This window comes from Kitasatospora sp. NPDC087861 (assembly GCF_044742585.1).
Classification (GTDB): domain Bacteria; phylum Actinomycetota; class Actinomycetes; order Streptomycetales; family Streptomycetaceae; genus Kitasatospora.
Genome location: NZ_JBIUUS010000031.1, coordinates 1 through 56,464 on the forward strand (window position 1 = coordinate 1; position 56,464 = coordinate 56,464).

General features: G+C 72.1%; 52 protein-coding genes (1 of these 52 cut by a window edge). 22 read left to right on the forward strand and 30 right to left on the reverse strand.

Going from position 1 to position 56,464, the window contains the following annotated elements:
- Positions 1-172: 172 nt before the first annotated feature.
- Positions 173-3,748: a CDP-glycerol glycerophosphotransferase family protein gene (locus ACIOJE_RS31920; protein ID WP_280674991.1), complete on the reverse strand. Its 3,576-nt coding sequence runs from the start codon at positions 3,746-3,748 to the stop codon at positions 173-175.
- 133 nt (positions 3,749-3,881) lie between these two features.
- On the opposite strand from ACIOJE_RS31920, the gene ACIOJE_RS31925 reads away from it, so the two are divergent.
- On the forward strand, positions 3,882-4,880 hold the full coding sequence (locus ACIOJE_RS31925; protein ID WP_348534060.1) for a glycosyltransferase family 2 protein: 999 nt from the start codon (positions 3,882-3,884) through the stop codon (positions 4,878-4,880).
- Positions 4,881-4,969: 89 nt separating this feature from the next.
- Positions 4,970-5,917 carry a YihY/virulence factor BrkB family protein gene (locus ACIOJE_RS31930; RefSeq protein WP_400781040.1) on the forward strand — a complete coding sequence of 316 codons (948 nt, stop codon included), beginning with the start codon at positions 4,970-4,972 and terminating at the stop codon, positions 5,915-5,917.
- A gap of 25 nt (positions 5,918-5,942) precedes the next feature.
- On the opposite strand, the gene ACIOJE_RS31935 is transcribed toward ACIOJE_RS31930, so the two are convergent.
- Complete coding sequence (locus ACIOJE_RS31935; RefSeq protein ID WP_400781043.1) at positions 5,943-7,148, reverse strand: D-alanyl-D-alanine carboxypeptidase family protein; 1,206 nt, start codon at positions 7,146-7,148, stop codon at positions 5,943-5,945.
- A gap of 140 nt (positions 7,149-7,288) precedes the next feature.
- Between ACIOJE_RS31935 and ACIOJE_RS31940 the strand changes: the two genes are divergently transcribed.
- Positions 7,289-7,546 carry an SCO4848 family membrane protein gene (locus ACIOJE_RS31940; protein WP_280674985.1) on the forward strand — a complete coding sequence of 86 codons (258 nt, stop codon included), beginning with the start codon at positions 7,289-7,291 and terminating at the stop codon, positions 7,544-7,546.
- 76 nt (positions 7,547-7,622) lie between these two features.
- On the opposite strand, the gene ACIOJE_RS31945 is transcribed toward ACIOJE_RS31940, so the two are convergent.
- The 4 genes from ACIOJE_RS31945 to sdhC are packed head-to-tail and all read right to left on the reverse strand — an operon-like array spanning position 7,623 to position 11,073.
- A complete protein-coding gene (locus ACIOJE_RS31945) occupies positions 7,623-8,396 on the reverse strand; it encodes a succinate dehydrogenase iron-sulfur subunit (RefSeq protein WP_280674983.1) in 774 nt (257 codons plus the stop codon).
- Positions 8,396-10,138 carry a succinate dehydrogenase flavoprotein subunit gene (gene sdhA, locus ACIOJE_RS31950; protein ID WP_280674981.1) on the reverse strand — a complete coding sequence of 581 codons (1,743 nt, stop codon included), beginning with the start codon at positions 10,136-10,138 and terminating at the stop codon, positions 8,396-8,398. The genes ACIOJE_RS31945 and sdhA overlap by 1 nt, the downstream gene beginning before the upstream one ends.
- A 54-nt stretch (positions 10,139-10,192) precedes the next feature.
- The gene (gene sdhD, locus ACIOJE_RS31955; RefSeq protein ID WP_280674980.1) at positions 10,193-10,684 is read right to left on the reverse strand and encodes a succinate dehydrogenase, hydrophobic membrane anchor protein; all 492 of its coding nucleotides are present in this window, start codon (positions 10,682-10,684) and stop codon (positions 10,193-10,195) included.
- 8 nt (positions 10,685-10,692) lie between these two features.
- Complete coding sequence (gene sdhC, locus ACIOJE_RS31960) at positions 10,693-11,073, reverse strand: succinate dehydrogenase, cytochrome b556 subunit (RefSeq protein WP_280674979.1); 381 nt, start codon at positions 11,071-11,073, stop codon at positions 10,693-10,695.
- A 254-nt stretch (positions 11,074-11,327) separates the two neighbouring features.
- Here sdhC and ACIOJE_RS31965 point away from each other — a divergent pair, with 254 nt between their 5' ends.
- Positions 11,328-12,101, forward strand: coding sequence for a hypothetical protein (locus tag ACIOJE_RS31965; protein ID WP_400781046.1), 774 nt, complete (start codon positions 11,328-11,330; stop codon positions 12,099-12,101).
- Between the two features lie 16 nt (positions 12,102-12,117).
- On the opposite strand, the gene ACIOJE_RS31970 is transcribed toward ACIOJE_RS31965, so the two are convergent.
- The 3 genes from ACIOJE_RS31970 to ACIOJE_RS31980 form a co-directional block, all read right to left on the reverse strand.
- Positions 12,118-12,603 carry a 2-oxo-4-hydroxy-4-carboxy-5-ureidoimidazoline decarboxylase gene (locus tag ACIOJE_RS31970; RefSeq protein ID WP_280674976.1) on the reverse strand — a complete coding sequence of 162 codons (486 nt, stop codon included), beginning with the start codon at positions 12,601-12,603 and terminating at the stop codon, positions 12,118-12,120.
- A 299-nt stretch (positions 12,604-12,902) separates the two neighbouring features.
- Positions 12,903-14,558, reverse strand: coding sequence for an alpha/beta hydrolase (locus ACIOJE_RS31975; protein ID WP_400781049.1), 1,656 nt, complete (start codon positions 14,556-14,558; stop codon positions 12,903-12,905).
- Positions 14,559-14,625: 67 nt separating this feature from the next.
- Positions 14,626-15,366 (reverse strand): SDR family oxidoreductase, encoded by a 741-nt coding sequence (locus ACIOJE_RS31980; RefSeq protein WP_400781051.1) that lies wholly within the window; start codon positions 15,364-15,366, stop codon positions 14,626-14,628.
- A 144-nt stretch (positions 15,367-15,510) separates the two neighbouring features.
- On the opposite strand from ACIOJE_RS31980, the gene ACIOJE_RS31985 reads away from it, so the two are divergent.
- The 8 genes from ACIOJE_RS31985 to ACIOJE_RS32020 all read left to right on the forward strand — a co-directional run bounded on the left by ACIOJE_RS31985 (position 15,511) and on the right by ACIOJE_RS32020 (position 25,976).
- On the forward strand, positions 15,511-17,118 hold the full coding sequence (locus ACIOJE_RS31985; RefSeq protein ID WP_400781054.1) for a methylmalonyl-CoA mutase: 1,608 nt from the start codon (positions 15,511-15,513) through the stop codon (positions 17,116-17,118).
- Positions 17,119-17,302: 184 nt separating this feature from the next.
- Positions 17,303-18,556 (forward strand): amidohydrolase, encoded by a 1,254-nt coding sequence (locus ACIOJE_RS31990; protein WP_400781056.1) that lies wholly within the window; start codon positions 17,303-17,305, stop codon positions 18,554-18,556.
- Positions 18,557-18,841: 285 nt separating this feature from the next.
- On the forward strand, positions 18,842-19,900 hold the full coding sequence (locus ACIOJE_RS31995; protein ID WP_280674965.1) for a BMP family ABC transporter substrate-binding protein: 1,059 nt from the start codon (positions 18,842-18,844) through the stop codon (positions 19,898-19,900).
- 292 nt (positions 19,901-20,192) lie between these two features.
- Positions 20,193-21,773, forward strand: coding sequence for an ABC transporter ATP-binding protein (locus ACIOJE_RS32000; RefSeq protein ID WP_400781060.1), 1,581 nt, complete (start codon positions 20,193-20,195; stop codon positions 21,771-21,773).
- Positions 21,774-21,778: 5 nt separating this feature from the next.
- Positions 21,779-22,939, forward strand: coding sequence for an ABC transporter permease (locus tag ACIOJE_RS32005; protein WP_280674963.1), 1,161 nt, complete (start codon positions 21,779-21,781; stop codon positions 22,937-22,939).
- On the forward strand, positions 22,936-24,201 hold the full coding sequence (locus ACIOJE_RS32010; RefSeq protein ID WP_280674961.1) for an ABC transporter permease: 1,266 nt from the start codon (positions 22,936-22,938) through the stop codon (positions 24,199-24,201). Before ACIOJE_RS32005 ends, ACIOJE_RS32010 begins: the two co-directional genes overlap by 4 nt.
- Entirely contained in the window at positions 24,198-24,602 is a 405-nt protein-coding gene (locus tag ACIOJE_RS32015; RefSeq protein ID WP_400781063.1) for a cytidine deaminase, read from the forward strand. Before ACIOJE_RS32010 ends, ACIOJE_RS32015 begins: the two co-directional genes overlap by 4 nt.
- A 96-nt stretch (positions 24,603-24,698) precedes the next feature.
- On the forward strand, positions 24,699-25,976 hold the full coding sequence (locus ACIOJE_RS32020; RefSeq protein ID WP_280674957.1) for a thymidine phosphorylase: 1,278 nt from the start codon (positions 24,699-24,701) through the stop codon (positions 25,974-25,976).
- A 27-nt stretch (positions 25,977-26,003) separates the two neighbouring features.
- Here ACIOJE_RS32020 and ACIOJE_RS32025 read toward each other — a convergent pair whose 3' ends face one another.
- Positions 26,004-26,558: a Uma2 family endonuclease gene (locus ACIOJE_RS32025; RefSeq protein ID WP_280674955.1), complete on the reverse strand. Its 555-nt coding sequence runs from the start codon at positions 26,556-26,558 to the stop codon at positions 26,004-26,006.
- A gap of 26 nt (positions 26,559-26,584) precedes the next feature.
- Positions 26,585-27,862 carry an MFS transporter gene (locus tag ACIOJE_RS32030; protein WP_400781066.1) on the reverse strand — a complete coding sequence of 426 codons (1,278 nt, stop codon included), beginning with the start codon at positions 27,860-27,862 and terminating at the stop codon, positions 26,585-26,587.
- 92 nt (positions 27,863-27,954) lie between these two features.
- Here ACIOJE_RS32030 and ACIOJE_RS32035 point away from each other — a divergent pair, with 92 nt between their 5' ends.
- The 3 genes from ACIOJE_RS32035 (at position 27,955) to ACIOJE_RS32045 (ending at position 30,761) form a co-directional block, all read left to right on the forward strand.
- Positions 27,955-28,923, forward strand: coding sequence for a LysR family transcriptional regulator (locus ACIOJE_RS32035; RefSeq protein ID WP_400781069.1), 969 nt, complete (start codon positions 27,955-27,957; stop codon positions 28,921-28,923).
- 108 nt (positions 28,924-29,031) lie between these two features.
- On the forward strand, positions 29,032-30,189 hold the full coding sequence (locus ACIOJE_RS32040; RefSeq protein WP_280674949.1) for an adenosine deaminase: 1,158 nt from the start codon (positions 29,032-29,034) through the stop codon (positions 30,187-30,189).
- Between the two features lie 215 nt (positions 30,190-30,404).
- Positions 30,405-30,761, forward strand: coding sequence for an ATP-binding protein (locus ACIOJE_RS32045; RefSeq protein WP_400781072.1), 357 nt, complete (start codon positions 30,405-30,407; stop codon positions 30,759-30,761).
- A gap of 138 nt (positions 30,762-30,899) precedes the next feature.
- Here the strand turns inward: ACIOJE_RS32045 and ACIOJE_RS32050 are convergent, their stop codons facing one another.
- Complete coding sequence (locus ACIOJE_RS32050; RefSeq protein ID WP_063349060.1) at positions 30,900-31,085, reverse strand: PspC domain-containing protein; 186 nt, start codon at positions 31,083-31,085, stop codon at positions 30,900-30,902.
- Between the two features lie 491 nt (positions 31,086-31,576).
- Between ACIOJE_RS32050 and aspS the strand changes: the two genes are divergently transcribed.
- Positions 31,577-32,854 carry an aspartate--tRNA(Asn) ligase gene (gene aspS, locus ACIOJE_RS32055; protein ID WP_400781074.1) on the forward strand — a complete coding sequence of 426 codons (1,278 nt, stop codon included), beginning with the start codon at positions 31,577-31,579 and terminating at the stop codon, positions 32,852-32,854.
- 51 nt (positions 32,855-32,905) lie between these two features.
- Here aspS and ACIOJE_RS32060 read toward each other — a convergent pair whose 3' ends face one another.
- Entirely contained in the window at positions 32,906-33,517 is a 612-nt protein-coding gene (locus ACIOJE_RS32060; protein WP_400781076.1) for a hypothetical protein, read from the reverse strand.
- Positions 33,518-33,660: 143 nt separating this feature from the next.
- On the opposite strand from ACIOJE_RS32060, the gene ACIOJE_RS32065 reads away from it, so the two are divergent.
- On the forward strand, positions 33,661-34,347 hold the full coding sequence (locus tag ACIOJE_RS32065; protein WP_400781079.1) for a PhzF family phenazine biosynthesis protein: 687 nt from the start codon (positions 33,661-33,663) through the stop codon (positions 34,345-34,347).
- Here the strand turns inward: ACIOJE_RS32065 and ACIOJE_RS32070 are convergent.
- From ACIOJE_RS32070 to ACIOJE_RS32085, 4 genes are all read right to left on the reverse strand, one after another.
- A complete protein-coding gene (locus ACIOJE_RS32070; protein WP_280674936.1) occupies positions 34,317-34,916 on the reverse strand; it encodes a VanZ family protein in 600 nt (199 codons plus the stop codon). The two genes, ACIOJE_RS32065 and ACIOJE_RS32070, sit on opposite strands and share 31 nt — an antisense overlap.
- A 94-nt stretch (positions 34,917-35,010) precedes the next feature.
- Entirely contained in the window at positions 35,011-35,334 is a 324-nt protein-coding gene (locus ACIOJE_RS32075) for a hypothetical protein (protein ID WP_400781082.1), read from the reverse strand.
- Positions 35,331-36,875, reverse strand: coding sequence for an ATP-binding protein (locus ACIOJE_RS32080; protein ID WP_400781083.1), 1,545 nt, complete (start codon positions 36,873-36,875; stop codon positions 35,331-35,333). Before ACIOJE_RS32080 ends, ACIOJE_RS32075 begins: the two co-directional genes overlap by 4 nt.
- Before the next feature lie 46 nt (positions 36,876-36,921).
- Positions 36,922-37,599: a response regulator transcription factor gene (locus ACIOJE_RS32085; protein ID WP_030257458.1), complete on the reverse strand. Its 678-nt coding sequence runs from the start codon at positions 37,597-37,599 to the stop codon at positions 36,922-36,924.
- Positions 37,600-38,181: 582 nt separating this feature from the next.
- Between ACIOJE_RS32085 and ACIOJE_RS32090 the strand changes: the two genes are divergently transcribed.
- Complete coding sequence (locus tag ACIOJE_RS32090) at positions 38,182-38,844, forward strand: SigE family RNA polymerase sigma factor (protein ID WP_400672318.1); 663 nt, start codon at positions 38,182-38,184, stop codon at positions 38,842-38,844.
- Positions 38,845-39,039: 195 nt separating this feature from the next.
- Here ACIOJE_RS32090 and ACIOJE_RS32095 read toward each other — a convergent pair whose 3' ends face one another.
- From ACIOJE_RS32095 to deoC, 4 genes are all read right to left on the reverse strand, one after another.
- Positions 39,040-39,678, reverse strand: a complete 639-nt coding sequence (locus tag ACIOJE_RS32095) for an ATP-binding protein (protein ID WP_400781086.1) — start codon at positions 39,676-39,678, stop codon at positions 39,040-39,042.
- A gap of 265 nt (positions 39,679-39,943) precedes the next feature.
- Entirely contained in the window at positions 39,944-40,849 is a 906-nt protein-coding gene (locus ACIOJE_RS32100) for an aldehyde dehydrogenase family protein (protein WP_400781088.1), read from the reverse strand.
- Positions 40,842-42,323, reverse strand: coding sequence for an aldehyde dehydrogenase family protein (locus tag ACIOJE_RS32105; RefSeq protein ID WP_280674922.1), 1,482 nt, complete (start codon positions 42,321-42,323; stop codon positions 40,842-40,844). Before ACIOJE_RS32105 ends, ACIOJE_RS32100 begins: the two co-directional genes overlap by 8 nt.
- Positions 42,324-42,328: 5 nt before the next feature.
- On the reverse strand, positions 42,329-43,315 hold the full coding sequence (deoC, locus tag ACIOJE_RS32110) for a deoxyribose-phosphate aldolase (RefSeq protein ID WP_400781091.1): 987 nt from the start codon (positions 43,313-43,315) through the stop codon (positions 42,329-42,331).
- A gap of 207 nt (positions 43,316-43,522) precedes the next feature.
- Here deoC and ACIOJE_RS32115 point away from each other — a divergent pair, with 207 nt between their 5' ends.
- The gene (locus tag ACIOJE_RS32115) at positions 43,523-44,197 is read left to right on the forward strand and encodes a PH domain-containing protein (RefSeq protein ID WP_400781094.1); all 675 of its coding nucleotides are present in this window, start codon (positions 43,523-43,525) and stop codon (positions 44,195-44,197) included.
- A 115-nt stretch (positions 44,198-44,312) separates the two neighbouring features.
- Here the strand turns inward: ACIOJE_RS32115 and ACIOJE_RS32120 are convergent, their stop codons facing one another.
- From ACIOJE_RS32120 to ACIOJE_RS32130, 3 genes are all read right to left on the reverse strand, one after another.
- Positions 44,313-46,040 (reverse strand): phospho-sugar mutase, encoded by a 1,728-nt coding sequence (locus ACIOJE_RS32120; protein ID WP_400781096.1) that lies wholly within the window; start codon positions 46,038-46,040, stop codon positions 44,313-44,315.
- Positions 46,041-46,214: 174 nt separating this feature from the next.
- A complete protein-coding gene (locus ACIOJE_RS32125) occupies positions 46,215-47,036 on the reverse strand; it encodes a purine-nucleoside phosphorylase (protein WP_400671826.1) in 822 nt (273 codons plus the stop codon).
- Between the two features lie 147 nt (positions 47,037-47,183).
- Positions 47,184-47,621 (reverse strand): gamma-glutamylcyclotransferase, encoded by a 438-nt coding sequence (locus tag ACIOJE_RS32130; protein ID WP_280674912.1) that lies wholly within the window; start codon positions 47,619-47,621, stop codon positions 47,184-47,186.
- Between the two features lie 99 nt (positions 47,622-47,720).
- Between ACIOJE_RS32130 and ACIOJE_RS32135 the strand changes: the two genes are divergently transcribed.
- Positions 47,721-49,169 (forward strand): NAD(P)H-quinone dehydrogenase, encoded by a 1,449-nt coding sequence (locus tag ACIOJE_RS32135; RefSeq protein WP_280674910.1) that lies wholly within the window; start codon positions 47,721-47,723, stop codon positions 49,167-49,169.
- A gap of 237 nt (positions 49,170-49,406) precedes the next feature.
- A complete protein-coding gene (locus ACIOJE_RS32140) occupies positions 49,407-50,363 on the forward strand; it encodes a DeoR/GlpR family DNA-binding transcription regulator (RefSeq protein WP_400781134.1) in 957 nt (318 codons plus the stop codon).
- A 73-nt stretch (positions 50,364-50,436) separates the two neighbouring features.
- On the opposite strand, the gene ACIOJE_RS32145 is transcribed toward ACIOJE_RS32140, so the two are convergent.
- The 6 genes from ACIOJE_RS32145 to ACIOJE_RS32170 form a co-directional block, all read right to left on the reverse strand.
- Positions 50,437-52,212 (reverse strand): biotin carboxylase N-terminal domain-containing protein, encoded by a 1,776-nt coding sequence (locus tag ACIOJE_RS32145; protein ID WP_280674906.1) that lies wholly within the window; start codon positions 52,210-52,212, stop codon positions 50,437-50,439.
- A 236-nt stretch (positions 52,213-52,448) separates the two neighbouring features.
- Positions 52,449-53,183 (reverse strand): hypothetical protein, encoded by a 735-nt coding sequence (locus ACIOJE_RS32150; protein ID WP_400781100.1) that lies wholly within the window; start codon positions 53,181-53,183, stop codon positions 52,449-52,451.
- A gap of 91 nt (positions 53,184-53,274) precedes the next feature.
- Positions 53,275-53,877, reverse strand: a complete 603-nt coding sequence (locus ACIOJE_RS32155; protein WP_280674902.1) for a nucleoside triphosphate pyrophosphatase — start codon at positions 53,875-53,877, stop codon at positions 53,275-53,277.
- 49 nt (positions 53,878-53,926) lie between these two features.
- The gene (gene mmpB, locus ACIOJE_RS32160) at positions 53,927-54,052 is read right to left on the reverse strand and encodes a morphogenic membrane protein MmpB (protein WP_280674900.1); all 126 of its coding nucleotides are present in this window, start codon (positions 54,050-54,052) and stop codon (positions 53,927-53,929) included.
- 170 nt (positions 54,053-54,222) lie between these two features.
- Entirely contained in the window at positions 54,223-54,444 is a 222-nt protein-coding gene (locus ACIOJE_RS32165; RefSeq protein WP_280674898.1) for an acyl-CoA carboxylase epsilon subunit, read from the reverse strand.
- A 25-nt stretch (positions 54,445-54,469) separates the two neighbouring features.
- Positions 54,470-56,059 carry an acyl-CoA carboxylase subunit beta gene (locus tag ACIOJE_RS32170; RefSeq protein WP_400781104.1) on the reverse strand — a complete coding sequence of 530 codons (1,590 nt, stop codon included), beginning with the start codon at positions 56,057-56,059 and terminating at the stop codon, positions 54,470-54,472.
- 240 nt (positions 56,060-56,299) lie between these two features.
- On the opposite strand from ACIOJE_RS32170, the gene ACIOJE_RS32175 reads away from it, so the two are divergent.
- Positions 56,300-56,464, forward strand: the 5' portion of a protein-coding gene (locus ACIOJE_RS32175; protein ID WP_280674894.1) for a biotin--[acetyl-CoA-carboxylase] ligase. The gene runs 729 nt beyond the window's last position; only the first 165 of its 894 coding nucleotides appear in the window; the start codon lies at positions 56,300-56,302; the stop codon falls past the right edge of the window.

Here is a 56,464-nt window from a genome sequence, read left to right on the forward strand (position 1 = left end):
GCTTTTATTTGTTCCTTTAAAATTACACCAACAACCAAACTGTGGGGGTGTTTGGGGGTTTTTTGGGGTTTTTTCCCCCCCCCCCCCCCCCGGCCCCGCCCCCCCCCCCCCCGGGGGGGCCCCCCCCCCGCGCCTCGGCTGGGGCTCGCGGGGCGCTGGGGGCCTTCCCCGGCTACTCCGTGCGGAGGAGCATCGCGTCGACCACCCGGGCGGCGGCCTTGCCGTCGTCCAGGTCGCAGTACGCCTCGCGGAACGCGGCGGCCTTGTCGGCGTACTCGGCCGCCACCTCGTCCACCCGCCCGAGCGCGTCGACCAGTTCCCCGGAGGTGGCCAGCAGCGGGCCGGGCACCTCCGCCTCGAAGTTCAGGCTGAAGCCGCGCAGGTTGTCGCGGTAGTGCTCCAGGTCGTAGGTGAAGAACAGGACCGGCTTGCCGGTCGCGGCGAAGTCGAACACGCTCGCCGAGTAGTCGGTGACCAGCACGTCCGCGATCAGCAGCAGTTCCGCCATGTCGGGGTAGCTGCCGACGTCCCAGATGTAGCCGTTGCCGGCGCCCGGGATCTGCCCGCACATCACGCTGTGCCGGCGCACCAGCAGCACCTGGTCGTCGCCGAGTGCGGCCTTGGCCGCGTCGAGGTCGAGCCGCAGGTCCATCTGGTACCCGCCGTTCGGCCGGCGCCGGTCCTCGCGCCAGGTCGGCGCGTACAGCACGACCTTCTTGCCCTCGGGCAGGCCGAGCCGTTCACGGACCTGTTCGGCGGTCTTCTCCCGGTCGGCCGCGAACAGCAGGTCGTTCCGGGGGGAACCGCTTTCCAGGATCTCGCCCTTGAAATCGAACGCACGCCGCAGCACCGGGGCCGACCAGCTGTTCCCGGCGACCAGCAGGCTCCAGTTCGGCACCTCCCGGGCGAGGCCCTTCAGGTAGTTCGAATCGGTGAACCAGACCTTCTCGAAGTCGAGGCCGATCTGCTTCAGCGGGCTGCCGAGCCAGGTCTGCACGACCACCTGGCCGGGGCGGCGGACGAAGAAGTCGGGCAGGTGGGTGCTGGTGACGATGTACTTGGCGGTGGCCAGCGCCTCGAACCACTCCGGGCTCCAGAGCCGGACCGCGCTCGCCGTCTGCGGCAGCTCGGCCTGCAGGTCGTCGCTGCCCCACAGGTGCTCCAGCGGCAGGCCGCGGCGGACCAGCTCCTCGTGGATCGCCCGCGGCGAGTCGGCGTACAGGCCGCCGAGCCCGACGTTGTAGAGCACGGTGTCGCGCACCGGGTGCCGACGGGCGTTCGGGTAGTCGGCCGACCGGAGCTGGCGCTGGCGGTGGCCGCTGCGCTCCTCGGGCAGCAGCGCCGAGTGCGACTCCAGGGAGAGGCCGTCGTGGTGGCGGCGCTCCAGCACTATCCGCTTGCCGCGGGACTCCACCTCCAGCGGCAGGGCGGCGAAGCAGTCCGGCGTGATCAGCGCGTACGAGGTCGCGACCTCGTCGACGGGCGCGCCGACCGGGCGGAAGAAGACGTCCCAGGTGCCCTGGGCGAGCGGCACCCGGCCGGCGAAGGAGGCCGTCGGCACGGTGGGCAGCGCGGTCCGGAACCGGCCGTCCGCGATCTCCACCGGGTAGACGTGCTCCTCCTCGCGCCAGTTGTGCCGGACCACCAGCTCCCAGCGGTGCGCGCCGGACAGCGGGAACGAGCCGCTGAGCAGGAAGCCGTCCGCGCCGCGCGCGGAGACCTCGTCCACCAGCGGCTGCAGCAGCTGGTCGGAGAACTGCAGGTAGCCGCCGGGGGAGGGCTTGGAGTAGAGCGCCCGGCGCTGGTCGACCGGGGCGTCCGGGTTGAGCGGCAGGTGCAGCTGCCCGGGGGCGTTGCGGTCGTCCCAGGCCACCGGCACGGTGCTGCCGTCGGCGAGCACCAGGACGGTGTCCCAGCGGTCGCGGGCGCGTTCGGCGGCCACCGGGTCCAGCTCGGCCCAGGCCTCCCGGACGGCGGTCAGCTCGGCCACCGGGAAGGAGGCGGCGAACGGCTGCAGGGTGCCGACCGGCGCGCCCAGCTCCAGCGGGAAGGCCAGCTCGCGGTCGGACTCGACGTGGGTGAGCCGCAGCCGGGCCCCGGCGAAGTTCGCGCCGGAGCGCGCCGCTCCCGAGATCTCCACCCGGCCGCCGTGCGCGGCCAGGCCGGTCACCCGGGCCTTGACCGTCTCCACCCGCAGGTAGACGAAGCCGTCCCGGACCCACGGCACGATCCGCACGTCCGGCTCGACCCAGTGCGCCGGGATGTACTGCGCGGTGTCGCTCCACCCGGCCGAGATCCGGCCCTTGTAGACGCCGCCCTTGCCCGCGCCGGCCACCAGGACGCGCCAGTTGCCGTCCTTCCACTGGCCGCGGTGCTTGAGCTTCTTCGGGTCGATGCCGACGGTGAAGCCGGCCCAGTCGCAGTTGTACAGGTCGTGGTTGCAGCTGGCGGTGGCCTCGGGGCTGTACTGGGTCTTCATCGGCACCGCGATCACCCGGCGGCCCTTGGCCTCGCGCAGCACCAGGGTGCGGACCATGTCGTGCTTGTTGGCCGCGCCCAGCTGCTCCGGGTAGGCGTGCCCGGTCAGCTGCAGCCGTCCGCCGATCCAGGCCGTCTCGTACAGCCGGCTGCGCATGACCAGCGAGTTGTCCAGCTTGAGCACGCCGGACGGCACGCTCTTGCGCCCGCCGCGCAGGAACGGGTAGTCGGCGTAGGGGCGCAGCAGGCCGCGGGCCTGGACACCGCCGTTGCTCTCGCCCTCGTACTTGATCTGCTCGACGAACTCGTCGATCCGGCCCTGCAGGGTCAGGTGGTACTTCAGCCGCAGCGGCGCCCGCAGCTTGCGGACCTGCTCGGGGCCGATCGCCCGCAGCAGCCGGCTGACGTTCTTGGCGTAGGCGTCCCGGTACTCCTTGTCGCCGTCCACGACGGACCAGAAGAACATCGGGATCTCCTCGACGAGGGTGTTCTCGTCGTAGGAGCGCAGGTACTGGGCGAAGCGCGGCTCGGTCTGCTTCTTCAGCCAGCCGCGGACCAGCTCGACCGAGGCGACGCGGTCGATCAGGCCCTTGGGGTTGGTGCGCATCTGTGTGATCGACATCTCGCCGACCTCGCGCTCGCGCCAGTGGTAGATCGGCTCGGAGAGGACGTCCACGCTCTTCGCGAGGTAGTGGTGCGGCACGCTGACCGGCGCGTCCTCGTACAGGATGCCCTCGGGGTAGAGGATGCCGGCCGCGTCGAAGAAGGAGCGGCGGTACACCTTGTTCCACGCGGTGCGGTCGGTGACCAGCGCCGGGATCTCGGTGATGTGCGTCTTGAGCCTGGTCTCCTTGAACGGCCGCGAGTGCCCGCCGGACTGGTAGTAGCCCACCGCGCGGAACCGCAGCACGTTGCCGGTGGCGAAGTCCGAGCCGGTCTCGTCCAGGGTGTTGATCATCAGCTCGTACGCACTCGGCGGCATCGAGTCGTCGCTGTCGACGAAGCACAGGAACTCGGCGTCCGGGTCGATGTGCCGGATGCCGGTGTTGCGGGCCGCGCCGAGGCCCTTGTTCACCTGGCGGACCAGACGGAACCGGGAGTCCTTGGCCGCGTACGCCTCGGCGAGGGCCGCGCTGTCGTCCTTCGAACCGTCGTCGACCATGACGCACTCGAAGTCCGTGAAGGTCTGTGCGGCGATCGAGTCGAGGCACTCGACCAGGTAACGCTCGACGTTGTAGATCGGAACGACGATGGAGAGGCGGGGAGCCATCGGCTACGCAGGCCTTTCTCGGGAAGGAGCGTGCCAGCCCGGTGGGGCCTGACCGCACTGTGAATCGGTGCGCACGTGCGACCCGATCCTACCTCCGGACCATGGGGCCCTTCGGGGCCACTACGCTGGCCCGGTGCCCCGCTTCAGCGTGATCGTCCCCGTGTACCAGGTTCAGGACTACCTCGCCGAGTGCCTCGATTCGGTGCTCGGCCAGGGCGGCCCCGACCTCGAACTGATCGCGGTGGACGACCGCTCCCCGGACCGCTGCGGCGCGATGCTCGACGAGGCCGCCGCCGACGACCCGCGGATCCGGGTGCTGCACCTGCCGGAGAACGTCGGCCTCGGCCGGGCCCGCAACGCCGGCCTGGAGGTCGCCACCGGGGACTACGTGATCTTCCTCGACAGCGACGACACGCTCACCCCCGACCTGCTGAAGCACGTCGACGACCGGCTCACCGCCACCGGCGACCCGGACGTCCTGGTCTACGACTACGCCCGCACCTACGCCGACGGCCGGATCACCCGGGCCGCCTCCGCGCACGTGTTCGGCGCCGCCTCCCCGGACGTCTTCGACCTCGCCGCCCGCCCGGACCTGCTCGACCTGCTCCAGGTCGTCTGGAACAAGGCCTACCGCCGCGACTTCGTCACCGCGCAGCGGCTGGTCTTCCCGGCCGGCTACTACGAGGACACCCCCTGGACGTACCCGGCGCTGCTCGCCGCCGCCCGGATCACCCTGCTCGACGAGGTCGGCGTGCACTACCGCCAGCGGCAGGAGGGCGGCAACATCCTGGCCACCGCCAGCCGCAAGCACTTCGACGTCTTCGCCCAGTACGACCTGGTCTTCGCCTTCCTGGACGGCCGCCCCGACCTCGACCGGTGGCGCCCGGTGGTCTACGGCCGGATGCTGCACCACCTCAACACCGTGGTCTCCAAGCCCGGCCGGATCCCGCCCGGCGACCGCCGCGAGTACTTCCGCCGCGCCGCCGCGCACTGCGCCCGGCTGCGCCCGGCCGGCTACCGGCCGCCGGCCGGCGTGGACGGCGTGCGCACCGAACTGCTCAGCCACGGCCGCTACGGCGCCTACCAGGCCGTCCGCGCCCTCGCCCGGGCCCGCCGACTGGTCCGCCGCTGAGCCGGGGCCGCCGTCCCCGCCGCCGTACCGGCCCCGGTCCGCGTCGAGCCTGACGGCCATTCGGGGGACGGACCGGTATAACCAATCGGGTGGACTTCCTGACCCGTCTGCCGGTCGTCGGCCCGCTCGTGGCGTGGGTGCTGCGCAGCCGCCCGTACCGGGTGTACGAGTACTTCTCCGCGGCCCGGGGCAACCGCCTGGCCGGCGCGGTCACCTTCTTCGGCTTCCTCGCCCTGTTCCCGCTGCTCACGGTCGGCCTGGCGATCGCCGTCTCGACGCTCGACAGCGGACAGGTGGCGAACCTGCAGAAGCACATCTCCGACCAGCTGCCGGGCATCTCGGAGGCGCTCAACCTGCCGTCCCTGGTGGCCAACGCGGGCGCCGTCGGGCTGGTCAGCGGGGCGCTGCTGCTGGTCTCCGGCCTCGGCTGGGTGAACACCATGCGCACCTCGATCCGGGACGTCTGGCAGCTGCCCGACGACGACGCCAACCTGGTGCTGCGCAAGGCCTGGGACTGCGTGGTGCTGGCCGGCCTCGGCGTGGTGTCGCTGGTCTCGCTGGCCGCCTCCACCGCCGGCACGACGCTGGCCGGGCGGATCGCCGACTGGATCGGGCTGCGCAGCGGCTACCTGCTGACCGGGGTCGGCGTGCTCATCGCCATAGCGTGCGACACGCTGCTCTTCGCCTACCTGCTGGCGCCGTTCCCCGGGATCGGCGGCCAGCGCCGCCGGGACGTGCTGCAGGGCGCGCTGATCGGCGCGGTCGGCTTCGAGCTGCTGAAGGTCCTGCTCGCCTCCTACCTCGGCTCGGTCGCCGGCAAGAGCCTGTACGGCGCCTTCGGCGTGCCGGTGGCGTTGCTGCTGTGGATCAACTTCGTCTCCCGGCTGCTGATGTACTGCGTGGCCTGGACGGCGCTGGCCGATCCGGTGGCCGCCCGGGAGCGCACCCGGGAGCACGGCCGGGCACTGCTGGCGGCGGCCGACGAGGCCGAGGCGGACGCGGCCGGGAACACGACGAAGGCCCGGCCTCGGGACTGAGGCCGGGCCGTTCGTCCGACGGATGTCAGCCGCCCGTCCTGCGGTGGCGGCGCAGGACCAGCGTGCCGTAGCCGGCCGCGGCCAGCACCAGCGCGACGGCCAGCCAGCCGCCGAGGCCGAGCCCGTCGTCCTCGGCGGTGGTGGTGGGTGCGGCGGCGGGCCCGGTGGTGGCGGACGGGTGCGGCGGCGGCTCGGGGGCGCCGGCGGTGCCGCCGGCCTGGCCGGTCGGCGTACCCGAGGGCGGGAGCTCGTCGACCAGCTTGCCGACCGGCCGGACCTTGCCGGCCGCCGCGAAGCCCCAGTCCAGCAGGGCGGCCGTCTCGTCGTAGACCTTCTGGTAGGTGGACGGGTGCATCACGGTCACCAGCAGGGTGCGGCCGTTGCGTTCGGCGGCGCCGACGAAGGTCGAGCCGGCGTTGGTGGTGAAGCCGTTCTTCACGCCGATCAGGCCGGGGTACTTGCCCAGCAGGCGGTCCGTGTTGGCGATCCCGAAGCTACCGCGCTGGCCGGTGTTGCGGTCCACCGCACCCGGGAACATCGCGTCCCTGGTGGCGCAGTACATCCGGAAGTCGGGATTGCGCAGGCCGGCCCGGGCGAACAGCGACAGGTCGTAGGCCGAGGAGACCTGCCCGTCCATGTCGTAGCCGTCCGGGGAGACCACCCGGGTGTCCCGGGCCTGCAGGGCGTCGGCGCGGGCCTGCATCTCGGTGACGGTCTGCGGCACGCCGCCGTTCATGTGCGCCAGGACGTGTACGGCGTCGTTGCCCGAGCTCAGGAACACCCCGCGCCACAGGTCCTCGACCCGGTACTCCAGGTTCTCCTTGATGCCGACCAGGCTGCTGCCGGCACCGATCCCGGTGATCTCCTCGTCGGTGACCTTGTGCACCGCGTTGCGGTCGAACTTGGGCAGCACGGTGTCGGCGAAGAGGATCTTCAGGGTGCTGGCCGGGGCCAGCCGCAGATGCGGGTTGCTGGCGGCCAGCACGTCACCGGTCGTGGCGTCGGAGACTATCCAGGACTGGCCGGTGAGATCCCCCGGCAGCGCCGGGGCGCCGGCCAGCGGGGAGACCTGGACCCCGGAGAGCCCGAGCCGCTCGCCGCCGATCGCGGCGGTCGTCTGCGGGGGCGGCTGCCCCGGGGCCGCGACCGCCCCCGGGGCGGCGAGCACGACCGGGAGGACCGCGGTGACCGCGGCGAACAGGTGCGCGAACTTCTGACGGCGTGTGGGCACCAGCAGACCGTACCCACTCCGGGTCCTCGTCGTCCGCCACACCGGTCCCGTCCTCCGCATGAGGGGCCCGCAGTAGGCCGATCGGCGGCCCGCGCATACTGGGGGACGCACACCGCCCTCACACCCCGCCGAGGACCCCCATGAAGCTCAGCCGCCGCACCTCCTGGTTCCTGACCGCCTTCGGCGTCTGGTCGATCGTCATCTGGACGACCTTCGTCAAGAACCTCTGGAAGGACTCCGGCGGCCAGGCCTTCACCAACGGCGACCACTCCCAGCCCACCGCCTTCTTCTGGATCCACCTCCTCCTCGCCGTCACCTCCTTCCTCCTCGGCATCGCCGTCGGCGCCATCGGCCTGCGCGGCCTCCGCGCCACCCGCCGCACCCCGGCCACCGACTGACCGGTCCGCGGAAACGGCCGAGGCCCCGTCCGATCGGGAGGATCGGACGGGGCCTCGGCCGGCTGTCGGGCGGGGGTCAGAAGCGGCGGGTGACCAGGGCCCGCTTCACTTCCTGGATCGCCTTGGTGACCTCGATGCCGCGCGGGCAGGCCTCGGAGCAGTTGAAGGTGGTGCGGCAGCGCCACACGCCCTCACGGTCGTTGAGGATCTCCAGCCGCTGCTCGGCGCCCTCGTCGCGGGAGTCGAAGATGAAGCGGTGCGCGTTCACGATCGCGGCCGGGCCGAAATACTGGCCGTCGTTCCAGAACACCGGGCAGGACGACGTGCACGCGGCGCACAGGATGCACTTGGTGGTGTCGTCGAAGCGCTCGCGGTCCTCGGCGGACTGCAGGCGCTCGCGGGTCGGGTCGTTCCCCTGGGTGATGAGGAACGGCATGACGTCCTTGTACGCCTGGAAGAACGGGTCCATGTCCACGATCAGGTCCTTGAGGACCGTGAGGCCCTTGATGGCCTCGATCGTGATCGGCTTCTCCGGGTTGACGTCCTTGACCAGGGTCTTGCACGCCAGCCGGTTGCGGCCGTTGATCCGCATGGCGTCGGAGCCGCAGATGCCGTGCGCGCAGGAACGGCGGTAGGTGAGGGTGCCGTCCTGCTCCCACTTGATCTTGTTGAGCGCGTCCAGGACGCGCTCCTTCGGGTCCATCGTCAGCTGGTAGTCCACCCACACCGGGTCCGGGTGCTCCTCCGGGTTGAACCGGCGGATCCGGAAGGTGACGGTGATCAGCTCGACGCCGCCCGCCTCGACCGCGTCCAGAGCGGCCGAGTGCTTCTCCACGGTAGGAGTGCTCATCAGTACTTACGCTCCATCGGCTGGTAGCGGGTCGTGACGACCGGCTTGTAGTCGAGGCGGATGGAGGTGCTGCCGTCGGCGGCCACCTCCTGGTACGCCATGGTGTGCTGCATGAACTTCACGTCGTCACGGGTCGGGAAGTCCTCGCGGTAGTGGCCGCCGCGCGACTCCTCGCGGGCCAGCGCGGAGACGGCCAGCACCTCGGCCAGGTCGAGCAGGTTGCCCAGCTCGACGGCCTCCAGCAGGTCCGTGTTGTACCGGAAGCCCTTGTCCTGGATGGAGACGTGCTTGTAGCGCTCCTTCAGCGCGGCGATGTCCTCGACCGCCTGCTTCAGGGTGGCGCCGGTGCGGTACACCATCGCGTTGGCGTCCATGGTCTCCTGCAGCTCCTTGCGGATCTGCGCCACGGACTCGGTGCCGGTGGACTCGCGCAGGCCGTCGACCAGCGCCTGGACCTTCTCGGCCGGGTTCTCGGGCAGCTCGACGAACTCGTGCTCGTTGGCGTAGTCGGCGGCGGCGATGCCCGCGCGACGGCCGAACACGTTGATGTCCAGCAGCGAGTTGGTGCCCAGACGGTTGGCACCGTGCACGGACACGCAGGCGACCTCGCCGGCCGCGTACAGGCCCGGGACGATGTCGGTGTTGTTGCGCAGCACCTCACCCTCGACGTTGGTCGGGATGCCGCCCATGGCGTAGTGCGCGGTGGGCTGGATCGGGATCGGGTCCGTGTAGGGCTCGATGCCGAGGTAGGTGCGGGCGAACTCGGTGATGTCCGGGAGCTTGGCGTCCAGCTGCTCCGGCGGCAGGTGGGTCAGGTCCAGGTAGACGTGGTCGCCCTCGGGACCGCAGCCGCGGCCCTCGCGGATCTCGGTGTAGATCGCGCGGGAGCAGACGTCACGGGACGCGAGGTCCTTCATGACGGGGGCGTAGCGCTCCATGAAGCGCTCGCCGTCCTTGTTGCGCAGGATGCCGCCCTCGCCGCGGGCGCCCTCGGTGAGCAGGATGCCCATGCGCCAGATGCCCGTCGGGTGGAACTGGAAGAACTCCATGTCCTCCAGCGGCAGGCCGCGGCGGTACACCAGGGCCTGGCCGTCACCGGTGAGGGTGTGGGCGTTGGAGGAGACCTTGAAGAACTTGCCGGTGCCGCCGGAGGCGAACACGACCGACTTGGCCTGGAAGACGTGGATCTCGCCGGTGGCCAGCTCGTAGGCGACGACGCCGGACGTCTTGCCGTCGTTGATCAGCAGGTCGAGGACGTAGAACTCGTTGAAGAACTCGACGCCGTGCTTGACGCAGTTCTGGAACAGCGTCTGGAGGATCATGTGGCCGGTGCGGTCGGCCGCGTAGCACGAGCGGCGGACCGGGGCCTCGCCGTGGTTGCGGGAGTGACCGCCGAAGCGGCGCTGGTCGATCCGGCCCTGCTCGGTGCGGGAGAAGGGCAGGCCCATCTTCTCCAGGTCGAGGACGGCGTCGATGGCCTCCTTGCACATGATCTCGGCGGCGTCCTGGTCGACCAGGTAGTCACCACCCTTGACCGTGTCGAAGGTGTGCCACTCCCAGTTGTCCTCCTCGACGTTGGCGAGGGCGGCGCACATGCCGCCCTGGGCCGCGCCGGTGTGGGACCGGGTGGGGTAGAGCTTGGTCAGGACGGCGGTGCGGGTGCGCTGCGTCGACTCGATGGCCGCGCGCATGCCGGCGCCGCCGGCGCCGACGATGACGGTGTCGTACTGGTGAATCTGCATGGGGGTTCTAACTCGCCTCTGGCCTCTGCCGATTGCCGATTAGATGCTGCGTCGTCAGATGTTGGGGTCGAAGGTGAAGATCACCAGGGTGCCCAGCAGCACGGTGAAGACCGTGGCGGTACCCATGAGCCCCTTCAGCCAGAGCCGGGTCGAGTCCTTCTCGGCGTAGTCGTTGATGACCTGCCGCATGCCGTTGGCGCCGTGGAGCATGGCGAGCCAGAGCATCGCGAGGTCCCAGACCTGCCAGAACGGCGAGGCCCAACGGCCGGCCACGAAGGCGAAGCCGATCTTGGAGACGCCGCCGTCGAGCACCAGCATGATGAGCAGGTGGCCGAGGATCAGCACCACCAGGACGATGCCGGACAGGCGCATGAAGAGCCAGGCCAGCATCTCGAAGTTGGTGCGGGTGCGGCGCGGGGTCTTCTCGGTCCGCTTGCGCGGCGGCTCGATGACGAACGCGTCGGCCGGGTTGCCGGTGCCGAGGCCCTTGCCGGTGTGCGCCTGCGCGGAGGGAACCACCAGGGCGTCGGAGATTTCCGTGGACATGTGTCAGCTCACTTCCCGAACCAGGAGATCAGCGTGTGCTGCAGGATCCCGTAGAAGGAGCCGGCCATCAGCACGACCCAGACCCCGACCACGGTCCAGAGCATCTGCTTCTGGTACTTCGGGCCCTTGGACCAGAAGTCCACGGCGACGACCCGCAGGCCGTTCAGGGCGTGGAACAGGATGGCGGCCACCAGGCCGTACTCCATCAGGTTCACGAGAGGAGTCTTGTACGTCTGAATGACGGTGTCGTACGCCTCGGGAGACACTCGCACCAGAGCGGTGTCCAGGACATGGGCGAACAGGAAGAAGAAAATGAGGACGCCGGTGACTCGATGAGCCACCCAGCTCCACATACCTTCCCGGCCGCGGTACAGCGTTCCAGCCGGCACGGAAAAACCCTCCGGAAGCGATTGGGGGCTCGGCCGGCTTCGGTGTCGGTCAGCCCGGCCGGGTACGGTCCACCGGCCGCCAGCATCCTATCGACGCCTTCTCGGGAACCGCCTCCGGGGGCCTCAGGTGTGATCAATCAGGCACGTCTGGCCTAGCCGGGCGGGAACCAAGGCCGCTTTGGTCGCTCTGGGTGACGGCTCGACTGCGCTACGGTGGCGGCCCGCTCCGCCGCCGACACCCTGCGGAGGCCTCCGTGCCGCTTCGCCCCGCCCGACCGTCCGCCGCCATCCTCACCGGCCTGCTGCTGTTCGCCGCGGGCTGCACCACGGTGGGCGGCTCCTCCGTGGACCGGGCCGGACCCGGCCGCGAGCTGTCCGCGGCGGAGCTGCGGGCGGCCGCGGTGGCCGACGCCGACCTCGGGGCGGGCTACACCGTGACGGTGATGACGCCCGGTCACGGCGACACCGGGGCGGGCGCCGGGCGGGAGGTCGCGGACGTCCCGGCCTGCCAGCCGCTGCTGGACACGGTGACCCCGGCCGCCTCGACCGGCGCCGCCTCGGCCTCGCCGGCCCCGGGCTACCCGTACGCGGAGACGGATCTGAGCGTGGCCCGGGCCGCCGACCCCAAGGGCGGCGTGTACGGAGGGCTGCTCGGCTACCGGGCGGGGCGGGCGGCCGCGCTGCAGACGGAGCTGGAGAAGCTGTTCGGCCCCTGCGCCGCGTTCACCTCGGCGGCGCCGGCGCCGCCGGCCGAGAAGCCGGGGAAGAAGGCGCCGATCCGGACCAGGCACCGGCTGAACCGGGAGGACACGCCCACCCCCGGGGGAGCGGACGTGGCGCTCGGATTCACCCTGACGAATGAATCGGGGAACGCGGTGCTCTCACAGCGTGCGGTGCTGGCCCGGGTCGGACCGGCGCTGATGGTGTTCACCACCTTCGGCGTGGCCACCGAGCCGGCCGCCGCGCCGGACGAGCTGATCGTCCGGCAGCAGGTGGCCAAGCTGCGGGCCGCGCAGGCGAGGAAGTAGGGAGGGCGGAGCCAGCTCAGCGGGCCCCGGCCTCCGAGTGGGTGGCGACCAGGTGCTCCAGGCGGGTGAGGGCGATCCGGCGGAGCTCGTCCGCCGCGATCAGCCGCTCCTCGTCCGGATCGTTGGCCAGTCGGGTGCGGATCGAGGAGAGCACGGTGTCGAGCATCTCCTCCGGGGCCACGCTCTCCAGGCACACCACGAAGACGTGGCCGAACCTGGCCTCGTACGCGGCGTGGGCGGCCCGCAGCGCGGTGTGCGCGGCCTGGCTGCCCGGCGCCCGCATGCCGAGCAGCGGTTGCGGCATCCAGCTCTCGTCGGCGAGCGCCTCGGCCAGGTCGGCCGGGCGGAGGTCGTAGGAGGCCTCGCTGGCGGCGGCCAGCAGGGACTCTATGTCGGGGTAGGGCCGGTGCGCGGTGAGCCGAAGGGCCCACCGGTGGCTGCCGCAGCAGGCCAGGAGGGCCTCCTCGGCGGCGCCGGCGTCGGCCTCGTTGAAGCGGTGCAACCCGAGGAGGGTCGGCTCGGAACTGGGATCGAGCCGCTGTGGCGGGATGTCGCTGGCCAGCGGGTCCTCCTCGTGAGGGCGGGAAGGTGCCGGTGAAGTGGGGTGGGTGAAGCAGCTGAAGTATGGAGGCTGCGGGGCGGCGCACGGCGCCGGTCGGGCAGCGCCTCAACGGTAGTTGAGCCGTCATCAGTTGGGGAGGGCGCACGCGGAATTCATCCGGACGAGCTATCAAGTTGTGACGTTGACACCTGCGTGTCAGCGCCCTCCCCGCATTCATCTGTTAATCCGGCACGCCAGCCTCAGGAGCAGCGGGTTCCCTCGGCCGGCATCGTGCCCTCGGTCAGGTAGGCCTCCATGGCCTGGTCGATGCAGGCGTTGCCCTTGCCGAACGCGCCGTGCCCCTCGCCCACCCGGGTCAGCAGGGCGGCCTTGGCGAAGCCCTTGGCCAGCGCCTCGGCGGCGGCGTACGGGGTGGCCGGGTCGCCGGTGCTGCCGACCACCAGGATCGGGTCGGCGCCCTCGGCGCGGACGGTGTGCGGCTTCTCGGGGGACTGGAACGGCCAGTGGGCGCAGCCGGCCTCGGCGTAGTCGTCCACCGACACGCCCTTGGACATCAGCGGCGCCTCGGCCTTGAGCTTGGCCACCACCTCCTGGGCCTTCTCCGGCGTCGGGGCGGGGCGGGACATGTCGGCGCAGCGGATCGCGCCCAGCGCCTCCTGCGTGGCGTTGTAGTGACCGTTCTGGTCGCGGCCGTCGTAGTCGTCGGCGAAGGCCAGCAGGAGGTCGCCCTTGTCACGCTTCATCGCCCAGCCGAGCCCGTTGCGCAGGTACTGCCAGTCGGTCTTCTCGTCGCCGTACAGCATCCGGACGACGCCGGTCCAGGCGAGGCCGCTGCTGAGCTTGCGGCCGTCCTTGGCGGTCAGCGGGTGGTCGCGCAGGCCGTCCAGGAAGTCGGCGGCCTTCTGAGCGGCCTTGTCCGGGTTGCTGCCGAGCGAGCACTCCTCGGCGTGGTTGTCGACGCAGTCGGCGGCGAAGCGCTCGAAGGACTTCTCGAAGCCGATCTGCTGGTCGACGCCCTCGTCGAGGCTGTCGGCGGCCGGGTCGACGGCGCCGTCCAGGATGAGCCGGCCGGAGTTCTTCGGGAACTCCTCGGCGTAGAGCGCACCGAGGTAGGTGCCGTAGGAGACGCCCAGGTAGTTGAGCTTCCGGTCGCCGACGGCGGCGCGCAGCACGTCCATGTCCCTGGCGGAGTTGCGGGTGCCGACGAAGGGCAGCAGCTTGCCCGACTTGGCCCGGCAGGCGGCGATGTACTGGGCCTCCTTCCGATCGGAGGCGGTCTTGCGGGCGGCCGGGTCCAGCGGCTCGTCCACCTGGCTCTGCTCGTCCCGCTGCTTGTCGTCGAGGCAGGTGATCGGCGAACTGCCGCCGGTGCCGCGGGGGTCGAAGCCGATCACGTCGAAGCGGTTGTGGAGGGCGCCGGAGAAGTCCTTGGCACCGTACTCGACCATCTCGACGCCGGACTCGCCCGGACCGCCCGGGTTGACCATCAGCGAGCCGATCCGCTGGTCCGGCTTGGCGGCCGGCAGCTTGACCAGCGCGAGGTCGAGGGCGTCGGTGGCGGGGTTGGCGTAGTCCAGCGGGACGTGCAGCCGGCCGCACTGCATGCCGGATATGTCGATCTTGGCCTGCTCGGCCTTGGGGTCGGCCGGGCAGGCGGCCCAGGCGATCTGCTGACCGTAGAAGGGCTTGAGCGCAGGGTCGGCCTCGCCGGTGGGCTTGGGCGTCGGGGTCGGCGTCTGGGTGGCCGTGGGGCTCGCGGCGGTGGCCGGGGCCGCGCCGGCGGCCTGGTCCTGGGACGGCTTGGCGGTGTCGTCGCACGCGGAGGTGAGGAGCAGGGTGCCTGCCGCCAGGGCGGTCAGCAGGACCCGTGGGCGGGCGGCCCGGAAGGTTCTCATCGCACGTATGTACCACTGGCGGGTGACCCGTTCGATCACCGGGCCCGGCCGCCCGCCCCTGCTGTGATCAGGCGCGATGCACCTTGTGGTTGGCCGCCTGGGCGCGGGGCCGGACCACCAGCAGGTCGATGTTGACGTGCGAGGGCCGGGTGACCGCCCACGCCACGGTGTCCGCGATGTCCTCCGAGGTCAGCGGTTCCGCCACCCCGGCGTACACGGCCGCGGCCTTGTCCTCGTCGCCGCGGAAGCGGGTGACCGCGAAGCCCTCGGACTTCACCATGCCGGGGGCGATCTCGATCACCCGGATCGGCTCCCCGCACAGCTCCAGGCGCAGCGTCGCCGCGATGGTGTGCGCGGCGTGCTTGGCCGCGACGTACCCGCCGCCGCCCTCGTACGCGGCCAGTGCGGCGGTCGAGGAGAGCACCAGCACGGTGCCGTCGCCGGTGGCCCGCAGCGCCGGAAGCAGCGCCTGGGTCATGTGCAGCACGCCGAGCACGTTCACCTCGTACATCGCCCGCCAGTCGGCCGGGTCGCCGTGCTCCACCGTCTCGGCGCCGATCGCCCCGCCGGCGTTGTTCACCAGCACGTCCACCCGGCCGACCTCGGCCGCGAAGGCGTTCACGGCGGCCCGGTCGGTGACGTCCAGCGTGTGGGCGCGACCGCCGATCTCCTTGGCCAGCGCCTCGATCCGCTCGGTCCGCCGGGCGGTCAGCACCACGTCGAAGCCCTCGGCCGCCAGCCGGCGGGCGGTCGCCGCGCCGATTCCGCTGCTGGCACCGGTGACCACGGCCACCTTCTGCTCGGTCATTGCCACTCCCTGGGCTCGTTGACGGGGGTACGCACATTCGGTCGTTCACCCGATCATCTCAACCGCGTCGGCACCCCGGCGGACCGGCCACGTCCTACATTGCGAACAACCAGTGCCCCGCCCGCCGATCCCGTGGAGAGACCCATGGCAGCCGAGCCGCGCCGCGCCGAATCCGCCCGCCCTGCGGAATCGGGTTTCCCGATCGAGCCGCTGTACGGCCCCGAGGCGCTGGCCGGCTGGGATCCGGCGCGCAGGCTGGGCCGGCCGGGGGAGTACCCGTACACCCGGGGCGTCTACCCGACGATGTACACCGGCCGGCCGTGGACGATGCGCCAGTACGCGGGCTTCGGCACCGCCGCCGAGTCCAACGCCCGCTACCGGCAGCTGATCGCGGGCGGCGGCACCGGCCTGTCGGTGGCCTTCGACCTGCCCACCCAGATGGGCTACGACTCGGACGCTCCGGTCGCCGCCGGGGAGGTCGGCAAGGTGGGCGTGGCCGTCGACAGCGTCGAGGACATGGCCGTGCTGTTCGACGGCATCCCGCTGGGCGGGGTGTCCACCTCGATGACCATCAACGCGCCCGCCGCCCTGCTCCTGCTGCTCTACCAACTGGTCGGCGAGGCCCAGGGGGTGGCGCCGGCCCGGCTCACCGGCACGGTCCAGAACGACGTGCTGAAGGAGTACATCGCCCGCGGCACGTACATCTTCCCGCCGCAGCCCTCGCTGCGGCTGGTCGCGGACGTCTTCCGGTACTGCCGGGCCGAGATCCCGCGCTGGAACACCATCTCCATCTCCGGCTACCACATGGCCGAGGCCGGGGCGGATCCGGCGCAGGAGATCGCCTTCACGCTGGCCAACGGCATCGCCTACGTCCGCACCGCGATCGCCGCCGGGATGCCGGTGGACGACTTCGCCCCCCGGCTCTCGTTCTTCTTCGTGGCCCGGGTCACGCTGCTGGAGGAGGTGGCCAAGTTCCGTGCCGCGCGGCGGATCTGGGCCAGGGTGATGCGCGAGGAGTTCGGCGCGAAGGACCCGCGGTCGCAGATGCTGCGCTTCCACACCCAGACCGCCGGGGTGCAGCTCACCGCCCAGCAGCCCGAGGTGAACCTGGTCCGGGTCTCGGTGCAGGCGCTCGCGGCGGTGCTCGGCGGCACCCAGTCGCTGCACACCAACGGCTTCGACGAGGCGATCGCGCTGCCCACCGAGAAGGCCGCCCGGCTGGCCCTGCGCACCCAGCAGGTGCTCGCCCACGAGACCGACGTGACCGCCACCGTCGACCCGTTCGCCGGCTCGTACGCGGTCGAGTCGCTGACCGACGAGGTGGAGGCGGCCGCGCTGGCGCTGATGGCCGGGGTCGAGGAGATGGGCGGCGCGGTGGCCGCGATCGAGCAGGGCTTCCAGAAGGCGGAGATCGAGCGCACCGCCTACCGGCTCCAGCAGGAGACCGACTCCGGCGAGCGGACGGTGGTCGGCGTCAACCGCTTCCGGCTGGACGCCGAGGAGCCGTACCAGCCGCTGCGGGTGGATCCGGCGATCGAGCGGCGGCAGGCCGAGCGGCTGGCCGGGCTGCGCGCCGGGCGCGACCGCGCGGCCGTCATCCGGGCGCTGGACGGGCTGCGCCGCACCGCGGAGGGGGAGGGGAACGTGCTGTACCCGATGAAGGAGGCGCTGGCCGCCCGGGCCACCGTCGGCGAGGTCTGCGACGCGCTGCGGGGGGTGTGGGGGGTGTACAGCCCGGTGGAGCGCTTCTGAGGAGCCGTCAAGAAGGGTGCGGCCGTGACCACCGTCCCGGGTGATCGTTGCACAGGGCAAGCAAACCGGGGAAGGCGGCTGAAACGAGATGTCATACCCACCTGTTCGGCCGGTATGCGCCCATCCGGGGACTAGTTTTCCGGAAGTCGGGCCAAATCCCCCCAACAGGCCTACCCTTGTTGAGATGAACCGTCCTGAGCCCGCTCAGCCGGGCGCCACTCTCGCCACCGCACGCCCCGTCGCCGAACTGCGCGCCCGGGTCCGGGGGCTGGAGTCCGAGCTGATCGCCTTCCGCCGTGACCTGCACCGGCACCCGGAGCTCGGCCGCCAGGAGTTCCGCACCACCGGCCTGCTCCGCGACCGGCTGGTGGCGGCGGGCCTGAACCCCCGGGTGCTGCCCGGCGGCACCGGCCTGATCGTCGACGTCGTCCCGGCCGGTACCGCCCCCGGCGCCGAGTTCCTGGCCTTCCGCGCCGACATCGACGCGCTGCCGATCGACGACGCCAAGACCGAGGTGCCGTACCGCTCGACCGTCCCCGGCCGGGCCCACGCCTGTGGTCACGACGTGCACACCGCGGTGGTGCTCGGCACCGCCCTGGTGCTGGCCGAGGCCGCCCGCAGCGGCGAACTGCGCCGCCCGGTCCGGCTGGTGTTCCAGCCGGCCGAGGAGGTCATGCCGGGCGGTGCGCTGGACGTCGTCAAGGCCGGGGGGATGGACGGCGTCGGCCGGATCTTCGCGGTGCACTGCGACCCCAAGGTGGAGGTGGGCCGGATCGCCCTGCGCACCGGGGCGATCACCTCGGCCTGCGACCGCCTGGTGCTGCACCTGGACGGCCCGGGCGGCCACACCGCCCGCCCGCACCTGACCACCGATCTGGTGACCGCGATCGCCCGGATGGCCGCCGACCTGCCGGGTGCGCTGGCCCGCCGGATGGACCCGCGTTGGGGCGTCAGCCTGGTCTGGGGCCGGATCGCCTCCGGCTCCGCGGCCAACGTCATCCCGCAGCACGCCGAACTGGAGGGCACCGTCCGCTGCCTGGAGCTGGACGGCTGGCGCGAGGCGCCCGACCTGCTGCACGAGCTGATCGCCAAGCTCGCCGAGACCTACCGGGCGAAGTGGACGCTGGACTACCACCGCGGGGTGCCGCCGGTGGTCAACGAGGCGGTCTCGGTCGCCATGCTGGAGGCGGCGATGACCGGCCGGTTCGGTCAGGCCGGCGCGCAGGTGGTGGAGAGCACCGAACAGAGCCTGGGCGGCGAGGACTTCTCCTGGTACCTGGAGCACGCCCCGGGCGCACTGGCCCGGCTGGGCGTCCGCGCCCCGGGTGACAGCACCGTCCGCGACCTGCACCAGGGGCGTTTCGACGTCGACGAGCGGGCGATCGGGATCGGTGTGGAGCTGTTCGCGGCGCTCGCCCTGGACGAGCCGCAGGCCTGAGCGGCAGGCGCCCGGCTCGAACGGCCCCGGGAGACCGGTCGGCACCCCGCCTCGGTGGCCGTCCGGTTTACCGTCATCCGGGCTCTTCGAGCGGTTCCGTAGACTGGTCCGTATTCAGCCTCGGATCACCGTCCGCGCACGGGAATAGGGCCTCGGGAAGACCGTGAGACCACGGTTTGATAACAACCCGAATGGTCCGGCACCCCGTGACCCAACCGTGTTCTACGCGCGTTACGGTGGCGTCCGACCACGCTAATCAGGTGCGTGTGAGAAGGAGATACTCCCTTGCGCCGTTCAATGAAGCTCGCTGCGGTTGTGCTCTCGGGTTCCCTGGGCATGGCCTCGCTCGCCGCTTGCGGCGCAAAGAGCACTGACAACACCTCCTCCGGGGCGTCCGACGGCGCGCTCAAGGTCGGTATGGCCTACGACATCGGCGGCCGTGGCGACCAGTCGTTCAACGACTCCGCCGCCCGCGGTCTCGACAAGGCCAAGGCCGAGCTCGGCGTCTCGGTCACCGAGGCCGACGCCAAGGCCGGCGAGGCCGAGGCCGACAAGGAGACCCGCCTCAAGAACCTGGTCGACGGCGGTTACAAGACGATCGTCGCGGTCGGCTTCGTCTACCAGGACGCGGTCGACAAGGTCGCCAAGGACAACCCGAACGTCAAGTTCGCGATCATCGACTCGAACAAGACGGACCAGCCGTCCAACGTCACCTCGCTGCTCTTCGCCGAGCAGGAGGGCTCGTACCTCGCCGGTGTCGCCGCCGCGAACAAGTCGAAGGCCAAGCACGTCGGCTTCATCGGTGGTGTGCAGACCGAGCTGATCAAGAAGTTCGAGGCCGGTTACAAGGCGGGTGTGAAGTCCGTCGACCCGAACATCGTGGTCGAGACCACCTACCTGACCACGCCTCCGGACTTCACCGGCTTCGGCTCGCCCGACAAGGGCAAGGAGGCCGCGCAGGGCCAGCTCGACAAGGGCGCGGACGTCATCTACACCGCCGCCGGCTCCTCCGGCAACGGCGCCATCGAGGCCGTCGCCAACAAGCCGGGCGCCCTGGCCATCGGCGTCGACTCCGACCAGGCCGCCCAGCCGGCCCTGGCGAAGTACAAGAACAGCATCCTGACCTCGATGGTGAAGAACGTCGACAACGCCGTCTTCTCCTACATCGAGTCGGTCAAGAAGGGTCAGCCGTTCACCGGCATCAAGAACTTCGACCTGAAGGCCGAGGGTGTCTCGCTCGCCACCACCGGCGGCAAGATCGATGACATCCAGGACAAGCTGAAGGCCGCCGCCACGGCGATCACCTCCGGCGCCACCACCGTCCCGACCGCGCCGGCCCAGTAAGGCCCACGCGTCCCGGACGCCACAGCGACTGCCGCCTGCCCGGCAGCGCGACGATCGACACAGCAGCACGGGAGGGGCCCGGCAGGGTGCGCTCAACGCGTACCCCCGGGCCCCGTCCCGTCCCCCCGTCTTCCCTTGGCCCTCCCAGCGCAACGACGCGCCTCCAGACCACCAGGAGATCGCCATCACCGCATCCGACCCCGTCCCCCCGCGCACGGACGGCACCCCCAGCGCGGGGACGGCGACATCGGCCGTCGAACTGCGCGGAATCACCAAGCGCTTTCCCGGCGTCGTGGCCAACCACGACATCAACCTCACCGTCCGCAGGGGCACCGTGCACGCCCTGATGGGTGAGAACGGCGCCGGCAAGTCGACGCTGATGAAGATCCTCTACGGCATGCAGAAGCCGGACGAGGGCACCATCGCGATCAACGGCGAGCTGTGCGAGTTCAACACCCCGGGTGACGCCATCTCCCGCGGCATCGGCATGGTGCACCAGCACTTCATGCTCGCCGACAACCTCACCGTCTGGGAGAACGTCGTCCTCGGCGGCGAGAAGATCCACGGCATCGGCGCCAAGGCGAAGGCGAAGATCAAGGAGATCTCCGACCAGTACGGCCTGGGCGTGCGCCCGGACGCCCTGGTCGAGGACCTCGGCGTCGCCGACCGCCAGCGGGTCGAGATCCTCAAGGTGCTCTACCGCGGCGCCAAGATCCTGATCCTCGACGAGCCGACGGCCGTGCTCGTCCCGCAGGAGGTCGACGCGCTGTTCGACAACCTGCGTGAGCTCAAGGCCGAGGGCGTCACCGTCATCTTCATCTCGCACAAGCTGCACGAGGTGCTGGCGGTGGCCGACGCGATCAGCGTGATCCGGCGCGGCACCACGGTCGGCGACGCCGACCCGAAGGCCGTCACCGCCCGCCAGCTGGCCGAGATGATGGTCGGCGCCGAGCTGCCCTCCCCGGAGAGCCGCGAGTCGACCGTCACCACCACCGAGATGCTCGACGTCAAGGGCCTGCGGATCGCCAAGGCCGATGCCGAGGGCATCGAGCGCGTCGTCCTCGACGACATCTCGCTGCGCATCCACAAGGGCGAGATCCTCGGCATCGCCGGTGTCGAGGGCAACGGTCAGGCCGAACTGGTCGAGGCCATCATGGGCATGCTGCCGCTGGACGCCGGCACCGTCACCCTCGACGGCAAGGACCTCTCCGGAGATCTCACCCGGGCCCGCCGCGAGGCCGGCATTGGCTACATCCCCGAGGACCGCCACAAGCACGGCCTGCTGCTGGAGGCCCCGCTCTGGGAGAACCGGATCCTCGGCCACGTCACCGAGGCGCCCAACTCCAAGGGCGTCCTGCTCGACCCGGCCGCGGCCCGCAAGGACACCTGGCGGATCGTCGAGCAGTACGACGTCCGCACCCCCGGCATCGAGGTCACCGCGGCCTCCCTCTCCGGCGGCAACCAGCAGAAGCTGATCATCGGCCGCGAGATGAGCCACCAGCCCAAGCTGCTGATCGCCGCGCACCCCACCCGCGGGGTGGACGTCGGCGCGCAGGCGCAGATCTGGGAGCACATCCGGGTCGCCCAGCGGGCCGGCCTGGCCGTCCTGCTGATCTCCGCCGATCTGGACGAGCTGATCGGCCTCTCCGACACCATCCGGGTCATCTACCGCGGCCGCCTGGTCGCGGACGCCGACCCGGCCACCGTCACCGCCGAGGACCTCGGTACCGCGATGACGGGTGCCGCCAGCGGCCACCTCGAGTCCGATGCGGAGGCCGTCGAGAAGTTCCACGAGGTCCTCGTGGAGGGCACCGAGGCCGAGTCCGACGCCGGCCCCACCGACACCGCCGGCGACCCGCAGGCGGGGGAGTAACCCACATGACCAGTCCCAACACCGCCGCCAAGCGCAGCCTGGCGCAGCGGATCAGCGGTGAGCGGATCGTGTTCGCACTGGCAGCGCCGGTGCTCGCGGTCGTGCTCTCCGTCGCGATCTGTTCCGTCCTGCTGGCGACCTCGGGCAAGAACCCGTTCGACGCGTGGAACGTGATGCTCACGTACGCCACCAAGTCGGACGGCCAGGTGGCGATCCTCAACCGGTCCACCACGTACTACCTGGCCGCCGCGGCCGCCGCCTTCGGTTTCCGGATGAACCTGTTCAACATCGGCGTCGAGGGCCAGTACAAGGTCGCGGCGCTGTTCGCGGCCTTCGTCGGCGCCAAGGTCGACCTGCCGGCGATCATCCAGATCCCGCTGCTGCTGATCACCGCCATGCTGGTCGGTGGGCTGTACGCCAGCATCGCCGGTCTGCTGAAGGTCTACCGAGGGGTCAGCGAGGTCATCTCGACCATCATGCTGAACTCGATCTCGATCGCGGTCGTCGGTCTGCTGCTCGTCCCCGGCATCTTCGCGCCGGAGAAGGGCGCCACCAGCAACTCGATCCAGACCGACCCGATCTCGCAGTCCAGCCACTTCTTCTCGCTCGACACGGCCGGTGGGCCGCTGTGGGGCTTCATCGTCATCGCCGCCCTGGTCGGCGTGGTGTTCCAGTTCACCCTGACCCGCACCCGCTTCGGCTTCGACCTGCGCGCCACCGGCCGCTCGGAGTCCGCCGCGACCGCGTCCGGCGTGAACGTCAAGCGCATGGTGATCATCTCGATGGCGGTCTCCGGTGGAATCGCCGGTCTGATCGGCCTGCCCGAGCTGCTCCAGAATTCGTTCTACTTCGGCCAGAGCTTCCAGCCCGGCCTGGGCTTCCTCGGCATCTCGATCGCCCTGCTGGGCCGCAACAGCCCGATCGGCATGGCCTTCGCGGCCCTGCTGTTCGCCTTCCTGGACTCCACCGGCAACCAGCTGCCGCTGCCCCAGAACGGGGCCTTCCCGTTCGAGATCGTCCAGGTCATGCAGGGCACCATCGTCATCTGCGTCGTCGTCGCGTACGAGCTGGTGCGCCGCTACGGCCTGAAGCGCCAGCAGCAGAAGGTCGGCGCCGAGCTCGCCGCCCAGCTCGCGACCACTGAGAAGAAGGAGGTGTCGGCATGAGTACGGCCACCGCTGCCCGTCCCAAGGCGTCGGGCGCGCCCGCGAAGAAGCGCGGGCTGTCCTGGCCGGTGGTGCTGCTGCTGATCGCGGGCGCCCTGGTCCTGTTCTCCGCCGTGGGCATGGCCACCGGCAACCACTCGCTGACCTCCTCCGGTCAGGTCACCGCCGCGCTCAGCGCCGCCGTGCCGATCGGCATGGCCGGTCTGGGCGGTCTCTGGTCCGAGCGGGCCGGTGTGGTCAACATCGGTCTTGAGGGCATGATGGTCGCCGGCACCTTCTGCGGTGCCTGGGCGGGCTACCTGTACAACCCGTGGGTCGGTCTGCTGGCCGGCATGCTCGGCGGCGCGCTCGGCGGTCTGCTGCACGCCGTCGTCACCGTCACCTTCGGCGTCGACCACATCGTCTCCGGCGTCGGCATCAACCTGCTGATCCCCGGCATCTGCGGGTACGTCAACCGGATCTACTACAAGGACTACATCGCGGTCGGCGCGGGTGCGAACCAGTCGCCGCCGGCGGATCCGCTGCCGTACATCACCATCCCCGGGCTGTCGTCCGGGCTGAAGGACATCGAGAAGCACCACTGGTTCTTCGTCTCCGACCTGGCCGGCGTGCTCGGCGGCCTGGTCACCAACATCTCGGTGGTCGTGCTGCTGGCCGGCGTGATGATCGTGCTCAGCTACTTCGTGCTCTGGCGCACGGTGTTCGGCCTGCGGCTGCGCTCCTGCGGTGAGAACCCGACCGCCGCCGAGTCGCTGGGTGTCAACGTCTACAAGTACAAGTACCTCGCGGTCATCGCCTCCGGCGCCTTCGCCGGCCTCGGCGGTGCGTACCTCTCGCTGGTCGCGGCGCACTTCTACAAGGACGGCCAGACCCTCGGCCGCGGCTTCATCGGCCTCGCGGCGATGATCTTCGGCAACTGGATGCCGGGCGGCCTCGCCATGGGCGCCGGCCTGTTCGGCTTCACCGACAGCCTCCAGCTGCGCGACCCGGAGTCGGTGCACGTGCTGATCCTGATCGTCGCCATCGCGATGGCGCTGTTCGCGCTCTGGCAGCTGTACCGGCGCAAGTTCACCGGTGCGGCGATCGCCTTCGTGGTCGCCGGCGGTCTCGGCGCCTGGTACGCGCTCACCGACGAGGTGCAGCGCCCGCTGATCGTCGCCACGCCGTACGTGATCACCCTGGTGGTGCTCTCGCTGGCCTCGCAGCGACTGCGGATGCCGAAGGCGGACGGCCAGATCTACCGCAAGGGCCAGGGCAAGTGACGACACCGGCGGAGTCCCCCGCGATCGACTGGGACCGGCTGCGCGCGGCCGCGCGCGAGGCGATGAGCCACGCGTACGCGCCGTACAGCAAGTTCCCGGTCGGCGCGGCCGCGCTCGTGGACGACGGGCGACTGGTCACCGGCTGCAACGTCGAGAACGCCTCGTACGGGCTCGGGCTGTGCGCCGAGTGCGGGCTGGTGTCCGCGCTGCACGCCACCGGCGGCGGCCGGCTGACCGCCTTCACCTGTGTCGACGGTGCGGGCGACCTGCTGATGCCGTGCGGGCGCTGCCGCCAACTGCTGTACGAGCACGGCGGGCCGGATCTGCTGATCGAGCTGCCCTCCGGGATCCGCCCGATGAGCGAGGTCCTGCCTGACGCGTTCGGGCCGGAGCGGCTCTAGCTTCCCTTTCAGTTACGCGCGTAGAGTGTCGCGAGTGGGCCGGAACCGGTCATCTCGCGACACTCTTCGCTTTTGAAACCCCCTCTTGGAGCACGCATGGACGCCATCTCCGTCATCAGGACCAAGCGCGACCGCGGAGAGCTGAGCGACGCTCAGATCGACTGGGTCATCGACGCGTACACCCGCGGCGAGGTCGCCGATGAGCAGATGTCCGCCCTGGCCATGGCGATCCTGCTGAACGGCATGAAGCCGCACGAGATCAGCCGCTGGACCGACGCCATGATCCGCTCCGGCGTCCGGATGGACTTCTCCTCGCTGCCGCTGCCCACCAGCGACAAGCACTCCACCGGCGGCGTCGGCGACAAGATCACCCTCCCGCTCGCCCCGCTCGTCGCCGCCTGCGGCGCCGCCGTCCCGCAGCTCTCCGGCCGCGGCCTCGGCCACACCGGCGGCACCCTCGACAAGCTGGAGTCCATCCCCGGCTGGCGCGCCCTGCTCTCCAACGAGGAGATGCTGGACGTGCTGCGCTCCACCGGCGCGGTCATCTGCGCCGCCGGCGACGGCCTCGCGCCCGCCGACAAGAAGCTGTACGCGCTGCGCGACGTCACCGGGACCGTCGAGGCCATCCCGCTGATCGCCTCCTCGATCATGTCCAAGAAGATCGCCGAAGGCACCGGCGCGCTGGTCCTGGACGTCAAGGTCGGCTCCGGCGCCTTCATGAAGAACATCGACGACGCCCGCGAACTCGCCCGCACCATGGTCGGCCTGGGTACCAGCGCCGGCGTCAACACCGTCGCCCTGCTCACCGACATGTCCACCCCGCTCGGCCTCACCGCCGGCAACGCGCTGGAGGTCCGCGAGTCGATCGAGGTGCTGGCCGGCGGCGGCCCCGCCGACGTCGTCGAGCTGACCCTGGCCCTCGCCCGCGAGATGCTCGCCGCGGCCGGTGTGCAGGGCAAGGACCCGGCCGACGCGCTGCGCGACGGCTCCGCGATGGACCACTGGCGCCGCATGATCGCCGCCCAGGGCGGCGACGTCGACGCCCCGCTCCCGGTCGCCCGCGAGCAGCACGTCATCCCGGCGCCCGCCTCCGGCGTCCTCACCACGCTCGACGCCTACGCCGTCGGCGTCTGCGCCTGGCGCCTGGGCGCCGGCCGCGCCCGCAAGGAGGACCCGGTCCAGGCCGGCGCCGGCGTCGAGATGCACGCCAAGCCCGGCGACACCGTCGTGGCCGGCCAGCCCCTGCTGACCCTGCACACCGACACCCCGGAGCGCTACGACTACGCCATCGAGGCCCTCGAAGGCGGCATCGAGGTCTCCCCGGCCGGCACGGCCTTCACCCCGAACCCGATCGTGCTCGACCGCATCGCCTGAGCCGGACGCCGTCCTGCGGACGTGCGCTCAGGCGTACGTCCGCAGGACGCCGGTGTCGAGCGTCCAGGGGCCGACGGTGATCGTGTCGCCGAAAGCGAAGTCCGTGCGGCGGGTGTAGCCGGGCTCGTCGTGGATGATGCCGGTGCCCTTGCGGGGATCGACCAGGAGATAGAGCGGGATGCCCATGGCCGAGTAGTCGTGGACCTTGTTGTGGTAGTCGTTCTCGGGGTTGGACTTCGAGACGATCTCCACGACGAGAAGGATCTCGTGGGGAAGGAACGCCGGGCTGTCGTCGTCCAGAGCCGCGTCGGGGAACACCATCAAGTCGGGGTTTCGGAGTCGACCGAGGCCGACGTCCTCCAAGTCGGCGCCACCGTGGGCGATGTAGCCGGGGTGGGTCCGGGGCAGCTGGGCGTTGAGCTGTTGCGCCAGGCGGATGACGGCAAGCTCGTGACGCTTCACGGGCGACATCATCATGACGATCTCGCCGTCGGCGATCTCGATCTTCCCTATCCCCGGCACCTTCGGCAGCTGATCCGCGATCTCGCGCAGTCGGGCGTACACGGCAGGATCGATGCTCATGCCCGGGAGTGTATCGGCGGCGGCCGTCAAGCGTCCGCGATCGCTCGCCCTGCCGCGTGGGCCTGGTGGGTGGCGTAGAGGGTGACGGCGGCGGCGAGGGCCATGGCGGCGAGGCCCACGGTGGCGGCGCCGGGCCAGCCGGTGGCGTGGTAGGCGTCGGCGCCGACGGTGCCGCCGAGGCTGTTGCCGAGGTAGTAGGCGATCAGGTAGAGGGCGGAGGCCTGGGCGCGGCCCTCGGTGGCGGTGCGGCCGACGGCGGAGGAGGCGGTGGCGTGGCCGGCGAAGAAGCCGGCGGTGATCAGGACCAGGCCGAGCAGGGCGCAGACCAGGGACTCGGTGAGCGAGAGCAGCAGCCCGGCGGCGGTCACGCCGATGGAGACGTAGAGGGCGCCGCGGCGGCCGAGCCGGCCGGAGAGGCGGCCGGCGGCGGCGGAGGTGCCGGTGCCGACCAGGTAGACGACGAAGATCGAGGCGGCGACCGACTCCGGCAGGTGGAAGGGGGCGGCGATCAGCCGGTAGCCGACGGTGTTGTAGACCGCGCCGAACACGGCCATGAACAGCAGTCCGAGCGCGTACAGCCGGACCAGCAGCGGGTTGCGCAGGTGCCGTCCGACGGTGCGGGCGAGGGCGCGGGCGTCCACCGGGGCCGGGGTGAAGTGCCGGGCGGTGGGGATCAGCAGCCGGAAGGCGAGCGCGGCGAGCAGGGCGAGGGCGGCGGAGGCGGCGAGGCCCCAGCGCCAGCCGAGGGCGGCGGCGGTCCAGCCGGAGAGCAGCCGGCCGCCCATGCCGCCGATGCTGTTGCCGGCCACGTACAGGCCCATCGCGGAGGCCAGGGCGCTGGGGTGGATCTCCTCGGCGAGGTACGCCATGGCGGTGGCGGGCAGTCCGGCGAGCGCGGCGCCCTGGAGGACGCGCAGCACGACCAGGGTGGTGAGGTCGGGTGCGAACGGCAGGGCGAGGGCGATCGCGGTGGCGGCGAGGGTGGAGGCCGTCATCACGGCGGTGCGGCCGTACCGGTCGGACAGGGCGCTGGCGGGGAGCAGTCCGAGGGCGAGTCCGAGGGTGGCGGCGGAGGCCGTCCAGCTGGCCTGGCCGGGGGTGAGGTCGAGGTCGGCCGAGAGGATCGGCAGCAGGCCCTGGGTGGAGTAGAGCAGGACGAAGGTCGCGACCCCGGCGGCGAACAGGGCGAGGTTGGCGCGGCGGAAGGCGCGCTGGCCGGGGCGGTGGCGGTCGTCGGCTGCGGGCATGGCGGTGGCGGGGGCATCCGGGACGGTCACGGATGCCCTGGTATCGGCGGGCTGCATGGCGTCGACCGTAGGCGTGGCGCGGCTGATGCGTCCAATGCATGAAGAGTGGAGAATCGATGCGTTGGCGTATGAGTCGAGGTGGTGGCGGGATGTCCCGGACGGACGTGACGGACGGCACGGAGCAGCGGTACCGGGCGGCGGAGTTGGGGCCGGACGAGCCGGCGGCGCTGCTGGCGCCCCGGCTGGCGCAGTTCGCCGCGGTCGCCCGCTTGGAGCACGTGACGCAGGCGGCCGCGCTGCTCGGGGTGCCGCAGCCGACGCTGTCGCGTGCGGTGGCCCGGCTGGAGGAGGAGCTGGGCGTGGACCTGCTGGCCCGGCAGGGCCGCACGGTCCGGCTGACCAGGGCCGGCCGGCTGCTGCTGGCCTCGGTGGAGCGGGCGCTGGCGGAGGTCGAGCGCGGGGCGGAGGCGGCCCGGGCGGAGGCCGATCCGGAGGTCGGGCGGGTGGCGTTCGGCTTTCTGCACACGATGGGGACGGATGCGGTGCCGGCGCTGCTGAGCGGGTTCCGGGCGGGGCACCCGCAGGTCCGCTTCCAGCTGGTGCAGGACTACGTCGGGGCGATGCTGGAGCGGTTGCGCGAGGGGGAGTTGGACCTCTGCCTGGTCGCGCCGCTGCCGGACGACCCGGCCTTCACGGCCCGCCCGCTGGACGAGCAGCGGCTGCACCTGGTCGTCCCGGCGGACCACCGGCTGGCAAGTCGGCGGCGGATCCGGCTGGCGGAGGTGGCCGAGGAGCCGTTCGTCGGACTGGAGCGGGGGTACGGGCTGCGCGCGATCACGGACGGCTTCTGCGCGCAGGCCGGGTTCGTGCCGCGGCTCGCCTTCGAGGGGGAGGAGACCGAGACGCTGCGCGGGCTGGTCGCGGCCGGGCTGGGGGTGGCGCTGCTGCCGCCGGCCCTGGTGCCGCGGCCGGGGGTGGTGGAGCTGGAGGTGACGGCGCCGCGCACCCGGCGGGCGATCGGGCTGGCCTGGGCGGCGGGGCGGCCGCCGACCCCGCCGGTGGCGGCGTTCCGGGATTTCGTGCTGTCGCGGCGGGGGCGGTTGCTGCACCACGATTGAGCCGAATGTGCCGCGGCTGGCCCGGGCGGTGGAATTCCCGATGGACTTTGGCCGAACCGGCCGTGTTGGCGGTGGTGGGTCTACGCGCGTAGGGGCTATATTTCCGCAATGGAGAAGCAGATCCCTGTCACCGCCGCGGGCACCGGCCCGCGCATCCCCACGCCCGACCAGATCCGCCGCGCGCCGAAGGTGCTGCTGCACGACCACCTCGACGGCGGGCTGCGCCCCGAGACCGTCGTCGAGCTGGCCGCCGCGGTCGGCTACGAGGGCCTCCCGACCACCGACGCCAAGGAACTCGGCGAGTGGTTCCGCGCGGCCGCCGACTCCGGCTCGCTGGTCCGCTACCTGGAGACCTTCGCGCACACCTGCGCCGTGATGCAGACCCGCGAGGCCCTGATCAAGGTCGCCGCCGACTGCGCCGAGGACCTGGCCGCCGACGGCGTCGTGTACGCCGAGGTCCGCTACGCCCCCGAGCAGCACCTGGAGGCCGGCCTCTCCCTGGACGAGGTCGTCCAGGCCGTGAACGAGGGCTTCCGCCTCGGCGAGGCCAACGCCCGCGCGGCCGGCCACCGGATCCGGGTCGGCACCCTGCTGACCGCGATGCGGCACGCCGCCCGCTCCACCGAGATCGCCGAACTGGCCAACCGCTACCGGGACCAGGGCGTCGTCGGCTTCGACATCGCCGGCGCCGAGGCGGGCCACCCGCCCACCCGCCACCAGGCCGCCTTCGACTACCTCAAGGGCGAGAACAACCACTTCACCATCCACGCGGGCGAGGCCTTCGGCCTGCCGTCGATCTGGGAGGCCCTGCAGTGCTGCGGCGCCGACCGGCTCGGCCACGGCGTGCGGATCGTCGACGACATCACGGTGAAGGAGGACGGCGGCGTCGAGCTCGGCCGACTGGCCGCGTACGTCCGCGACAAGCGCATCCCGCTGGAGATGTGCCCGACCTCCAACCTCCAGACCGCGGCGGCGACTTCGTACGCCGAGCACCCGATCGGGCTGCTCAGCCGGCTGAAGTTCCGGGTCACCGTCAACACCGACAACCGGCTGATGAGCGGCACCAGCATGAGCCAGGAGTTCGGACACCTGGTGGAGGCCTTCGGCTACACGCTGGGGGACCTGGAGTGGTTCACGGTGAACGCGATGAAGTCCGCGTTCCTGCCGTTCGACGAGCGGCTGGCGATGATCAACGACGTGATCAAGCCGGGGTACGCCGAGCTGAAGGCGGAGTGGCTGTTCAGTGCGGGTGCCGGCGAGCTCTGAGCGGCCCGGCCCGTTCGAGTGGTCGGGTGAACTCCGTGGTCCCGAACGGGATTTGGCGTTCATCCGACTACTCACTCGACTGAGTGAACGCCCTTTGGCTCTCGCGTGTCCCACTCACTACGGTGTGCCAGTCAATGCTGACAGGCCGTGGCGGCGGCGGATCCCGTCCGCCCCGCCGCGATGTCGGCCACCGACGAGGACCCAAGGGACGAACCATGAAGCAGGCTCTCAAGGCCGCCGGTACCGCGGCGCTCGGCATCGCCATCGCAGCGGTGGGCGCCGGTAGCGCGTCCGCTGCCGCCCCGGCCCCCGGCGGTGTCGGGCTGCCCACCAGCACCCTGACGAACCCCGCGGTGACCGGCGCGGTCGCCGACACCGCCAACAAGCTGCCCGGCGGCGACGAGGTCACCGGCACGCTCGGCACCCTCGCCCCGACCGCCGGACAGGCCGCGCCGACCGCCGAGGCGCCTGCTGCCGCGACCCGCGGTGCCATCCCGACCATCCCCGGCGTCGACAAGACCCCCATCGGCGGGCTGACCCACGCCCTGCCGCTGCCGGGCCTGGCCGGCTGATCGAGCCGCCGGCACGGCGACGGGCCGTCCGTCCCGGTGATCCCGGGATCGGGCGGCCCGTCGTCGTGTCCGGCCGTGCGTGCGGCGGGAGTTGTCGGACAGGCCCGGAGCCGGCTCGGGAAGTGCCGGATCCGGGACTTACGGCTCCTGGGGGAGCAGCACCCAGAGGGCGAGGTAGACCAGGCACTGGAGCCCGGGCAGGATGATCGAGATCAGGAAGATCAGTCGTACGGTCCACGGCGTCACGCCGTAGCGCTCGGCGAGCCCGGCGCAGACGCCGGCGATGACGCGGTTGTGGCGAGGACGGGCGAGACGGGCGCTCATGGTCTTCTCCGTGTCGTGGAGCCCGGTCCGGCCGGTCCGGCGGGCTTATGACAACTCTCCGCGACCGCGGGCCCGGAAACGTCCGCCTGGCAGTCGATTCGCCACCCCGCCGAGTCACCGGTGAGGCGTAGCCGGACGTCGGGGTCCGACTCAGGGTCCACCCGGAGCGCGGGCACCCGCCAGGGCGGCCGGAAAGCCCGTTGCGGGTGGCAGTGGCCTGATCTAGCCTCTCCGACAACACGTCGAGGGAGACGAGTACCTCCGGGCCCCGCGGGCCGAGAGAGCCGCCGGCAGCTGTGAAGGCGGTCCTGCGCACCGGAGCGAAGACACTCCTGAGTGCGGGGAGGAAATGCCCCGCCGGCCGGCCCCCGTCAACGGGCCGTCACGAGGCCGCTGCCCGCGCGGGCGGCGGCGAAAGTGCGGTGGCACCGCGAGTTGCCCTTCTCGCCCGCACTCCGAAGGGATCACCACGAAGCCCCTGGAGGGCCGCGATGATCCACCCGACGACCCGTGTCCTGGCCGCCGAACTACCCGGCCACGTCGGCGAATCCGTCGAGATCAGCGGCTGGCTGCACCGCCGCCGCGCACTGAAGTCCGTCACCTTCCTGGTGATCCGGGACCGCTCCGGACTGGCCCAGGTGGTCACCACCGGTGCCGGCCCCAACCTGCCGGAGGAGACCGTGCTGCGGATCCGCGGCACGGTCACCGCCAACCCGCAGGCGCCGGCCGGCGTCGAACTGACCGCCCCGACCGTCGAGGTGCTGTCCAGCCTCGCCGGGGCGCCGCCGTTCAGCCTGTTCCGGCCCACCGTCGAGGCCGCGCTGCCGGTCGTCCTGGATGGCGCGCCGGTCACCCTGCGCCACCCCCGGCTGTCCGCGCTGCACCGCGTCTCGGCGGCCTCCGTGGCCGGGTTCCGCGCCACCCTGGACGGGCTCGGCTTCACCGAGATCCACACGCCCAAGGTGGTCTCCTCGGCCACCGAGTCCGGCGCGGACGTCTTCGCGCTGGACTGGTTCGGGCGGGAGGCGTACCTGGCGCAGTCGCCGCAGTTCTTCAAGCAGGCGATGGTCGGGGTGTTCGAGCGGGTCTACGAGACCGGGCCGGTGTTCCGGGCCGAACCGCACGACACCGCACGGCATCTGGCGCAGTACACCAGCCTCGACGCGGAACTCGGTTTCATCGCCGACCACCGCGAGGTGATGGCCGTGCTGCGCGAGGTGGTCGCCGGGATGGTCGCCTCGGTGGCCGAGCGGGCCGGCGCCGCCGCCGACCTGCTGGAGGTGGAGCTGCCCGACGTCCCGGCGGAGATCCCGCAGCTCCACTTCGCCGAGGCGATGCGGCTGTTGGGCGTCGACGAGCCGGACCTCGCCCCGGCGCACGAGCGGTGGCTCAGCGAGTGGGCGTTGCGCGAGCACGGCAGCGAGTTCCTGTTCGTGGTCGGCTACCCGATGCGCAAGCGGCCGTTCTACACCCACCCGGAGCCGGGGCGGCCGGAGTACTCCAACAGCTTCGACCTGCTCTTCCGCGGGCTCGAACTGGTCACCGGCGGCCAGCGGCTGCACCGGTACGAGGACTACTTGGCTGCGCTGGCGGCCCGGGGCGAGCCGGTCGGCCCGTACGAGGGGTACCTGCGGTCCTTCGCGCACGGCATGCCTCCGCACGGCGGGTTCGCGCTCGGACTGGAGCGCTGGACGGCGCGGCTCACCGGCACCGACAACATCCGCCGGACCACGCTCTTCCCGCGTGACCTGCACCGGCTGACCCCCTGACGGCGGTGGGGGCCCCGGCCCGGCCGGTGCCCCCACCCCCCGTGCGGCGGATCAGCCGGCCGGGTACGGCGGCTGCGGCTGCCCGGGCTGGGCCGGCGGCACGGACTGCGCGTAGGGGTTGTTCGGGACGGCCTGCGCCGGCGGGGCGTACAGCGCGGCCTGCGGCGCCGGGACGCCCTGCTGGTACGGCGCGGCCGGCGGCGGGACGGCCGCGCCGGGCTGCGGGGCGCCGGGACCGTACGGCGCCTGCGGGGCGTTGGGGTTGTACGGTGCCTGCGGGGCGTTGGGGTCGAACGCCGCCGCCTGCGGCGGGACGTTCTGGTACCCGGCGGCCGGGCCGTAGGGCGCACCCGGCGGGACCGGCTGCTGGGCCTTGGCGTTGCTCCGCTCGACGATCGCCTTCACCGAGTGGACGATCAGCGCGACCGGCAGGATGAACGCCTTGAGGAAGATCTCGTACCTGCCGCCCTCGAACACGAACGCGAGGTAGTAGGCGTACCCCAGGAATCCGAGACCGGCGAGGACGTTGACGATCCGCCAGCCGATCTTCAGGCCGCCGCCGAGATTCAGCGCTCCGAGGACCAGCATGATGACGCCGCTGATCGCCAGCATGACGACGTACCAGGAGAACAGCGGCTCGGCGCTGAAATCGAGATTGTTCAAGGGGGATTCCTGGGGGACGGGAGAAAAACGGCGGAGCCGTTGGGGACGACAGCGCAGAGTACTAAAGGCGGCCGACATCCGCCGCCGCGTTTTCAGCACGGAGTCGTTGCGCTCCGCCGAAACGGCGATTGACGAGGTGGGAAATGACTGACTATGAGGTGCTGCGGGTCTTTTGCGGGCCCGACGGCGGGTACGGGAACGAACTCGGCGTGGTGCGGGCGGGCGCCGCGCTGCCGGACCGGGCGGACCGGCAGGCGTTCGCGCGGCAACTCGGCTTCAGCGAGACGGTGTTCGTCGACGACCCGGAGCGCGGCGAGATCGACATCTACACCCCGACGCTGCGCCTGCCCTTCGCCGGCCACCCGTGCGTGGGCGCCGCCTGGCTGCTCGGGGTGGACCGGCTGGTCACGGCCGCCGGGAAGGTGGAGGTCCGGCGCGACGGCGGACTGACCCTGGTCGCGGCGCGCCCCGCGTGGGCGCCGCCGCGGACACTGCGGCGCTACGCCTCGGCGGCCGAGGTGGACGCCCTGGAGGTGCCGCCGCCGGGGGAGTGGATCTACGCCTGGGCCTGGCAGGACGAGGCGGCCGGCAGCGTCCGGGCGCGGGCCTTCCCGGGCCGGGGCGACGGGATCGACGAGGACGAGGCGACCGGCGCGGCGGCCCTGCTGCTGACCGCGCACCTCGGACGGGCGCTGACCGTCACCCAGGGCCGGGGCTCACAGCTGCTGACCGGGCCGCGCCCGGGCGGGCTGATCGAGGTCGGCGGCCGGGTACGGCGGACCCTGCGGGCGGGCGGGCCTCAGCGGGCGGGCGGCGTGGGCTCGGCGTAGGCGCGGGCGCGGGGGACGGGTGCGACGGCGGCCGCCGGCGGGCTGACCCGTACGGTCACCTTCGGCGCCCGCACCCCCGGCCGCCGGTCCCGCAGCAGCCGCCGCAGACCGGGGACGAGGGCCAGGTGGGTGACGGCCACGCCGATCACGGCGAGCAGTATGTGGTCGACGTTGAGGACGTGCCCGGGCGTCCAGGAGGAGAGGAACTCCAGGCCGGTCGCCAGCAGGGCGGAGACACCGGTGGTGCGCAGGAAGGACGGCAGCCAGGGGGCCCGCGGCCGGCCGCCGGCCAGCGGGAGCAGCACGCCGAGCGGGGCCAGCAGGAGGAACTCGCCGACCACCTGCCAGCCGGTGGAGGAGCGGAGCGACGCCAGCGGCGTCAGGTTGGCGTCGTAGACCCAGGCCACCGGCAGCGGCCTCAGCACCACCAGCCAGAGCACCAGCGCCAGGTAGCAGGTCAGGCCCGCCAGTCCGGCCGATCGGAGGGGACGGTGGACGGCCGCCGCCGGCCGGTTCTCGGTCCGTGCGCCGGAACGCTCGTCGCGTGTCCTGGTGCCATCTCGCTGCACGGGGGAAAGGACGTGGGCCGGTGGCGCGGTGGTTCCACCCCGGGCGTGAACATTCCCGGCCGCGCCCCGGGCGCCCGGGGCGCGGCCGAGTGCACTACCGGCAGGGCGCCGCCGTCGGCACCGCGCTGAACACGTTGTCGGGCGGCGGAGTGCCGGGCGCCACCACGGTGGGCGTCGGGCTCGGGCTCACGCCCGCCTTGGCGGCGCCGCGGGTCGGCGGCGTGCTCGGTGCGGGCGGGGACGGCGTGGCCGCCAGAGCGGCCGGTATGTGCGGGGAGGTCGGGCAGGCCGTCCGGCTGGCCGGGGCGCCCGCGTCCACCGGGACGGCGGTCGGCCGGATGCCGCAGCCGGAGGCCAGCGCGAGCAGCAGCAGGGCGCCAGCGGTGCGGCGCAGGGCGGTGCGGGTGGGGGAGGTCACGTGGTGTCCTTGTCCTGGGCGGCGTCGCCGGCGGGGCCGCCACCGGTCTCGCCCTCGGCCGGCGGGGGCGGCGGGGCCAGCGGCAGCGTCAGCGTGAACACCGCCCCGACCTCCCCGTTCGCCGCCGTGATCGTCCCCCCGTGGATCTGTGCGTTGGCCATCGCGATCGACAGCCCGAGGCCGCTGCCCTCCGAGCGGGCCCGTCCCCGGTCCGCCTTGTAGAACCGGTCGAAGACGTGCGGCAGCACGTCCTCGGGGATGCCCGGGCCGCTGTCGGAGACCTCGACCACGACCGAGCCCGCGCTCTCCCGGACCCTGACCCGCACCGGCGAGCCGCCGTGCTTGAGCGCGTTGCCGATCAGGTTGGCGAAGACCACGTCGAGCCGGCGCGGGTCGACCACGGCCAGGATGCCGCGCGGGGCGTCCAGCTCGACCGCGTCGTACCAGGCCCGGCCGTCGATGCAGGACATGATCAGGTCGGCTATGTCCACCTCGTCGGCGACCAGCCTGGCGGTGCCCGCGTCGAAGCGGGTCACCTCCATCAGGTTCTCCACCAGGTCGGACAGCCGCCGCGTCTCGCTGACCACGAGCCGTACGGCCGGCTCGATCATCGGGTCCAGCGACTCGGCCTCGTCCTCCAGGATGTCGGTGACGGCGGTCATCGCGGTGAGCGGGGTGCGCAGCTCGTGCGACATGTCGGCGACGAACCGCCGGCTCTGCGCCTCGCGCGCGCTCAGCTCCTCGACCTGCTCGTGCAGCGATTCCGCGGCCCGGTTGAACGTCCGCGCCAGGTCGGCGAGTTCGTCCCCGCCCTCGACCTCCAGCCGGGTGTCCAGGTGTCCCTCGCCGAGCCGCCGGGCGGCGTCGCCGAGCCGCTTGACCGGCCGCAGCACCGTCGACGAGGCGGCCTGGGCGAGCAGCGCCGAGCCGATCAGCGCGAGCAGGGTGGCGATGGCCAGCGACCAGCCCAGCGTGTTGAGGTCGGCCCGCTCGTTCTCCAGCGACTTGAACATGTACGCCGTCGGGCCGGTCGGCACCACCTTGGTGCCGCCGATCACGAACGGCCGGCCCGCCAGGTTCTGCCGCTGCCAGTACAGGTGGTACGGGTAGGGGTTGGTCTCGGTGATCTCGCGCTGCCTGGCGACGGTGGACTGCAGCGCCGCCGGGACGTCGGCCAGCGTGAACTGCCCCGGGTCGGAGGAGGCCGTGCACTCCGGGTGCGCCGGGTCGACCACCACCACGTCGTAGCTCAGTCCGGAACTGGCGACGGTGGACGCGAGCGTGGTCAGGTCCGGGCAACTCGCGTTCAGCGGCAGCGCGGAGACGTTGCGGCTGAGCGAGACCCGGAAGTCGTTGAGCGCGGTGTCCTGGGCACGCTTGAGCACCGCGTCGCGGTTCAGCCAGTAGGCGATGCCGGAGGCCGAGACGGCGGCGAGCAGCGCGACCGCCGCGAACACCGCGATCAGCCGCACCCGCAGGGAGCGCAGCCTGCGCCACGGGCCCGCGGCGAAGCGTCGGGGCGTCGTCTGTTGGTCAGTCACAGGAGCCTGTCGTCGTACGGAAGTTCAGGGCGGAGGGGAGGGCCGGTCAGGCCGGCGGGTCCAGCCGGTAGCCCACCCCGCGTACGGTGCGGATCAGGGTCGGCGCGGACGGCACGTCCTCGACCTTCGCCCGCAGCCGCTGCACGCAGGCGTCCACCAGGCGGGAGTCGCCCAGGTAGTCGTGCTCCCAGACCAGCCGCAGCAGCTGCTGGCGGGAGAGCGCCTGGCCGGGGCGGCGGCTGAGTTCCAGGAGCAGCCGCAGCTCGGTCGGGGTGAGCTGGAGGTCCTGTCCGTCCTTGGTGACGGTCATCGCCGCCCGGTCGATCACCACGCTGCCGTACGCGGAGGAGTCCGAGCTCTCCCGCTCGCCGCGCCGCAGCACGGCCCGGATCCGGGCGTCCAGCACCCGCGGCTGCACCGGCTTCACCACGTAGTCGTCGGCGCCGGACTCCAGGCCGACCACCACGTCGATGTCGTCCGAGCGGGCGGTCAGCAGGATGATCGGCAGCTGGTCGGTGCGGCGGATGCGGCGGCAGACCTCGAAGCCGTCGATTCCGGGCAGCATCACGTCCAGCACGATGAGGTCCGGCCGCTGCTCCTTGAAGAGCCTCAGACCGTCCTCGCCGGAGGCGGCGGTGGCCACGCGGTGGCCCTGGCGGGTGAGGGCGAGTTCGAGGCCGGTCCGGATGGCGTCGTCGTCCTCGATCAGAAGGAGGAAAGGCACGGCCCCATTTTGGCCCACTCGAAGCGTCGAATCACCCCCCGGACCGGTCGGCACCCGTATGGGAACCGGAAGGAGAGGTACCGGCGTCCGGTACGGAGGGAGACGGACCGGGACGAACGGCCCGCCCCTGTGACACCCCTGTGACAGTCGGCGGACAGCGCCATCACAACCGCCGGGCAGGATTTTCCATGTCGCCGCAGGACAGCGGGCCAACCCGGCCGGCTGGAAGGCGGCAACAGGAACCGCTCGTACCGACCCAGGGGGCGCACGATGAACGCCATGCTTCAGACCCGGACCAACCCGGCTGTCCGCACCGCGCGTTCGTCAGCGACCACCACGCGGACCCGGTACGAGGTCAGGACCGACGAGAACTCCGGTGCCGTGACCGTACGGGGGTGCGCGCACAGCACCGGTGGAAACCCTGTCGCCCGTCGGGTGAGCGGCGGCGCCAGGGCTGGGGAGCTGTACGGGATCGGCCGGGTGGGGAACGCGGCCGATTCCGCCGGCACCCTCACGCTGCGGGGGATCCTCCCCGTCCGCGTCGAGGGCAAGGACGCCCCGGGGGGAAACAGGGGAAGCGGTCTGCGGACGGTCGGCTCGGGGGAGTCGGCCGGTCGTGAGGCCGCCGGTGCGACGCTGCTGCGGCTGAACCCCGCCGCGGCCCGCACCACCGAGGCGGGACAGGGAGACGCGCAGGGGGAGCACCCGGCCGTCGCGGAGGACCACATCACGGAGTTCACCGCGTACGTGCGCGAGCGCCGCGCCTCCCTGTACGCCACGGCGTACCACCTCACCGGTGACCGCTACGAGGCCGAGGACCTGCTGCAGAGCGCGCTCTTCAGCACCTACCGGGCCTGGGGCCGGATCACCGACAAGGCCGCGGTCGGCGGGTACCTCCGCCGCACCATGACCAACCTGCACATCTCCGCCTGGCGGCGCCGCAAGGTCAACGAGTACCCGACCGAGGAGCTGCCGGAGACGGCCGGCGACACCGACGCGATGGGCGGCACCGAGCTGCGCACCGTGCTCTGGCAGGCGCTGGCGAAGCTGCCGGAGAACCAGCGGACCATGCTGGTGCTGCGGTACTACGAGGGCAAGACCGACCCGGAGATCGCCGACGTGCTGGGGATCAGCGTCGGCACGGTCAAGAGCAGCATCTGGCGGGCGCTGCGCCGGCTGCGCGAGGACGAGCACCTGAACAAGTCGGGCGACACCGTCCGGGCGTTCGGCGAGCTGGTCGCGTAACGCGCAGGAGTGGGACTCCCGTCGGGGGACGGGTAGCGGACGGTCGCGGTCCGTGGACGCCGGCTCGGGGGAGCGGTGACCACGGGGAGCCCGGGGATCGTTCGGGGAAGGCGACGGGCCCGGTGCGGGGGAGACGCACCGGGCCCGTCGTTCTCCGTTCTCGCGCGGCCGCTCCTCGTCCCCCCGCGGCCGTGCTCAGACGGACGAGAGCTGCCGCGGCCCGGCGGCGGCGCGGATCCGGCGCTCGGCCTCCGCACCGGCGCACGGGTGCGAGCCCAGGGTGACCTGCCGCCCGACGATGGACCGCTCGGCGCGCATCAGCCGCCAGCCGCGGCGCAGCAGCACGGGCAGCGACTTGCGGCCCTCCCGGACGTCCCGGCGCAGCCGGCGCCAGGCCGTGGTGAGCGCGCCGTTGCGCAGGCACAGGGCGTCGCCGAGCAGGCCCTCGGCGGCGCACTCGGCGGTGATCTCGGCGGCGAAGATGCCCTCGGCGATGAACGCGGGGGCGCCGGCCAGGTCCAGGGTGCGGGTGGAGATCCGGCCGTTGTCCGGGATCGAGTACACCGGGGCGTCGGTGCGGCCGGTCTCGTGCAGGCTGCGGATCGCGGCGACGGCCTGGTCGCGGTGCCAGGCAAGCGGGGAGTCCCAGTCGACCGCGCCGTCCGGCAGCAGCGGCAGGGTGGGGTCGTCCCCGTCCTTGTAGAAGTCGTCCAGCTGCAGCACGGGCAGGCCGCTGCGCTCGGCGAGCGAGGACTTCCCGGAGCCGGAGGGGCCGGACAGCAGGACCACCAGGGCGCGGGTCGTCGGCGCAGGATTCAGCGGGTCGTCACTCACGGGACACCAGTCTGACGCATCGGGGCCCGATGCCGAAACCGGTCGGAGCACACCTTCTGCCGGGCCCGTGGGTCGGCGAGCGCGACGTGGACCATCGGCAGCTGCCGGCGTGGCGACGGAGAGCGGCGGCGACAGGCGGCGAAAGGCGACGGACCCGCGCCAGGGGGGGAGAGGCGCGGGTCCGTCCAATGACCGTCCGGGCCCTGGGGGGGAGAGGGCACGGGGGACGGCCAGTCTGTGGAGTTGTTACTCGGTGACGGGGAGGTCAGATCCCCATCGGGTGCCAGACCGTCTTGGTCTCCAGGAAGGAGAGTAGCCGGTCCGTACCGGGCGCATTGGTCCAGTCCTGGGCGAACGGGTCCAGCTCCGGACGGACTACCCGCTTCAGGGTATCCGCGGCGGCCGCTTCCAGCGCCTGCGCCGCGCCGGGGCCGTCGGCGGCGATCGCCCCGGTGAGGTCCAGCGCGTTGACGTCCTGGTGCGAGGCCAGCGTGGGCGCGATGTCGGCCGTGCGGCCCGAGATGATGTTGACCACGCCGCCCGGGACGTCCGAGGTGGCGAGCACCTCGCCCAGCGACAGGGCCGGCAGCGGGGCGTCCGCGGCGGCCGCGACCACGACCGTGTTCCCGGTGGCGATCGCCGGGGCGATCACCGAGACCAGGCCGAGCAGCGAGTGTCCGTACCCGGCCTGCGGGGCGACGATCCCGACCACGCCGGTCGGCTCCGGGGTGGAGAGGTTGAAGAAGGGGCCGGCGACCGGGTTGGCGCCGCCCGCGATCTGGGCGACCTTGTCCGTCCAGCCCGCGTACCAGATCCAGCGGTCGATCGCGGCGTCCACCAGCGCGGCGGCCTTCTTCGGGCCGATGCCCTCGGCGGCGGACACCTCGGCGGCGAACTGCTCGCGGCGGCCCTGCAGCATCTCGGCCACCCGGTACAGCACCTGGCCGCGGTTGTACGCGGTGGTGCCGGACCAGCCCTTGACCGCCGCGCGGGCGGCCAGGACGGCGTCGCGGGCGTCCTTGCGGGTGCCCAGCGGGGCGTTGGCGAGCCACTCGCCCTTTGCGTCCGTCACCTCGTACACCCGCCCGCTCTCGGAGCGCGGGAACTTCCCGCCGACGTACAGCTTGTAGGTCTTGAGGACGTCAAGACGCGCGTAGGTCGTGTCAGACATCGAGGTAGGCCTCCAGACCGTGGCGGCCACCCTCGCGGCCGTAGCCCGACTCCTTGTAGCCGCCGAACGGCGAGGTCGGGTCGAACTTGTTGAAGGTGTTGGCCCAGACCACGCCGGCCTTGAGCCGGCTCGCCGTCCACAGGATGCGCGAGCCCTTCTCCGTCCAGATGCCGGCGGAGAGGCCGTACGGGGTGTTGTTGGCCTTGTCGACCGCCTCGGCGGGGGTGCGGAAGGTCAGCACCGACAGCACCGGGCCGAAGATCTCCTCCTGGGCGATCCGGTGGGCCTGGCTGACGCCGGTGAACAGGGTCGGCTTGAACCAGAAGCCGGTGCCCGGGAGTTCGCAGTCGGGCGACCAGCGCTCGGCGCCCTCGGCCTCGCCGGCGTCGGTCAGCTCGGTGATCCGGGCCAGCTGGGCGGCCGAGTTGATGGCGCCGATGTCGGTGTTCTTGTCCAGCGGGTCGCCGACCCGCAGGGTGGCCATCCGGCGCTTCAGGGCGTCCAGCAGCTCGTCCTGGATCGACTCCTGGACCAGCAGGCGCGAGCCCGCGCAGCAGACGTGACCCTGGTTGAAGAAGATGCCGTTCACGATGCCCTCGACCGCCTGGTCGATCGGCGCGTCGTCGAAGACGATGTTCGCGGCCTTGCCGCCCAGCTCCAGCGACAGCTTCTTGCGGCTGCCGGCCAGCTGCTTGGCGATCGCCCGGCCGACCGGGGTGGAGCCGGTGAAGGCGACCTTGTTGACGTCCGGGTGCGCGGTCAGCGCGGCGCCCGTGCGGCCGTCACCGGTGACGATGTTGACGACGCCCTTCGGCAGACCGGCCTGGCGGCAGATCTCGGCGAAGCGCAGGGCCGTCAGCGGGGTGGTCTCGGCCGGCTTGAGGACGACCGTGTTGCCGGTCGCCAGGGCGGGCGCGATCTTCCACGCCAGCATCATCAGCGGGAAGTTCCACGGGATGACCTGGCCGGCCACGCCCAGCGGGCGCGGGTTCGGGCCGAAGCCCGCGTAGTCCAGCTTGTCCGCCCAGCCCGCGTAGTAGAAGAACCACGCGGCGACGGTCGGGATGTCGAAGTCGCGGGTCTCGCGGATCGGCTTGCCGTTGTCGATCGACTCCAGCACGGCCAGCTCGCGGCTGCGCTCCTGGATGATCCGGGCGATCCGGAACAGGTACTTGCCGCGCTCGCTGCCCGGCAGCGCCGACCAGTCGGCGAAGGCCTTGCGGGCGGCGGCGACCGCGCGGTCCACGTCCTCGTCGGTGCCCTGGGCGAACTCGGCGAGCACCTGCTCGGTGGCCGGGTTGACCGTCTTCAGGGCCTCGCTGCCGGAGGAGTCGACGAACTCGCCGCCGATGAAGTGGCCGTAGGAGGTGGCGATGTCGCCCGCGGCGGCGGAGGACTCGGGGGCCGGGGCGTAGGCGAAGAGGCCTCCGGCCGGCTTGGCCGTGGGCTCCTCGGTGTTCTTCTTCTTGGCCATGGTGATCAGTCCACCGTCACGTAGTCGGGGCCGGAGTAGCGTCCGGTGGTGAGCTTCTGGCGCTGCATCAGCAGGTCGTTGAGCAGGCTGGAGGCGCCGAAGCGGAACCAGTGCGGGGTCAGCCAGTCGTCGCCGAGGGTCTCGTTGACCATCACCAGGTACTTCATCGCGTCCTTGGTGGTCTTGATGCCACCGGCCGGCTTCACGCCGACCTGGACGCCGGTCTGCGCCTTGAAGTCGCGGACCGCCTCCAGCATCAGCAGGGTGACCGGCGGGGTCGCGTTGACGGCGACCTTGCCGGTGGAGGTCTTGATGAAGTCGGCGCCGGCCAGCATCGCCAGCCAGGAGACGCGGCGCACGTTGTCGTACGTCTGCAGCTCGCCGGTCTCGAAGATCACCTTGAGGTGGGCGGAGGTGCCGTCCGGGCGCTTGCACGCCTCCTTGACGGCGACGATCTCGTGGAAGACGTCGAAGTAGCGGCCGGAGAGGAAGGCCCCGCGGTCGATCACCATGTCGATCTCGTCGGCGCCCGCGGCGACCGCGTCGGCGGTGTCGGCGAGCTTCACCGGGAGGGCGGCGCGGCCGGCCGGGAACGCGGTGGCCACCGAGGCGACCTGGATGTCGGTGCCCCACAGGGCGGCCTTCGCGGTGGCGACCATGTCCGGATAGACGCAGATGGCGGCGACGCGGGGGGTGGTCGGGTCGGTCGGGTCGGGGGTCCTGCCCTTGGCGCAGAGGGCGCGCACCTTGCCGACCGTGTCCGCGCCTTCCAGCGTGGTCAGGTCGATCATCGAGATCGCCAGGTCGATGGCGTAGGCCTTCGCCGTGGTCTTGATCGAGCGGGTACCGAGGGCGGCGGCACGCGCCTCCAGGCCGACCTGGTCGACGCCGGGCAGGCCGTGCAGAAAGCGGCGGAGCGAGGCCTCGGACGCCGCAACGTCCTGAAGGCCGCTGCCCGCAACGCCGGGGGCATTGGCTGCAACAGTGGACATAGTCACCAGAGCAGCATATCTACGCGCGTAGTCGACCGCTAGACCCCCCATCTTTCGTGGCCGGACCGAGACATCCGGGGCCGTGGCGGGGCGGCGGCGGGGATGCGTGGGCCGGGCGAGCGGAGGAGGGTGACCGGGTGGTCCGGGGACGGCATTCGATGCCGGACCGAGACCTCTCGGTGGGGGGCATGGGGCAGAATCGACGGCATGACCGATTCCGACGGCAAGCCCCACCGGGGTTCCGCCGCCCCCGACGGGGAGCCCGCGTACGCGGACCGCGTGTACCGCTCTGTCCCCGGTGTGATCTCCGGAGTGCTGCTGTTGGCCGTCGCCGCCTGGCTGATCGGCGACGCGGTGCTGAACGGGACCGGGAAGACGCCGTACGTCGCGCTCGCGTCGGTGCCGGTGTTCGCCTTCCCGGTGATCGCCTACACGCTGCGCCCGGAGGTGCGGGCCGGCAGCAGCCGACTGGTGGTGCGCAACCCGTGGCGGACCATCACCGCGCCGTGGGCCGCGGTGGACACACTGCGCGCGGGGTACTCGGTCGAGCTGCTCGCGGGGGGCAAGAAGTACCAGGTGTGGGCGGTGCCGGTGTCGCTGCGGCAGCGCAAGCGGGCGACCCGGGCCCAGGAGCGCGGCGGCGCCGAGCACGCCTCCCGGATGGGGATGGTGTTCGGCCGCCAGTCCAACCCGGTGGTGCAGGGCTCCGCCGACCCGACCCGCGCCTGGTCCGACCAGGTGACCACCGTGCTGCAGGAGATGGCCGAGCGCAACGCCGCCCGCCCCGACGCGGCCGGTCCGGTCGTGGTGTCCTGGTGCTGGTGGGTGATCGCGCCGACGCTGGTGGGCCTGGCCGCGCTGGTCACGGCGATCGCGGTCTGAGCGGAACGCGCTCTGAGCAGAACGCGCTCCGAGCAGAACGCGTTCTCAGCAGAAGCAGCGGACGTACGGAAGGGGCCCGCCGGTCGCGGGCCCCTTCCGGGTGGGCGGGCGGGCGTCAGGCGGCGATGCCCGCGGCCTCGGCCAGGTCGCGCTTGACGGCGTCGAGCAGCTCGGCGGCCCGCTCGCGGGTGGCGGCGAGGTCGGCGGCGGTGGCGACCGGCAGGACGGCCTCCAGGTAGCACTTGAGCTTGGGCTCGGTGCCGGACGGGCGCACCACGATGCGGGCCGAGCGGACGGCCTCGCCGGCCAGGTAGTAGCGCAGGCCGTCGGTGGGCGGCAGGTCGGCGGAGCCGGCCGACAGGTCGTCGGCGCGGGTGACCCGGAGGCCGGCCAGGACGGTCGGCGGCTGCTCGCGCAGGCGGCGCATGGCGTCGGCGATCAGCGAGAGGTCGTGCACGCGGACCGACAGCTGGTCGGTGGCGTGCAGGCCGTGCTCCAGCGCCAGGTCGTCCAGCAGGTCGTTCAGGGTGCGGCCGGACTTCTTGAGGGTGGCGGCCAGTTCGGCGACCAGCAGAGCGGCGGTGATGCCGTCCTTGTCCCGGACACCCTGCGGGTCGACGCAGTAGCCGAGCGCCTCCTCGTAGCCGTAGCGCAGGCCGTCGGCGCGGGCGATCCACTTGAAGCCGGTCAGCGTCTCGGCGTAGCCCAGGCCGGCGGCCTCGGCGATCCGGCCGAGCAGGGTGGCGGAGACGATGGTGGTGGCGAAGACGCCCTCGGCCTTCTTGGCGACCAGGGCCGCGCCGAGCAGCGCGCCGACCTCGTCGCCGCGCAGCATCCGCCAGCCGGCGGCGCCGCTGCCGCCGCCGGCCGCGTCGCCGTTGGTGGGGACGGCCACCGCGCAGCGGTCGGCGTCCGGGTCGTTGGCGATCACGATGTCCGGGCCGACCGAGGCGGCGGTGCGGAAGGCGAGGTCCATCGCCCCCGGCTCCTCCGGGTTGGGGAAGGCCACGGTCGGGAAGTCCGGGTCGGGCTCGGCCTGCTCGGCGACGACGGTGGGCGCCGGGAAGCCGGCCCGGCGGAAGGCGGCGACCAGGGTGTCGCGGCCGACGCCGTGCATCGGGGTGTAGACGACGTCGAGCTCGCGCGGGCTGTGCTCGTCGACGATCGAGACGGCCCGGGCCAGGTAGGCCTCGATGACGTCCTCGCCGAGCACCTCCCAGCCCTCCTCGGCGCGCGGGACGTCGTGGAGCGAGTCGATCGCGTCGATCTCGGCGGCGATCCCGGCGTCGGCCGGCGGGACGATCTGCGAGCCGTCGCCCAGGTAGACCTTGTAGCCGTTGTCCTGCGGCGGGTTGTGGCTGGCGGTGACGGTGACGCCGGCGGCCGCGCCCAGGTGCCGGACGGCGAAGGCGAGCACCGGGGTCGGCAGCGGGCGCGGCAGCAGCGCGGCGCGCAGACCGGCGCCGACCACCACGGCGGCGGTGTCCCGGGCGAAGTCGTAGGACTTGTGGCGGGCGTCGTAGCCGATCACGACCAGGTCGCCCAGGTTCTGCTGCTTGACGTAGGCGACCAGGCCGGCGGCGGCCCGGATCACCACGGCGCGGTTCATCCGCATCGGGCCCGCGCCCAGTTCGCCGCGCAGGCCGGCGGTGCCGAACTGGAGTCGGCCGGAGAAGCGCTCGGCGAGGTCCGACCAGGCGAGCTTGCTGTCCGTCTCGGCCTCGGGGCCCTCCGCCAGGGCCAGCAGGGCGGTGAGCTCCTCGCGGGTCTGCGGGTCGGGGTCCTCGGCCAGCCAGGTGCGGGCCCGGGCGAGGAGGTCGGTGGTGGTGGGTGCCTGCGTCATGGCTGCCAGCTCCATCGGGAAGTGCGTCGGTTCGTCGGACGGAGGGTTCCGTAAAGACCGGAGGGTTCCGTAAAGATGGGGTGTGCACATGCGGACGGGGCCCGCGGGCGGGTGTGATCAGCGGATCACGCCGCCCGTGGGCCCCGTCGTTCACGATTGTGCGCCTGGTGGGCGTCAGATCCGGTCAAGGACCTTCGCCAGCAGCTCGCCCATGCGCTCGGCGGAGGCCTTGCCGGCCTCCAGGACCTCCGCGTGGTTGAGCGGCTCGCCGGTGATGCCGGCGGCCAGGTTGGTGACCAGCGAGATGCCGAGCACCTCGGCGCCGGCCTCACGGGCGGCGATGGCCTCCAGGGTGGTGGACATGCCGACCAGCTCGCCGCCGATCACCCGGGCCATGTTGACCTCGGCCGGGGTCTCGTAGTGCGGGCCGCGGAACTGGACGTAGACGGCCTCGTCGAGGGTCGGGTCCACCTCGCGGCAGAGCGCGCGCAGCCGCTTGGAGTACAGGTCCGTGAGGTCGACGAAGTTGGCGCCGACGATCGGGGAGTCCGCGGTGAGGTTGATGTGGTCGCTGATCAGGACCGGCTGGCCGGGGACCCAGCCCTCGCGCAGACCGCCGCAGCCGTTGGTCAGCACGATGATGCCGCAGCCGGCCGCGGCGGCGGTGCGCACGCCGTGGACGACGGTGGCCACGCCGTGGCCCTCGTAGTAGTGGTTGCGGCCGAGGAAGATCAGGGCGCGCTTGTCGCCGATCTTCACCGAGCGGATCGTGCCGGCGTGGCCGGCGACGGCGGGGGCGGGGAAGCCCGGGAGGTCGGTGACCGGGAACTCGGCCACGGTCTCGCCCAGGGCGTCGGCGGCCGGCACCCAGCCGGAGCCCATCACCAGGGCGACGTCGTGCCGCTCGGCACCGGTCAGCTCGCGCAGGCGCTCGGCGGCGGCCTGGGCGGCGGCGTAGGGGTCGGCGGAGACGACCGACTGAGGGGTTGCGTTCACGGGTCCGAGGATAGACGGGATTTGGCTACGCGCGTAGAAAATCCGGCACGGCATGCCGGATCGTTACCCGGTTGACCCGAAAGCACAGCTCGGTGGCGCCTTTTGGGTGACGGTTCTCGTCGGTACGTCCAAAGGGCCCGGACCCGGTCAGCAGGGGCGGCGGCGCAGGTCCATCACGTAGTCGTGCGGGGCGCCGGCGCTCTCCGCGGCGTCGGCGATCAGGCCGAGGTAGCGGGCCGCGGGCAGGCCGCCCTCGTAGTCGTTGAGCACGTACGTCCAGACCGGGATGTCGCCGTCCAGGGTCTGGGCGCGCAGTTTGATCTTGCGGTAGATGCCGAGCTGGACGCCCTCCCAGCGGTCCAGGCCCTCCTCGTCCATCGGCGCGACGTCGTACAGCGTGACGAAGACCTGGTCCTTCCCGTCCTCGACGACGGTGGCCAACGAGCCCTCCCAGCCGAGCTGTTCGCCGCCGAAGGTGAGCCGCCAGCCGTCCAGCCACCCGGAACCGCGCAGGGGGGAGTGCGGGGCGCGGCGGGTCATCTGCCGGGCATCGAGGTTGGTGGCATACGCGGCGTAAAGGGGCATGGGGGGAAGACTAGCCCGGCGGACGGACGGTCCGGGGCGACTGGGCGATCGCACAGGAGCGCGGACCCCGGCGTGGCGGCGATCCCGGCGTGCGGGACAATGGTGCACGTGACTCGGATCGTGATCATCGGTGGCGGACCCGGCGGCTACGAGGCGGCGCTGGTGGCCGCTCAGCTCGGCGCGGAGGTGACCGTCGTCGACCGCGACGGTCTGGGCGGATCGGCGGTGCTCACCGACTGCGTGCCGTCGAAGACCCTGATCGCGACCGCGGAGGTGATGACCACCTTCGACACCTCGTACGAGGAACTGGGCATCACCGTCGCCCAGGACGAGGGCGCGGACGCGGCCAAGGTCATCGGCGTGGACCTGGGCAAGGTCAACCGCCGCGTGAAGCGCCTGGCGATCGCGCAGTCCCACGACATCACCCAGTCGGTCACCCGGTCCGGGGTCACCGTGCTGCGCGGCCGTGGCCGGCTCGGCTCCGGCGGGCAGGCGGTGGACGGCTCCCGCGAGGTGCTGGTGGACGCGCCGGACGGCACCGTCCAGTCGCTGCGCGCCGACGCGGTGCTGATCGCCACCGGCGCCCACCCGCGCGTGGTGCCGGACGCCCAGCCGGACGGCGAGCGGATCCTCACCTGGACCCAGGTGTACGACCTGGAGGAGCTGCCGCGCGAGCTGATCGTGGTCGGCTCCGGTGTGACCGGCGCCGAGTTCGCCGGCGCCTACCAGGCGCTCGGTTCGAAGGTCACGCTCGTGTCGAGCCGCGACCGGGTGCTGCCGGGCGAGGACCCGGACGCCGCCGAGGTGCTGGAGGACGTCTTCCGCCGCCGCGGCATGAACGTGATGAGCCGGACCCGGGCCGAGGGCGCCAAGCGGGTCGGCGACGAGGTCGAGGTGACCCTGTCCAACGGCCAGGTGGTCACCGGCACGCACTGTCTGATGGCGGTCGGCTCGATCCCCAACACCGCGGAGATGGGCCTGGAGGAGGCCGGGGTCAAGCTCAACGACTGGGGCCAGATCCAGGTCGACCGGGTCTCCCGCACCAGCGCCCCGGGCGTGTATGCGGCCGGCGACTGCACCGGCGTCTTCATGCTCGCCTCGGTGGCGGCCATGCAGGGCCGGATCGCGATGTACCACGCGCTCGGCGACGCGGTGCAGCCGCTGAACCTGAAGACCGTCGCCTCCAACGTCTTCACCGACCCGGAGATCGCCACCGTCGGCTACACCGCGGCCGACGTGGAGTGCGGCAAGATGGACGCGGTCGTGGTCAAGCTGCCGCTGCGCGGCAACCCGCGGGCGAAGATGCAGGGCATCCGGGACGGCTTCGTGAAGCTGTTCTGCCGCCCGGGCACCGGCATTGTGGTCGGCGGCGTGGTCGTCGCCCCGCGTGCCAGCGAGCTGATCCACCCGATCGCGCTCGCGGTGGACGCCAATCTGACCGTCGAACAGGTGGCCAGCGCCTTCACCGTCTACCCCTCCGTCTCCGGCTCGACCGCCGAGGCCGCCCGGCAGCTGCACATCCGCAAGCGGGCCGACGGCGAATCCTGAGCGTCCGGCGCACAGTTGAGGGCGGCTGCCGATCGGTGGCCGCCCTTTTGCGCAGGAGCGGTCGTCACCCGGACGGCGGGCGCAGCCCCGGGGTGCTGGCGGCGCGTATTGTACGGTCACGCGCCGCTCTTGCGTGAGCATTTCCCGCTACTAGCTGCAAACGCCTGAAAGCAGACGGTCACGCAGGTTACCGTCGGTTCTGTGTTTGCAGCAGAACGTCGCCAGTTGATCCTCGAAATGGTGCGCGCCAACGGAGCGGTCTCGCTCCGGGAGTTGGCCCGCGTCGTCCAGACCTCCGAAGTCACCGTGCGCCGCGACGTACGGGCGCTGGAGGCAGAAGGGCTCCTCGACCGCCGGCACGGCGGCGCGGTGCTCCCCGGCGGCTTCAGCCGCGAACCCGGCTACCCGCAGAAGACCCACCTCTCCGCGGCGGAGAAGAGCGCCATCGCGGACCTCGCCGCCGGCCTGGTGGAGGAGGGCGACGCGGTGGTGGTCGGCGCCGGCACCACCACCCAGGAGCTGGCCCGCAGGCTGGCCAGGGTGCCCGGCCTCACCGTGGTCACCAACTCGCTGCTGGTCGCCCAGGCGCTGGCGCACGCCAACCGGGTGGAGGTGGTGATGACCGGCGGCACCCTGCGGGGCTCCAACTACGCGCTGGTCGGCAGCGGTGCCGAGCAGTCGTTGCACGGGCTGAGGGTGTCCAAGGCCTTCCTCTCCGGCAGCGGGCTGACCGCCGAGCGGGGCCTGTCCACCACCAACATGCTGTCCGCGAGCGTGGACCGGGCGCTGGTGCAGTCGGCCGCCGAGGTCATCGTCCTCGCCGACCACACCAAGCTCGGCGCGGACACCATGTTCCAGACCGTCCCCACCGAGACCATCACCCGGCTGGTCACGGACGAGCAGGCGACGGCGGACGACGCCACCGCCCGCGAACTGGACGCGCTCGCCGACTGCGGGGTGCAGATCGACCTGGCGCCGCTCGGTGCCGCCCCCAGCGGCGACGCCCCGGTGCACGGCACCGGCAGCGGCCCCGTCCACCAGACCCAGCCCGGCCCGATGCCGCGCCGGGCCGTCTCCCCGCCCCCCGGCGCCGCCCCGCTGCCCGGCCAGCGCCGCCCCGGCACGCACGGCGGACCGGCCGGCCCCGGCATGCCCGTCCGGCTGGCCGAACTGGGACTGCCGCGCGGGCGCTGAACCCGGGCCGGAAACGCGGCCGGTCCGCACACCCCGAGGGGCGTACGGACCGGTCGCTGCCGCAGGGGCGGTGTCAGTCCTTGATCTCGCACAGCGCGGCGCCGCTGCTGACGCTCGCGCCCACCTCGGCCTTGAGGCCGACCACGGTGCCCGCCTTGTGCGCGTTCAGCGGCTGCTCCATCTTCATCGCCTCCAGGACCACGATCAGCTCGCCCTCGGCGACGACCTGGCCCTCCTCGACGGCGACCTTGACGATGGTGCCCTGCATCGGCGAGGCCAGGGTGTCGCCGCTGACGGCCGAACCGGCCTTCTTGGCACCCACCCGGCGCTTGGCCTTCGTGGCACCCGCCGCACCGGCCGCCGGAGCCGCCGAGACGCCCAGCGAGGACGGCAGCGAGACCTCGATCCGCTTGCCGCCGACCTCGACCACGACGGTCTCGCGGCCCTCGGCCTCCTCGCCGTCACCGGCCGCGCCGGCGAACGGCGGGATGGTGTTGTCGAACTCGGTCTCGATCCACCGGGTGTAGACCGTGAACGGCCCCTCGCCGCCGTGCACCTCGGGCGCGAACGCCGGGTCGGTGACGACCGCCTGGTGGAACGGGATGGCGGTGGCCATGCCCTCCACCTTGAACTCGTTCAGCGCGCGGCGGGCCCGCTCCAGGGCCTGCTTGCGGTCACGGCCGGAGACGACCAGCTTGGCCAGCAGGGAGTCCCAGGCCGGGCCGATGACCGAGCCGCTCTCCACGCCGGAGTCCAGCCGGACGCCCGGGCCGGACGGCGGCGCGAACAGCGTCACGGTGCCGGGCGCGGGCAGGAAGCCCCGGCCCGGGTCCTCGCCGTTGATGCGGAACTCGAAGGAGTGGCCGCGCACCTCCGGATCGCCGTAGCCCAGCTCCTCGCCGTCGGCGATCCGGAACATCTCGCGGACCAGGTCGATCCCGGTGACCTCCTCGGTGACCGGGTGCTCGACCTGCAGACGGGTGTTGACCTCCAGGAAGGAGATCGTGCCGTCCAGCGCCACCAGGAACTCGCAGGTCCCGGCGCCCTCGTAGCCGGCCTCCTTCAGGATGGCCTTGGACGCCCGGTACAGCTCGGCGTTCTGCTCGGGGGTCAGGAACGGCGCGGGCGCCTCCTCGACCAGCTTCTGGTGCCGGCGCTGCAGCGAGCAGTCACGGGTGGAGACGACCACCACGTTGCCGTGCTTGTCGGCCAGGCACTGGGTCTCCACGTGCCGCGGATTGTCCAGGTAGCGCTCGACGAAGCACTCGCCGCGACCGAAGGCGGCGACCGCCTCGCGGACCGCCGACTCGTACAGCTCCGGGATCTCCTCCAGCGTGCGGGCGACCTTGAGGCCGCGGCCGCCGCCGCCGAACGCCGCCTTGATGGCGACCGGAAGGCCGTGCTCCCGGGCGAACACGACCACCTCGTCGGCACCCGTGACCGGGTCCGGGGTACCGGCCACCAGCGGCGCGCCGGCGCGCTGCGCCACGTGCCGGGCGGTGACCTTGTCGCCGAGGTCGCGGATGGCCTGCGGGGGCGGGCCGATCCAGGTCAGACCCGCGTCGAGGACGGCCTGGGCGAAGTCGGCGTTCTCCGACAGGAACCCGTAACCGGGATGGACGGCATCGGCACCGGAGTCCGCGGCGGCCTTCAGGACCTTCGCGATGTCCAGGTAACTGGTGCCGGGGGTGTCGCCACCCAGCGCGTAAGCCTCGTCGGCCGCGCGGACGTGCAGCGCATCCCGGTCCGGCTCGGCGTAGACGGCGACGCTGGTGATACCGGCGTCCGAGCAGGCCCGGGCGACGCGGACGGCGATTTCCCCGCGGTTGGCGATGAGCACCTTGCGCACTGTGGCTCCCTTCTTGAACCTGGTCGAGTTTATGGATTCCTGGGGGGTACCGGCGAGTAGCCCCAGGTTGTGAACTATCCCACACGGACGGTGATGAATTCCGGGGGCCCGTCGTCCGTCCTTCCGATGACGTCGCAGGTCGCGGTCGGTGGGGTCGAACCGGCCGGATCCACAGCGGGTGACCGGGCGGTGGTTCGGGGCCCCGGTGGCATCGGACACACTCTCGCGCGGTCGGCTCAAACGACGGTGGAACGGGCGGCGGGTCGCTGCAACGCCTCGGCCGTGACGTCGGCGGCCACCTCCACCATGTCCGGCCCGTACGCCTCCGGATTGACCGCCCGCAGGACGAGCGCGAAGGTGCCGTCGCGGCCGTACCGGCGGGCGAGCTCGCGGTGGTGGGCGACCAGGTACCGGACCCCCGCCTGGTTGGCGGTGCCGGTCTGGCCGGAGACCAGGAACACCGGGCGTCCGCCGTCCGGGGTGGCGATCCGGGCCAGCAGGGTGTGCGCCTGGTCCCGGTCGGCGGTGAAGTCGTGCTCGCCCACCACGATCACGTTGCTGCCCGGGCCCGGCCCGGAGGTGACCAGCACGCCCGGCAGGCCCCAGGCCAGGTGGGCGGCCATCCGCTCGTTGCTGACCGGACCGCCCAGGCAGAGCTCGGTCTTGACGCCCAGACCCCGGTGCGCCGCGTCGTGCGCGACCAGTTCCGGCCGCGCCCCGCACTCCTCGACCAGCCCGGCCAGCCACATCAGCGCGTAGGCGTCCCGGCGGGTCACGGTGGTGGCGTGCGAGCCCGTCCCGATGCTGCGGGGCACCACGATCAGGCACTCGCTGCCGGCCGGCAACCCGAAGAACTCCCGCACTCGCTCGACCTTGCGGCGCCGCCGCAGGGCCTGCGCCAGCCAGCCGAGCGCGGCGCTGATGGCGCTGGCCACCAGCCCCAGCAGCACGTTGAGCACGCTGTCGGTCATCGCCGCGTTCCCTCCCCCGTTCGAACGCCGGTCAGTCTAGGGGTGGTAACGCGGCAGGGCCATGGGCGTCCGAACTCCCGGATGCCGTCGGTTACTTGACCCAGAGGTCGGTGATCCGGACGTCCAGGTCGGCGAGCAGGGTGCGCAGCAGCGGCAGCGAGAGGCCGATGACGTTGCCCGGGTCGCCGTCGATGCCCTCGACGAACGGTGCCGAGCGCCCGTCCAGGGTGAACGCCCCGGCGACGTGCAGGGGTTCGCCGGAGGCCACGTAGGCGGCGATCTCGGCGTCGTCGGGGGTGCCGAAGCGGACCGTGGTGGAGGCGGTCGCCGAGGACTGCCGGCCGGTCGCGGTGTCGATGACGCAGTGGCCGGTGCGCAGGATTCCGGCGCGGCCGCGCATCGACCGCCAGCGGGCGAGCGCCTCGGTGGCGTCGGCGGGCTTGCCGAGGGCCTGGCCGTCCAGCTCCAGGACGGAGTCGCAGCCGATCACCAGCTCGCCGCCGGTGAGTTCGGCGGCGACGGCCTTCGCCTTGGCCTCGGCCAGCACCAGGGCGAGTTCGGCCGGCGTGGCGGCGCTGAGCGCGTCCTCGTCCACGCCGCTGACCACCACGCGCGGGTCGAGGCCCGCCTGGCGCAGCAGCCCGAGGCGGGCGGGGGAGGCGGAGGCGAGGACGAGGGTGCGCTGGTCGGTCATGCCCACCAGGGTAGGGGGTGCCGGTGTCCGCCATTCGGGTGAACGGCGGTCACAGCGGGAGCAGGATGGCGGCCACCAGTGCGAGGACGGCGAGCACCCGGGCCGCCCGGCGCAGCCGCTCCTGCATCCGGCGGGCCTCCAGGGAGGGCTCGTCGCGGGGGTCTGACCACAGCACCCGTCCAGGGTGCGCCGCGCCCGGCCCCGGGCGCCTGAGTATCCGTACTCAGCTTTCGGGCAATCCGGGCGGACGGGCCGGAACGGGTGCGGAGCGGGTGCGGCAAGCGGCGCGGAACGGGTGCGGAGCGGGACGTCGACCGGGCCGACGTCCCGCTCCGCACCGGTGGTTCAGCGCGCCCAGCCGGACGTCCGCCAGGCGTTGACGCCCGGGTGGATCTCCGGGCGGAGCAGGCGGGAGCGGTCGTTCCAGGGGGAGGCCGGGCCGACACCGGCCAGACGCGCCGCCTCGGCGGCGGCCTGCGCGGCGGCGGCCCGGGCCTGGACCACCGCCAGGACGGTGGCGAGCTCCTCGGGGGTCGGCTGCCCGTGCAGCACGTGGATCGCGGCCATGGCTCAATTCTCTCCCGACGAGGGACTACAGGGGGATGTTGCCGTGCTTCTTCGGCGGCAGCACCTCGCGCTTGCCGCGCAGCGCCCGCAGACCCCGGACGACCTGCCGGCGGGTCTCGCTCGGCGGGATCACCGCGTCCACGTAGCCGCGCTCGGCCGCCAGGTACGGGTTCAGCAGGGTCTCCTCGTACGAGGCGAGCAGTTCGGCCCGCTTCTCCTCGGCGTGCCCGGCCGCGTCGGCCGCGGCGATCTCCCGCCGGTGCAGGATGTTGACCGCGCCCTGCGCGCCCATCACCGCGATCTGCGCGGTCGGCCAGGCCAGGTTGAGGTCGGCGCCCAGGTGCTTGGAGCCCATGACGTCGTACGCGCCGCCGAAGGCCTTGCGGGTGATCACGGTGATCAGCGGGACGGTCGCCTCGGCGTAGGCGTAGATCAGCTTGGCGCCGCGCCGGATGATGCCGTCCCACTCCTGGCCGGTGCCGGGCAGGAAGCCGGGCACGTCGACGAAGGTCAGCACCGGGATGTTGAAGCTGTCGCAGGTCCGCACGAAGCGGGCGGCCTTCTCGCTGGCGGCGATGTCCAGGCAGCCGGCCAGGTCCATCGGCTGGTTGCCGACCACACCGACCGGGCGGCCCTCGATCCGGCCGAAGCCGGTGATGATGTTGCCCGCGTACAGCGGCTGGGTCTCCAGGAACTCGCCGTCGTCGACGACGTGCTCGATCACCTTGCGCATGTCGTACGGCTGGTTCGCCGAGTCCGGCACGATGGTGTCGAGTTCGAGGTCCTCGTCGGTGATCGTGAGGTCCGCCTGCTCCGGGTAGGACGGCGGGTCCGAGAGGTTGTTGGAGGGCAGGTACGACAGCAGGCTCTTGACGTACTCGATCGCCTCCTTCTCGTCGGTGGCCAGGTAGTGCGCGTTGCCGGACTTGCTGTTGTGGGTGCGCGCGCCGCCCAGCTCCTCCATGCCGACGTCCTCGCCGGTCACGGTCTTGATCACGTCCGGGCCGGTGATGAACATGTGCGAGGTCTGGTCGGCCATCACCACGAAGTCGGTGATCGCGGGGGAGTACACCGCGCCGCCCGCGCACGGGCCCATGATCAGCGAGATCTGCGGGATCACCCCGGAGGCGTGCACGTTGCGGCGGAAGATCTCGCCGTACAGGCCGAGCGAGACCACGCCCTCCTGGATCCGGGCGCCGCCGGAGTCGTTGATGCCGATGACCGGGCAGCCGGTCTTCAGCGCGAAGTCCATCACCTTGACGATCTTCTCGCCGAACACCTCGCCGAGGGAGCCGCCGAACACGGTGAAGTCCTGGGCGAAGACGGCGACCTGACGACCGTCCACGGTGCCGTAGCCGGTCACCACGCCGTCGCCGTACGGGCGGTTCTTCTCCTGCCCGAAGTTGGTCGAGCGGTGCCGGGCGAACTCGTCGAACTCGACGAAGGAGTCCTCGTCCAGCAGCTCGGCGACCCGCTCGCGGGCCGTCAGCTTGCCCTTGGCGTGCTGCTTCTCCACGGCGGCGGCGGAGCCGGAGTGCACCGCCGCGTCGAGCCTGCGCCGCAGGTCGGCGAGCTTGCCGGCGGTGGTGTGGGGGTCGTACGGCGCCTCGGTCATCCGGTGGCTCTCCCTGATCCTGGGCCGCGACCTGTTCGAGTGCGCGCGGGCCGGAGTGGGGGCCCGCGCATGAGGGCAGGGCGGCGCTGCGAACTGCCGTTGGGCAGCCTAGCCAGCGCGCGGGGCCGGACGTCATGTCCTGGCGTTATGGCCATCGACACAGTGTGTCAACGCGCGTTCTGGGGGACGATGGGGCGGCCTACGCCCCAAGGCTCCGTACGCCCTCTAGGGTTCTCAACCATGACCTCACCCGACACCCCCCGCCGCAGTGGACTGCGCGGTTTCGGCCACGCCGGGCCGTCGCCGTGGACCGACCTGGACCGGCCGCCGCTGGACGAGGCGGCGCTGCGCCGCGACCTGGTGGTCCCGGGCGGGCTCTGGACCTCCGTGGACGTCGTCGCCGAC

Coding starts and splice junctions, on each gene's coding strand:
- ACIOJE_RS31920 (WP_280674991.1), bottom strand. CDS start 3,748: ATGGCTCCCCGCCTCTCCATCGTCGTTCCGATCTACAACGTCGAGCGT.
- ACIOJE_RS31940 (WP_280674985.1), top strand. CDS start 7,289: ATGAAGCTCAGCCGCCGCACCTCCTGGTTCCTGACCGCCTTCGGCGTC.
- ACIOJE_RS31945 (WP_280674983.1), bottom strand. CDS start 8,396: ATGAGCACTCCTACCGTGGAGAAGCACTCGGCCGCTCTGGACGCGGTC.
- sdhA (WP_280674981.1), bottom strand. CDS start 10,138: ATGCAGATTCACCAGTACGACACCGTCATCGTCGGCGCCGGCGGCGCC.
- sdhD (WP_280674980.1), bottom strand. CDS start 10,684: ATGTCCACGGAAATCTCCGACGCCCTGGTGGTTCCCTCCGCGCAGGCG.
- ACIOJE_RS31975 (WP_400781049.1), bottom strand. CDS start 14,558: ATGAGAACCTTCCGGGCCGCCCGCCCACGGGTCCTGCTGACCGCCCTG.
- ACIOJE_RS31980 (WP_400781051.1), bottom strand. CDS start 15,366: ATGACCGAGCAGAAGGTGGCCGTGGTCACCGGTGCCAGCAGCGGAATC.
- ACIOJE_RS31985 (WP_400781054.1), top strand. CDS start 15,511: ATGGCAGCCGAGCCGCGCCGCGCCGAATCCGCCCGCCCTGCGGAATCG.
- ACIOJE_RS31990 (WP_400781056.1), top strand. CDS start 17,303: ATGAACCGTCCTGAGCCCGCTCAGCCGGGCGCCACTCTCGCCACCGCA.
- ACIOJE_RS32005 (WP_280674963.1), top strand. CDS start 21,779: ATGACCAGTCCCAACACCGCCGCCAAGCGCAGCCTGGCGCAGCGGATC.
- ACIOJE_RS32010 (WP_280674961.1), top strand. CDS start 22,936: ATGAGTACGGCCACCGCTGCCCGTCCCAAGGCGTCGGGCGCGCCCGCG.
- ACIOJE_RS32020 (WP_280674957.1), top strand. CDS start 24,699: ATGGACGCCATCTCCGTCATCAGGACCAAGCGCGACCGCGGAGAGCTG.
- ACIOJE_RS32025 (WP_280674955.1), bottom strand. CDS start 26,558: ATGAGCATCGATCCTGCCGTGTACGCCCGACTGCGCGAGATCGCGGAT.
- ACIOJE_RS32030 (WP_400781066.1), bottom strand. CDS start 27,862: ATGCAGCCCGCCGATACCAGGGCATCCGTGACCGTCCCGGATGCCCCC.
- ACIOJE_RS32035 (WP_400781069.1), top strand. CDS start 27,955: ATGTCCCGGACGGACGTGACGGACGGCACGGAGCAGCGGTACCGGGCG.
- ACIOJE_RS32040 (WP_280674949.1), top strand. CDS start 29,032: ATGGAGAAGCAGATCCCTGTCACCGCCGCGGGCACCGGCCCGCGCATC.
- ACIOJE_RS32045 (WP_400781072.1), top strand. CDS start 30,405: ATGAAGCAGGCTCTCAAGGCCGCCGGTACCGCGGCGCTCGGCATCGCC.
- ACIOJE_RS32050 (WP_063349060.1), bottom strand. CDS start 31,085: ATGAGCGCCCGTCTCGCCCGTCCTCGCCACAACCGCGTCATCGCCGGC.
- aspS (WP_400781074.1), top strand. CDS start 31,577: ATGATCCACCCGACGACCCGTGTCCTGGCCGCCGAACTACCCGGCCAC.
- ACIOJE_RS32065 (WP_400781079.1), top strand. CDS start 33,661: ATGACTGACTATGAGGTGCTGCGGGTCTTTTGCGGGCCCGACGGCGGG.
- ACIOJE_RS32100 (WP_400781088.1), bottom strand. CDS start 40,849: ATGTCTGACACGACCTACGCGCGTCTTGACGTCCTCAAGACCTACAAG.
- ACIOJE_RS32105 (WP_280674922.1), bottom strand. CDS start 42,323: ATGGCCAAGAAGAAGAACACCGAGGAGCCCACGGCCAAGCCGGCCGGA.
- deoC (WP_400781091.1), bottom strand. CDS start 43,315: ATGTCCACTGTTGCAGCCAATGCCCCCGGCGTTGCGGGCAGCGGCCTT.
- ACIOJE_RS32115 (WP_400781094.1), top strand. CDS start 43,523: ATGACCGATTCCGACGGCAAGCCCCACCGGGGTTCCGCCGCCCCCGAC.
- ACIOJE_RS32120 (WP_400781096.1), bottom strand. CDS start 46,040: ATGACGCAGGCACCCACCACCACCGACCTCCTCGCCCGGGCCCGCACC.
- ACIOJE_RS32130 (WP_280674912.1), bottom strand. CDS start 47,621: ATGCCCCTTTACGCCGCGTATGCCACCAACCTCGATGCCCGGCAGATG.
- ACIOJE_RS32135 (WP_280674910.1), top strand. CDS start 47,721: ATGGTGCACGTGACTCGGATCGTGATCATCGGTGGCGGACCCGGCGGC.
- ACIOJE_RS32140 (WP_400781134.1), top strand. CDS start 49,407: ATGGTGCGCGCCAACGGAGCGGTCTCGCTCCGGGAGTTGGCCCGCGTC.
- ACIOJE_RS32150 (WP_400781100.1), bottom strand. CDS start 53,183: ATGACCGACAGCGTGCTCAACGTGCTGCTGGGGCTGGTGGCCAGCGCC.
- ACIOJE_RS32155 (WP_280674902.1), bottom strand. CDS start 53,877: ATGACCGACCAGCGCACCCTCGTCCTCGCCTCCGCCTCCCCCGCCCGC.
- ACIOJE_RS32165 (WP_280674898.1), bottom strand. CDS start 54,444: ATGGCCGCGATCCACGTGCTGCACGGGCAGCCGACCCCCGAGGAGCTC.
- ACIOJE_RS32170 (WP_400781104.1), bottom strand. CDS start 56,059: ATGACCGAGGCGCCGTACGACCCCCACACCACCGCCGGCAAGCTCGCC.